Source organism: Campylobacter sp. VBCF_06 NA8 (assembly GCF_027737825.1).
GTDB lineage: Bacteria > Campylobacterota > Campylobacteria > Campylobacterales > Campylobacteraceae > Campylobacter_B.
Map to the genome: position 1 here is coordinate 170,285 of NZ_JAOVUB010000002.1, position 57,472 is coordinate 227,756.

Below are 57,472 nucleotides of genomic sequence, written 5' to 3' on the forward strand. Positions count from 1 at the left end.
CAACGCAGAACTTTTATCGATTATGAACGAGCAGTAGCTCGTTCATTAGTTATTAAATATATCGTATCCAATGCGTATAGTATCGATTTTGTTTCCTTTAAAACATTCGTATGCTATCTTGTCGTATTTTTTATCTTTACTAAATTCGTAATTTATTAAATAATCCACGCCTTCTCGTTCTTCCATATAATTTGCCCAGCAAGAACTGCCATCAAACTCACTATTTGTGCTAAACCGCGCTTCAATCCAATTATCGGCGTGAGGTCCTGTGTATTCTAAATAACTAAGTGGCACAGCAGCGTTGCCGCAGCCATATAAACAATCTGATGTAAATTTAACGCTATATTCGCCTAAAACATCATAAATTTTATCATATGTCAGTTGATGTGCATAATATTTGCTGTCAAAATATATCATTTTGGAAATATCAAAAGTGCATTCATCGCTAACTTCTAATTCTAATGAGCGTATATTATTTTGATCAGAATATACTGTAATGATACAATTTTCGATATGGTATTCTCTCCGGGATTTGTTATTGTAATCGCTAACTTGTTTTGGAATGCCTGTAAATTGTTCTAAATACGCAACTGTCGAGCCAATTATGTCTCGCGTAAAAATTTTTGCCAAAATTTCGTCTTTACTCATTTTGTTGTTTTGAGCTTGGGAATTCATTTGTTGTTTTGTTATTTCAAGTTCTTTTTTAGAAAGCTCAATTTGCATTTTAGCTTCTTCGATTTGTATTTTTGCTTCCTCAATTTTGGCTTTTGCTTTTTCTCCCTCTTCTTTCTGTTTTTTCAATTCTTCGCTCATACATTGTTTGCTTCCTATTAGAGCTTCAAATTTAACTTGGGCTTGTTTAAATTTTTTATTAGTAAATGTATCTTTGTAAATTTCACTTGCTTTGTCGCAGTTGCCTTCGCTCTCAAAAATTTCGCCTAAATTTACGCAACTTTCGTGGTGGTTTAAATCACAAGCTTTGGAGTAGAATTTCTTTGCATTTGCGATATCGTTTGCGGCGAGATTTTTCTCACCGATTTTACTACACGCAAGCGGATAATCCATAAAGCACGATATAGAGTAAAATTCTAGTGCTTTTTCGATATTGTTTTGATCGTCGTAGTTTTTCGCACTTGCAAAGCACGCCTTTGCGTCACCTTTTTTGCACTCATCATCTGCTGTGTTTGCAAACGAAGCCATAAGCGCAACGCTAAGTAAAATTTTGCTTAAATTTCTCATTTTTTATCCTTTATGTTAATTTTTTGTTTCTTTATATTTTTCGCAAGCTTGGTTTTTTCCATAATCACAAGCTAGCCCAAAATATTCATGCGCCTTAGGAATATCTTTATTTACGCCTAATTTCCCCGTTTCATACGCATATCCTAAATTTAGACAAGCCTGTCCGTGTCCTAATTCACAACTTTTTTTGTAAAATTTTACCGCTAAATCATCATCTTGTCTGATTGCTTCACCTTTGTCATAAATATAGCCAAGATAATTACATCCCCAAGGGTCATTTAATTCGCAACTTTTTTTGACAAGCTCGACGGCTTTTCTTTTATTACTTACAATTACATGATTGTATTGAATATTCTCTCCTAGTTGAAAGCCGTTATAATATATATCGCCTGCTTTCACACAATTAGTAGCATTATTTGTATCGCAACTTTTTAGTAAGTCTAATAACTCAACTCCTTTTGAGCCAAGTTTATCACATGCTCTACTATATCCGTTATCGCAGGCTTTTAGTAACAATTCAATTGCATCATTATAGTTGAAATTTTCTCTATTCATTGCTTTGTAATATTCTTCTACTAGCAAATTGTATCCATATAAATAACAACCTTGGTAGTCGTTTAAGTTGCAACCTTTTTTGTAAAATTCTTGTGCTTTATGCCTATTTGCTTTGATGATATAATATCGGTAATTTCGCAAATTTTGATTTTCGTAGCCGTCATCGTAAATTTTCCCTACTTCGACACAAGATTTTTCATTATTTTCATTCAAACATAAATTTTCATTTAGCCATAAAGTATAATGTATATCTAAACTTTTACAAGCTCTTTTGACATCATCTTTGCATGCTTTAAAAGCAAATTCTTTATATTTAGCAAAGTCAAATTTAATCGTATCCTCGGGGTTTGTCTTGCTATCGTGTCCTTCGGAATAAATTTCGGCAAGTTTCCAGCAACTATTGCTTACGCCTAAATCGCAAGCTCTTTTGTATAATCTTGCTGCTTCTGCTATTTCATGGTCTCGCTTAGTAGAGAAATAAAAATCAGCTACCCAATCGCAATGAAGCGCATTTTCTAGCTTGTCGTTTGCTTTGCAAAGCCTTTCATGTCTAGCGGCAAGACCAACCATTTTTTCTTTCAAATTATCCATTTTCTCTTGTCTATCGTCTGCTTGTAAATATCCTCTTTCATACGATAAATAGACTTTTTCGCAGCCTGTTACAATATCTCCCTCACAAGCTTTAATCATAGCTTCTTTGGTTTTGTCTTTACGTTTTTGTGGTAAGTCTTTGAAATTTTCCCAATAAACATTTGCCACTTCATCACAACCCTTTCCCTCGCCACAATCGCATGATTTTTGAAAAGTTTGAAGTATGACGGCATCATTTACGCTTTGGTTATTTTTGTATTTAACACCTTCTAAATAGTATTTCATACCGTCATTTGGCTGGCATTTAGAATCTGTCGCTTCCATAGTTTTTGAAATATCAAAATCTTCGGTTATACACTTTGTATTTCCGACAAGAGCTTCAAATCTATCTCCTGCTAGTTTGTATTTTTTATTTTTAAAGGTATCTTGATAAATCTCGCTTGCTTTGTCGCAGTTGCCCTCGTTTTCAAAAATTTCGCCCCAATTTACGCAGCTTTCGTGATGATTTAAATCACAAGCTTTGGAATAAAATTTCTTTGCATTTTCATGATTTTTCAAATTTTGGTATTTTTCACCTGTTTTAGCACAACCTAGGGCATAGTCTAGCTCACAGGCTTTTTTGTAAAATTCCAGCGCCTTTTCGCTTTCGTTTTTTTCATCGTAGCTTTTAGCACTTGCAAAGCAAGCTAACGCATTTTTGTTTTCGCATTCGCCGTCTGTTGCGTGCGCAAACGAAGCCATAAGCGCAATACTAAGTAAAAATTTAGTTGATTTTCTCATTCTATCTCCTTTGAAATTTTAAATTTGACTTTTTAAATTTTGGTGAGTTTAAGACCATAAAAAGCACATAAGCTAGTATCAAATACCCCGCGCACCAAAGCATTAATAAAAGCAAATCCACAACCCACATAGATAGATTTGCATGCCATTTGGCTGAGCGGAAAACGCCATTTTTGAGCGTTATATTATCGGCTTCTTTTGCGATTTCGCCACTGATATCATTATTTACATTTGAACTATTGCCAAACTCATCTACAAGCGTCGTATAATTTGCCACAACCAAAGCCTCAAACCCCACAGGCACTGGCATCAAAACGGCAGGTGGTGGCATTTTAGCATAATTGCTTTCCCATAAAAATACGGCTTTGTGTAGATTTTTATACGGCACTTGACCGCTTAGCATAATCTGAGGCACTAGTAAAAGGGCAATGCTAATCGAGGCGATCTTATCGCTTCCTACGACACACGAGACGATTAATGCCAAAGCATAAGAACAGATAAAAATTCCAAGGCAGATTACCCAGTTTGCGTAGATTATGACGCTTTGCGATTGTTGAATTTTGAGTATAAAAAGCGCAGGTAAGGTAAGCAAAAAGCATTGGATAATGCCGATTACAAACGCTATTATAAATTTTGCGATAAACAATTTGTGCAAAGCTAGACCACTTCTAGCAAATTTGTGCATTAACTCTCTATCAACATAAATATCGTAAATGCCCTTTAAAATCCCCAAAAACGCCGCAGACATAGCGATAAAAAGTAGATAACTCATATAGTGCTTATTTCCGATAAAAGTCCCGTCTTCGCTTTGTGAGAAAATCCACGCCACAAAGTATCCCAAAAATGCCGCCGTAACGCCAACGCCAAAGATTAGGTATTTTATGTTTTTAACCGTATTCCTAAGAAATTCTATATAGGTAAAGCTTAAAATATCTTTCATCATATACTCTTTAAAAATTCATTGTATTTTTTGTGAAGTTCGAGCGTATCAGCTCCCGCATAATCGCAACCTAAATGCTCGCTAAAAAACTCTGCTAAGCTCATAAATTTCGTTGTTGCTAGGCTAGTTGGTTTTTTGCCATTTTCCTTTTTGATTTCTTCAAAAAGCAAAATTTTATCAAACATCTTTATCATCTCTAAATTTGGCTGGTGAATTATCACCATGACGATTTTTGGGGCGTTCATGCTTTTGCCGTCGGCTATGTCGCGAAGGCTCTGCAAAACCTGAATACTGCCTGCGGTGCTAAGCCCGCTGGTTGGCTCATCGGCAAAGAAAATTTCATTACGCGATAAAAGCATTTCCATTGCGATATTTACTCTTTTACGCTGACCGCCACTAATCGCCCATTTACCGCCTTTATATACTGGGCTGTTTCGCACCTTGCCCAAATTTAGGCTACTAATCACTTCGTCAATGCGCGAAAATGCCACGCCGTGCAATCTGGCGTAGTGTTTGAGATTTTCATAAACGCTAAATTCTTTTATCAAAATATCATCTTGCGTAATCAGCGAGATTATATTTTGGTCCAAATTTGGCGCGCCGTTTATTCCAAACTCGCCATTTTCGCATTTTGCTTCGCCAAAAAACAGACCCAAAGTCGTGGATTTGCCCACGCCACTTGGCCCCATAACAGCTACCATTTCGCCACTATTAGCGCGGAAGCTTAGTTTTGATACAATAGGATTTTTCCCGTATGAGAGAGTGCAATTATCCGCATAAATTTGCATTTTTCTACCTAAATTTTGAAATTTTAAACAAAATTAAATTATATTCTTAACGCACTTATATTGGGGTTAAATTTGGCTAAATTTAAAAAGAATTTGCAAATTTAGTTTTTTATAAATTTGCAAATTTAAAGTGAAATTTCTTATTCAAAAAGTCCATCGACTAGGGTATCGACAAACTCATCTGGGTTAAATTTGATCAAATCGTCCATACTCTCGCCCACGCCTACATACAAAATCGGGATTTCTAGCTCACGCGCAATCCCAAAAAGCGCGCCACCTTTTGGCGTGCCGTCGAGTTTGGTGATGATAATGCCATCAAGTTTGGTGATTTCATTAAAAGCTTTGGCTTGGATTACGCTGTTGTTTCCCTGCGTCGCGTCAAGCACGATGATTTTGCGATGTGGCGCGCCCTCGCAGGCTCTGGCTGAGATACGAACGATTTTTTCTAGCTCGTTTGCTAGGTTTTTTTGGTTTTGAAGTCTGCCGGCTGTATCGATTAGCACGCGATCTAGCCTCTTAGCGACGGCTGAGCTAATGGTATCGTAAGCCACAGCCGCAGGGTCGTGGCCTTGCGCGGTAGCGATGATAGGGACATTTATGATTTGCGACCAGCGTTTTATCTGCTCGACTGCGCCCGCTCTAAATGTATCACACGCGCCCAAAATCACGCTATTTCCAGCTTTTTTGTATAAATTTGCCAGCTTTGCGACAGAGGTTGTCTTGCCTGCGCCATTTACGCCAAGGATTAGCTCGACATAAGGTTTAGCGGGGGTGAAATTTTCGTGTTCATACATAAAATATGTCTTCATTACACGCTTCAAATCGGCCTTTTCGACGAATTCGTTAGGCGGGAGATAAAATATAATTTCCTCGATGATTTCATAATCCACATCGGCTTCTAAAAGCATTTCTTCAAGCACTTCTTTTGAAATTTTGCTTTTGCCGCGAGCCTCCTTCATAGCCTCGATCGTCTTGCTAAGACCTTTTTTAAAAAAATTAAACATTATAAAATTTTCTCCATTTCGAGTGTTAAAATTTCTTCGGGGACTAAGCCGAAATATTGAGCGCTAAACTCGCCTTTTTTGTCATAAACCACCAAATACGGGATTTCTGAAATGCCTCCAAGCGTGCCTGTGAAAAAATCATTTGCCTCGCCATAGGCTATTTTAAATTTGGCTTTTACCTTTTTTTCATACTCTTTTAGCTCGTCTAATGAAATCTCATCAGCTATCAAAACAGCCACTACATCGAGCTTATCGCCGTATTTTTCCACGAGCGTATTAAGCGCGCTTGCTTGGATTGTGCAAGCATCACACCACGAAGCAAAAAAGGCAAAAAGCGTGGTTTTGCCGCCATTTTCTATGCTAAAACCATTTTTGTTTTTTTGCATATTTAAAATTTGATTATTTGTAAATGTGAGCGAAAACGGCGCAGTGTAATTGGTGCCAATACTGCTTTCTGTGGGGATATTTTCATTTTCGGCGCTTTGGGTTATCTCTGGCTCGCTATTTGCGCTTTGCTCGTCCTTTTTCTCGCACCCAGTAAGGACGAAAAAACCCATAAGCAGAGCTAGTAAAATTTTAAATTTCATTTGTTGCCTTGTTAATTTTGATGTGGAATTATACTTAAACTTGCTAAAATAGCCGTTAAAATTTAATACAAAGTTAAAATCGTGGAAAAAAATGAATTTAGGAAAATTTGCAAATCTAGGCTTAAATTTCGTGCCAAAATTTCAGCCAAATGCACTTCGTATATCATTTCTAGGCGGATTGCGAATTTAATTCGCGCTCTTGGTGCGCGCAAAATTTTGATTTTTTTGCCACTAAAATACGAGCCCGAAATTTTGTTTTTGAAAAATTTAATGGGTAAAAAATGCGAATTTTATCTTCCACTTATAACGGATATTAATTTAAAAATGGTAAAATTGCGACTTCCTTTTGTCAAATCGCATTTTGGGTTGCGTGAAACACTGCCTCAAAACGGCTATTTCGGCAAGGTGGATCTAGCGGTTATTCCAGTGGTTGGAGTAGATGGAAGGCTCGCTAGAATAGGACATGGTAAAGGATATTATGATATGTTTTTTTCAGGTCTAAAACACAAACCTACCGTGGTTTTTGTGAGCTTAGAGGATTGTTTCACAGATGAAATTTTATCTTTGAGCCATGATGTGGTAGGTGATTTTTACATTACTCCGAGCAAAAATTACTTTAAAAGAGGAAAATATGATAGAGATCTTAATCGCCTTGTGCGCTCTTGCGGTGGGCGCTGGCATAGGGTATGGGGTAGCTAGAAAAATCAATAACGCAAACTACGATGTATTGATTGAACAAGCAAAAGCAAAGGCAAAAGCCATAGAATTCGAAGCCGAGGGCGTGCTTAGGGATTCTAAAATTTCAGTCCAAGAGGCTGAATTAGAGGCTAAAAAGAAATACGAGGAAAAGTCAAATCATCTCCAAAAAGATTACAATCAAAAATTCAACGAACTGAACAAAAAAGAACAGGCTCTTTTAACCGAACAAGAGGTGCTTAAAAACAGCAAAGCAGATGTAGAAAATGCTAGAAATGAAGCTAAATTTCTCTACGATGAGGGCGTAAATTTAAAGAAAAATTACGAGGAAAAACTAGCCGAATCACTGAAAGTTTTAGAGCGCGTGGCTGGATTTACGCAAAGTGAGGCAAGAGATGAAATTTTGCGCAAGGTCGAGGAACAATCACGCATAGATATCGCTCATATCGTGCGCAAACACGAGGAAGAGGCGAAAAAAGAGGCTAGAAAAAAGGCAAATTATATCATCGCTCAGGCGACTTCGCGTTTTGCTGGCGAGTTTGCAGCTGAACGCCTAATAAATGTCGTAAATATCAAAAATGATGAGCTAAAAGGTCGAATTATTGGTAAAGAGGGTCGCAATATCAAAAGCTTAGAAATGACGCTGGGCGTAGATGTCATCATCGATGATACGCCAAATGCGATTATCGTTAGCTCGCACAATCTTTACCGCAGGGCTATCGCTGTGCGCGTAATCGAGCTTTTGATTGAAGATGGCAGAATTCAGCCAGCTAGAATCGAGGATATTTATAAAAGAGTTTGCGATGAGTTCGAATCAAGCATTTTAGAAGAGGGCGAAAATATCGTTATGGATCTAGGCATTGGCAAACTGCACCCAGAAATTTTAAAACTTATCGGAAAGTTAAAATTCCGTGCGAGCTATGGTCAAAACGCCCTTGCGCACTCTCTTGAAGTAGCGCATTTAGCAGGAATTATTGCAGCTGAGACAGGTGGCGATCCAAAACTAGCCAAAAGGGCCGGACTTTTGCACGATATCGGCAAGGCTCTTACACACGAATACGAGGGCTCGCATGTGGATTTGGGCGCAGAGGTTTGTCGCAGATACAAAGAGCACCCAGTCGTGATTAATGCGATTTTCGCTCACCACGGACACGAGGAAGCTACAAGCGTAGAAAGTGCCGCTGTGTGCGCAGCTGATGCGCTAAGTGCGGCTAGACCTGGGGCAAGGCGCGAAGTATTGGAGAGCTTCCTAAAAAGGGTTAATGATATAGAAACAATCGCACTTGGTAAAAACGGCGTAAAACAAGCTTATGCAATCAACGCTGGACGCGAAATTCGCGTCATTGCCAATGCAAAATTAATCAACGATGATGAGGCTGTGCTAATCGCAAAAGAGATCGCCGAGGAAATCCAAGACAAGGTGCAATTCCCGGGCGAAATCAAGGTCAATGTCATACGCGAGCTTCGCGCGGTTGAAATCGCTAAATAAATTTAACTAAGGATAAAAAATGAAAAAAATCATACTTTCACTTTTGCTTTTTGTGGGCGCACTTTTTGGAGAGGACGAGCTTTTGATAAATAGTGCGGGCGCGTATTCGTCTGTGATGAAAAGCAACTCTGCGTATAAATACCTAGCTAATGAGGCCGAGGCTGTGCTGATTTTCCCAAGTGTGAAAAAGCTAGGCTTTATCATAGGCGGAATGTATGGCGAGGGCGTCATTGTCTATAAGGGCGGTCAGGTAAGCGCTGTGGATATTTCAAACGCTAGTATCGGGCTACAAATAGGCTATGAGGATAATTATTTGGTAATTTTCGTGATGAGTGAGGCTATGATAAATAAAATGCGCAAATCCCAAATCACCCTCTCAGGCGACGCGACAGCCGTGGTTGGCAATTACAGCGCGGATTCAGGCAGACTTGATATGATAAATAAAGATATGTATGTTTTCACAAGCAAGGGTGGATTTTTCGCAGGTGTTAGCCTAGGTGGCTCTGTCATAGAGACCAAAAATAGCGTGGCTTTCGATACTTCCACACAAGAATACAGGCTTTTAATGCAGGTTTTAGGGCGAAATTTTTAGGCTAGATTAAGCGGGTAAATTTCATGGATTCTATGTTTGAAAACCTCCATACTTGGGGATATTTACTACTTTTTTTATACACTTTGGGCGGTGGATTTATCGCCTTGGTGGCTGCTGGAATTTTAAGCTTTACAGGCGAACTTAATATTTGGGTTTGTATAGCCGTAGCCTGCGTGTCAAATTTCTTGGGCGATACGGGGCTGTTTTGGGTCAGTCGCTACAACAAAAAAGATATCATGCCATACCTAAAAAAACAGCGCCGAAATTTGGCTTTGTCGCAAATTTTATTCAAACGATACGGCGATAGGATAATTTTAATCCAAAAATTCATCTATGGGCTAAAAACCTTGGTTCCAATCGCCATTGGTATCACAAAATACTCGTTTTTGAAATTTAGCATTTTAAACGCGGTTAGTTCGCTTGTATGGGCGCTTATCATCGGACTTTTGAGCTTTTATGCTGGGGATTTCGTCCAAGAAATTTACTCTCATATCAAAGAAAAACCTTATATCGCGCCACTAATCCTTGCTTTGGTTGTAGCAGCGATAATTTGCTATTTTAAATTTGCAACCAAAAAAAGAATCAAAAGTGAGTAAAAAATTTCTAAATTTTGCCCTGATTTTCGGGGTTTTAGCATTAGCTTTATTTTTATTTTATGGCAAAAATTCTATTTCGCAAAGCGCGCAAGATAATGGCGCACAAACGCCAGTAAGCGAGCTTTGCATTAGCAAAGAGTGCGTGAGCGAGCATATCAAAGCGCACGGAGAACTGCCTTCAAATTTCATCACCAAAAAGCAGGCAAACGCTCTTGGTTGGAGCGGTGGCGATCTGCACGCATACGCGAAGGATAAATCGATCGGTGGCGATAGATTTGGAAATTACGAGCGCGCGCTTCCTGCTAAAAAGGGCAGAATTTACACAGAGGCTGATATTGATTACAGGGGTGGTGCTAGGGGTAAAAAACGGCTAGTGTTTTCAAACGACGGCTTGATTTTTTACACAAAAGACCATTACAAGAGCTTTGAGAGGGTGCAATAATGAAGCAAATCACAATCGACGCAGCCAAAGTAAAAAGCAAAGCAGGGCTTTATAAATTCATCGCCAAACGCCTAAAATTCGAGCCTGATTATATTACAAATCTAGACGCACTTTATGACGCGCTAACCGAGAGAAACGACGCTGAATTTATCATAGAAAATGGCCAAATTTTAAAAGACAAATTTGGCGAATTTTATGAAATTTTGCTAAGCGTTTTTGCTGATAGTGGCGTGAAATTTAGCGTCAAAAACAGCTAAATTTTAATCCATTTTACCGTTAATTAACCCAAATTTTTGTAATATTATAAGATTTTTAAAATTTCATTTTAAGGAAAAATTATGGCAACAAAAATTGCAATTAACGGCTTTGGACGCATCGGCAGATGTGCAGCCAGAATCGCGCTAAATCGCGATGATGTGGAGCTAGTGGCTATCAACGATACCGCTAAACGCGACCTTACTAGATACTTGCTTCAATACGACACAGTTCATGGGGAATTTAATAAAAAAGTTGAAATCATAAACGACGATTACATCGCAGTAGATGGCAAAAAAATCAGAGTTTATAGCACCAGAGACGCTAGCGAGCTCGATTTCGCTGGGCTTGGCGCAGAAGTTGTGCTAGAATGCACGGGAGCATTTTTAACCACAGAAAAATGCAAACCATTTTTGGATAACGGCATTAAACTTGTCGTTATGAGCGCCCCTGCTAAGGACGATACTCCGACTTATGTAATCGGCGTAAATCACGAAAGCTACGCAGGCGAGAGCGTGATTTCAAACGCTAGCTGCACCACAAACGGACTTGGCCCTGTGGCTAAAATTTTAGATGATGAGCTAGGTATCGAAAAGGGCTTGATGACTACAATCCACGCTTATACAAATGGCCAAAGCCTAGTCGATGTCAAATCACGCGATTTCCGCAGAAGTCGTGCGGCAGCGTGCAATATCATACCGACTACGACAGGCGCAGCCAAGGCAATCAGCCTGATTTTGCCTCATCTTAAAGGCAAAATGCACGGACAAGCTGTGCGCGTGCCAGTAGCAAATGTTTCAATGGTAGATTTGACCGTATCGACCAAAAAAGAGACCACAGCTGACGAGCTAAATGAAATTTTTAGAAAATACGCTAATGGCGCAATGAAGGGAATTTTGGTCGTCGATGATGACAAACGCGTATCAAGCGATTTTTGCACTTCGACATTTTCGACAGCCGTGGCGAGCGATTGCACGCAGGTGATTGGCGGAAATTTAATCAAAGTGCTAAGCTGGTATGATAACGAGTGGGGTTATAGTAACAGATTGGTTGATTTAGCGGTTTTCGCAGCGTCAAAAAGGGGTTAAAATGAGCCAAATTTTAGATATTAAGGATTTAAATTTTACAGACGGCGCGAAAGTTTTTATCAGATGCGATTTTAATGTGCCTATGGACGAGTTTGGCAATATCACAGACGATCGCAGAATCCGCTCATCAATCCCTACGATTCGCTATTGTTTGGATAATGGTGGTTGCGTGATACTAGCTAGTCACCTTGGCCGCCCAAAAAACGGCTACGAGGAGAAATTTAGCCTTCGCCCTGTGGCAAAAAGACTTGGCAGATTGCTTGATCGCGAGGTCAAATTTGTCGATGATATCGTAGGCGAGCGTGCTAGCAAGGCAGTTAGCGAGCTAAAAAAGGGCGAGCTTTTATTATTAGATAATTTGCGTTTCGAAAAGGGCGAAACCAAAAACGATACTGAATTAGCCAAAAAATTAGCTAGCTTTGCCGAATTTTATGTCAATGACGCATTTGGCGTATGCCACAGAGCGCACGCAAGCGTCGAGGCTGTGACGAAGTTTTTCGACAACGAGCACAAAGCGGCTGGATTTTTGCTGCAAAAAGAGATTAAATTCGCCGCTGATTTGATCAAACGCCCAGCCCGTCCTTTCGTCGCTGTAACTGGCGGTAGCAAGGTCAGTGGTAAGCTCCAAGCCTTGCATAATCTACTCCCAAAAGTCGATAAACTCATTATCGGTGGCGGTATGGCTTTTACATTTTTAAAGGCCGTTGGATATGATATCGGAAATTCGCTTTTAGAAGAGGATTTGATTGAAGAGGCTAAAAATATCTTGCGCAAGGGCAAGGAATTAGGCGTTAAAATTTATATCCCAGTCGATACTATCGCGGCACCTGCTTGCTCGCAAGATTCTGTTATGAAGCGCGTAACGGTCCAAGAAATCCCAGCTGGCTGGATGGGGCTAGATATCGGACCTGCGACCGTGGCGCTTTTTAAAGAGGCACTTGATGATGCGCAAACTATCTGGTGGAACGGCCCTATGGGCGTGTTTGAGATCGATAAATTTGCGCGCGGAAGTATGCGTATATCGCACTTTATCGCCGATAGCGACGCTACGACCGTCGTGGGCGGTGGCGATACAGCCGATGTGGTCGAAAGAGCCGGAAACGCCGATGATATGACATTTATCTCCACGGGTGGTGGGGCTAGCTTGGAGCTAATCGAGGGTAAAGAGCTTCCTGGCGTAAAAGTCCTAACTATCGAGGATAGCGAGCAATGATACTAGCCGCGAATTTAAAATGCAATCACACTAGGGCTAGTTTCGAGCGTTATTGCGAAATTTTAAATGCAAATTTAGGCGATGAAATTTTATCAAAGCACGAAATTTTGGTATTTCCGCCAAGTGTGGCTCTGAATTTGGGAAATCACAAATTTATCCAAGGCGCACAAAATTTCTACCCATGCCAAAACGGCAGTTTCACAGGCGAAATCGGCAAAGAAATGCTGGGCGAGTTTGGCATTTCTTGCGTTTTAATCGGACATAGCGAAAGGCGCGAAATTTTGGGCGAAAGCGATGAGCTAATCGCAAAAAAATTCGAATTTGCAAAATCACAAGGCTGGAAAATCATCTTTTGTATCGGCGAAAACGAGGCTGTGTATAAAAACAGCAAAACAAAGGAATTTCTAAATTCGCAACTAGAAACAATCGATTTAGATTACCAAAATTTGGTTATCGCTTACGAGCCAATTTGGGCGATTGGCACTGGAAATACAGCCACGAGCGCGATAATTGATGAAATTTTAAGCTTTTTGCGCACCAAAACAAAGGCGCCTTTGCTTTATGGCGGAAGCGTAAATCTCAAAAATATCGCCGAAATTTCGCAAATTCCAAGTTGCAACGGCGTTTTAGTGGGAACGGCTAGCTGGGAAGCAGAAAATTTCATAAATCTAATCAAGGAAGCAAAATGATACTAAAAGGTAAAAAAGGGCTAATCGTCGGCGTTGCAAACAACAAATCTATCGCTTATGGCATTGCGAAAATTTGCCACGAGCAAGGGGCGGAGCTGGCTTTTACATTTTTAAATGACGCTTTGAAAAAGCGCGTCGAGCCGATTGCTGCGGAGCTTGGAAGCGATAAAATTTATGAGTTAGATATCAACAACGACGAGCATTTGGCGAATTTGCGCGCGAGTTTAGAAAAAGATTTTGGCAAATTTGACTTCGTGCTTCACGCTGTGGCGTTTGCCCCACGCGAGGCGCTTGATGGCAAATTTATTGACACTACAAAAGAAGCTTTTAATGTCGCTATGCAAACTTCTGTTTATTCGCTGATTGCGCTTACAAACGCAGTCGAACCGCTATTAAATGACGGCGGAGCGATTTTGACATTAAGCTATCTTGGTGGCGTGAAATTTGTGCCACATTACAATGTCATGGGCGTGGCAAAAGCAGCGTTAGAGAGCTCAGTGCGCTACCTAGCGCACGATTTGGGCGAGCGCGGAATTCGCGTAAATGCGATTTCAGCGGGTCCGATAAAAACTCTCGCAGCTAGTGGTATCGGCGATTTTCGCCTAATCCTAAAATACAACGAAAAAAATGCCCCACTTAAACGAAATGTGGATATTTTCGAAGTCGGCAAATCTGGCGCGTATTTGCTTAGCGACTTTGCCAGCGCAGTTACGGGAGAGATTCACTATGTCGATTGCGGTTATAACATAATGGGCATGGGTGATATCGCCACCGATGACGAGGGTAACACAATCCTAGCGATTGATAAAAACTAATCCTTTTATCCGCCGTTTTGGCGGATAAACTAGCTTGATTTTATGGAAAATTTATGAATAAAAAACAATCTTACATTTGCGTTTTTGACTGCGAAACTGTGCCTGATACTGCGGCTTTGCTTCGAATTTTAGACAAAGAAATCATTGATGAGTGCTATGATGAATTTGACAAAAAAAAATATGCCAAAATTTTGCTTGCTGGAATTGATGCGAAAATTCAGAGCAAAAATGATAGCGTCTCAAACACTCTGCCTAAAATTTACGGCGATGAGCCGATTTTTAATGATGATAAAAGCAAAATTTTAAACCACAAAAAGCTCTCAATTGCGGCAATGGCGCATTTCAAGGAAAAAACAGGAAGCGAGTTTTTGCCCATAAATTTCCACAAAGTCGTAAGTATCAGCGCGGTTTTGGCTGATGAATTTGGCAAATTTGTGCGCGTAAGCACCCTGCAAGCAGACGATGAAAAGGGCAAAATCAAAAAATTTATCGATTTTATCAACTCGCACAATCCGCGCCTTGTAAGCTTCAACGGGCGCGGCTTTGATTTGCCGATGATTATGGTGCGCGCAATGGTGCATAATATCAGTGCTAGCGAGTATTTTTGCACCGATGATAAGCTTGCGAACAAGGATAAATGGACGAATTATCGCTCGCGATATGACGGGGTTTTTCACCTTGATTTGCTCGATCATATTTGCGATTTTGGCTCTGTTAGGGGGCTCAAACTCGATTTTTTGTGCGCGTCTTTGGGACTGCCTGGCAAATACGATGTGCATGGCGATCAGGTTTTGGAGCTGTTTTATGACGAAAAGGGTGATAAAATCGACGAATACTGCCAGAGCGACACGCTAAATACATACTGGCTTTTCCTAAAATACGAGCTTTTGCGTGGCAAAATTTTACTAAATGATTATTTGGATAATCTAAATTTGATGAGCGAGTATCTGCAAAAACACTGCGCCGATATGGGATATAGCGAGATTTTTTGCGAATTTATCGCGCGCGAGATTGAGAAATTTAAAAATGAATAAATTTGCAAAAACGCTTTTTTGTATTTTTTTATTTTTCGCAAATTTGGCTTTTGGCGATGAATTTCGCCCAATGCTACTGAAAGAATACAAAAAAGGTATGGATATCTCAGGCTGGGTCGTAAGCGAAAAACTCGATGGAATCCGCGCCGTATGGGACGGCAAGACGCTTCGCTCACGCAAGGGCAAAATCATAAATGCGCCTGAATTTTGGACAAAAGGATTTCCAGATTTTATGATCGAAGGCGAGCTTTGGAGCAGGCGAGGCGAGTTTGAAAAAATCGCTTCGATTGTGAGCAAAGCCACGCCAGATGAGCGTTGGAGCGAGATTAAATTTTATATTTTTGATATGCCAAACGAGAGAAAAAATTTGTTTGAAAAGATGAAAATTTTATCAAATTTCATCGAAAAAAACGGCGTGCAAAATTTGGTCGTAATCCCGCAAACTCCGGTTAGTTCGCACGAACAAATCGAAGAAATGCTAAATTTGGTCGTTGATAGTGGCGGTGAGGGGCTGGTGATCCGAAATCCGTATGCTTTGTATGAAAGTGGGCGTAGCGCAAATATCCTAAAATACAAAAAAATGCGCGATAGCGAGTGCAAAATCACGCACATAAACCCGGGATATGGCAAAAACAAGGGCAAAATGGGCTCTGTAACTTGCGTGGATATAAAAAGTGGAGTGAAATTTAAAATAGGGTCTGGTTGGAGCGATGAGTGGCGCGCAAAACCGCCTAAAATCGGCACTATTATCACTTATCAATACCAAAATTTAACAAGTGAAAAAAAGCCTAGATTTCCTACATTTTTGCGCCTTAAACCCGCAATTTAACAAATTTGGGTATAATCAAAAAATTTTTTTAAAAGGAAAATGATATGAAAATTTTAGTTACAGGTGGCGCTGGATACATCGGCTCACATGTTTTAAAGCAACTTTTAGAATCAAATCGCCATGAAATCGTGGTTGTCGATAATCTTTGCAAAGGCTCAATGAAGGCAATCGACGCGCTTAAAAGCGTGGGCGAGTTTGAATTTATCAAAGAAAATTTGGAAAATTTGCCAGTAATCGAGGAAATTTTTAAAAAAGGAAAATTTGACGCGATTATCCATTTCGCGGCATTTATCGAGGTTGCCGAGAGTGTGAAGAACCCGATAAAATACTATCTAAACAACACCGCAAACGCGATAAATTTAATCGCGCTTTGCCAAAAATACGGCGTGAAAAACTTCATTTTCAGCTCCACAGCGGCGACTTATGGCGAGCCAGAAAACGGCAAAGTAACCGAGGAAAGCCCGCAAGCTCCGATAAATCCGTATGGCAAAAGCAAGCTTATGGTCGAGTGGATACTAAAAGATACAGCCGCTGCGAACAAGGATTTTAAATTTGGAATTTTGCGCTATTTCAATGTCGCGGGCGCGTCAAGCGACGGACTAATCGGTCAAAACTATCCAAACGCCACTCACCTAATCAAAATCGCAACCCAAACAATCACTGGCAAACGCGATAAAATGTATATTTTCGGCGATGATTACGATACCAAAGACGGCACTTGTATCAGGGATTATATCCATGTCGAGGATCTCGCGAGCGCGCATTTAGCGGTGCTAGAATACTTGCAAACCAACGACAGCAATGTCTTTAATGTGGGTTATGGCACTGGATTTAGCGTCAAAGAGGTCATCAGCGAGGCTAAAAAGGTAAGTGGAGTGGATTTTGCGGTCGAAATCGCGCCACGCCGCGAGGGCGATCCAGCTTGTCTAATCTCAAATGCTTCAAAAATTCGCTTCCAAACAACATGGGTTCCATGCCACGAGGATTTAGACGAGATAATCCAAAGTGCGCTAAATTGGGAAAGAAAGATTTAAGGGGAGTGTATGAAAGGTATAATTTTAGCCGGTGGTAGTGGAACAAGACTGTATCCGATAACTAGAAGCATTAGCAAACAGCTTTTGCCGATTTATGATAAACCGATGATTTATTATCCGCTTTCTGTTTTGATGCTTGCTCATATTCGCGATATTTTGGTGATTTCAACTCCACAAGACATAGGCAAATTTAAAGAACTTTTAGGTGACGGAAGCGATTGGGGGCTAAATTTGAGCTACGCAGTCCAGCCAAGCCCAGACGGTCTTGCACAAGCTTTTATAATCGGCGAAGAATTTATCGGCAAAGATAGAGTTTGCCTAGTTTTAGGCGATAATATTTTTTACGGGCAAGGTTTTAGCGATTTGCTAAAAAATGCCGTAAATAGAGAAGGTGCTACTATTTTTGGTTATCATGTAAAAGACCCAGAACGCTTTGGGGTGATTGAATTTGACAAAAATAAGCAAGTTTTAAGCGTAGAAGAAAAACCGCAAAATCCAAAGTCAAATTTCGCTGCAACCGGACTTTATTTTTATGATAATGATGTTGTTGAAATTGCTAAAAATGTCAAGCCTAGCGATCGTGGCGAGCTAGAAATCACTAGCATTAATCAAGAATATTTAAAACGCGGAAAACTCAGCGTCGAATTGCTCGGTCGTGGTTTTGCATGGCTAGATACAGGCACTCATGAGACACTTTTGCAAGCAAGTGCATTTGTGCAAACTATACAAAATAACCAAGCCACGCAAGTAGCTTGTCTCGAAGAAATCGCCTATGCAAACGGCTGGATAGATAAAGAAAAAATTTTAAATATCGCAAAATCGCTTTCTAAAAATGAGTATGGCAGGTATTTAAAAAATTTGGTGGGCGAAAAATGAAAAATATCTTAGTAACAGGCTGTGCCGGGTTTATCGGCTCAAATTTTGTGCCGTATTTTTTGGAAAAATATGAGAATTATAAAATTATAAATTTGGATTTACTTACTTATGCTGGAAATTTAGAAAATCTTCGTGAATGTGAAAACAATCCAAGATATAAATTTATAAAAGGCGATATTTGCGATAGAAATCTTATTGAAGAGCTTTTTAGCGAGTTTAAATTTGGTGGCGTTATTCACTTTGCGGCTGAAAGCCATGTGGATAATTCTATAAAAAATCCTAGCGTTTTTGTCAAAACAAATGTGCTTGGCACACATACGCTAATTGACGCGGCTAAAAAGTGTTGGCTAGATGAGCCGTTTAAGTATAAAGACGAATTTAGGGGTGCTAGATTTCACCATATTTCAACCGATGAAGTTTATGGAAGCTTGGGCGAGAGTGGGTATTTTAGCGAGACTACGCCATACGCTCCAAATTCGCCGTATTCTGCTTCAAAAGCGGGTTCTGATATGATAGTTAGAAGCTATCATCATACTTTTGGGCTCGATACGATTATTACAAATTGTTCGAATAATTATGGTTTTAAGCAACACGACGAAAAGCTAATCCCGACTATAATCCGCAATGCTCTTAGCGGTAATAAAATTCCGATTTATGGCGATGGCAAAAATATAAGAGATTGGCTTTTTGTGCTTGATCACTGCAAAGGAATTGATTTAGCTTTTCATAAAGGCAAAGGCGGAGAAACTTATAATATCGGTGGTAGAAACGAGCGAACAAATTTGCAAATCGCACATAAAATTTGCGAAATTTTAGATGAAATTTGCCCAAAAAACACGAGTTATAAAGAACAAATTTCATTTGTCAAAGACAGAGCAGGGCACGACAGACGCTATGCGATTGACGCCAGTAAGATCGAAGGAGAGCTTGGCTGGAAGGCTGATGAAACCTTTGATAGCGGTATAATCAAAACCGTAGAATGGTATGTAAAAAAATATGCTAAGTAGTTGTAAAATTTTAGAATTTAAAGAATTTGGCGATGAACGGGGCTTTTTGGTAGCACTTGAAGCAAATAAAAATGTGCCGTTTGATATAAAAAGAGTTTATTATATTTATGGTAATAAAAACGGCGTAGATCGCGGATTTCACGCTCATAAAAATTTAAAACAAATCGCCGTTTGTGTAAGTGGCGCTTGCACATTTATTTTAGATGATGGAACAGAAAAAAAAGAATTTAGGCTAGATAAGCCAAATTTAGGACTTTTTATTGATAATTTTATTTGGCGAGAGATGAAAGATTTTAGCGAAAATTGTGTGATTATGGTGCTAGCTAGCGAACACTATGATGAGAGCGATTATATTAGAGATTATGATGAGTTTTTAAAGGTCGTGCGATGATACACCAAAGTAGTGAAGTCCAAAGCGAAAATATCGGCGAAAATACAAATATTTGGCAATTTTGCGTAGTTTTAAAAGGCGCAAAAATCGGCAAAAATTGCAACATAAATTTCAATGTTTTTGTGGAAAACGATGTGCAAATCGGCGATAATGTGACGATTAAAAGCGGTGTTCAAATCTGGGACGGCGTGAGAATCGAAAATAACGCTTTTATAGGCCCAAATGTTACCTTCACAAACGATTTTTTGCCACGAAGCAAACAATATAAAGAATTTGCAAAAACAACCATACAAAAAGGCGCAAGTATCGGCGCAAATTCGACTATAATTTGTGGTGTAAATATCGGCGAATATGCTATGGTCGGGGCTGGAAGCGTGGTGACTAAAAATATCGGCAAACAAGAGCTTTGGTATGGAAATCCGGCTTGTTTTAAAGGATATGTCTGCAAATGTGGGCAAAAATGCGATGAAAGTTTAGTTTGTAAAGATTGTAAAAAGGAAGAAAAATGATACCATTTTTGGATTTAAAGGCGATAAATTCGCAGTATAAAAACGAGCTTTTAAAGGCTTGTGAGCGAGTTATCGATAGTGGCTGGTATATTCACGGAAGTGAGTGTGAAGCGTTTGAAGATGAATTTGCCAAATTTTGCGGAAGCAAATTTTGCATTGGCGTAGCAAACGGACTAGATGCGCTAAATTTGATTTTTAGAGCCTATAAAGAGCTGGGCGTTATGAGTGAAAATGATGAGGTCATAGTCCCTGCAAATACCTATATAGCGTCAATTTTAGCAATTTCTATGAATAATTTAAAACCGGTTTTAGTCGAGCCAAATTTAAACTCATATTTGCTCGACGCAGATAAAATCGAAGAAAAAATCACGCCAAAAACAAAGGCGATTTTGCCTGTGCATTTATATGGACAAACTTGCGAAATGGATAAAATTTTAGGCATTGCAAAAAAATATAATCTAAAAGTCGTCGAAGACTCAGCTCAGTCGCACGGAGCATATTTTGGTGAAAAACGAAGCGGAAATTTAGGCGATGCAAGTGGTTTTAGCTTTTATCCGGGTAAAAATTTAGGCGCACTTGGAGATGGTGGCGCAGTTACGACAAATGACGAAAGCCTAGCAAATACCATAAGGGCTCTTGCAAATTACGGAAGCCACAAAAAGTATGAAAATCTATATCAAGGCATAAATTCTCGCCTTGATGAAATCCAAGCTGCTATGCTTAGAGTGAAGCTTAGATATTTGGACGCTGAAATTTCGGCTCGTAGGGAAGTGGCGGATTTTTATTTAAACAATATAAAAAATGAAAATTTAATCTTGCCGTTTGAGTTTGGTACAAATGCAAAAGAGATAAAAAGCCATGTTTGGCATATTTTCGCCGTGCGAGCTAAAAATCGCGATGAGCTCCAAAAATATTTGGCAAAACATGAAATTCAGACTTTAATCCACTATCCAATCCCGCCACATAAGCAAATGGCTTACAAAGAGTGGAATAATCAGAGTTATCCGATAAGTGAGCAAATTCACGCTGAAATTTTAAGTTTGCCGATGAGCGGTGTGCTTGAAAAAGAGCAAATTCAAAAGGTCGTGGAAGTTTTGAATTCTTGGGGAAAATAGTGAATATAAAAGATCTTATAAAAAGAATTTTGCCAAATTTTAGCGTTGAATTCATAAGGGATTTAAACACTATAAAAATGATTAAATATGAAAATATTGTATTGAATTTACAAAATGAAATTAAAACAACTCTAAGTTTGGAATAAAATTTTGCAAGAAAACATAATTCAAAAAACCAAATTTGGCATTTTGTGGAATACTTTGGAAAAATTTGGCGTTCAGGCTATTGGATTTGTTTTAAATATTATTTTGGTGCGTTTGCTTTCACCAAATGATATTGGGACAATAGCACTTTTGGTTGCTTTTTTTAGTTTGGCAAATATTTTTATAGAAGGTGGTTTTGTCAGAGCACTTATACAAAAAAAAGATTGCACGGAGCAAGATTTTTCCACTACTTTTATATTTAATGTAGCTATTGGACTAGTTTTTTATATTGTGCTGTTTTTTGCTGCACCAGCTATAAGCGAATTTTATAAAGTCCCAGAGCTAACCGCGATACAACGAGTTTTATTTTTAAATATCATTTTAAATGCTTTTTGCGTGGTTCAAATAGCAAGATTTCAAATGGTTGTAAATTTCAAAGCATTGGCTTTGATAAATTTAGTAGCCGTGATAATATCCGGAATTTTAGGAATTATTTTAGCTTATAACGGCTTTGGCGTGTGGTCGCTTATTTGGCAAGAGCTAACTAAAAATTTTTTGATTTTTGTTTTGTATTGGTATTTTGGTGGTTGGATACCAAAAACATGGTTTAGTAAAAGTTCATTTAACAGACTATTCTCTTATGGCTCAAAACTAGTTGGCGTCGGTCTTATCGCTGTTGTCGTAAATGCTATATACAATACAGCTATTGGAAAAATTTACAACACAAAAGATTTAGGCTATTATTCGCAGGGCGAAGCCTTTCCTCGTTCGATTTTCGGTGCTCTTAGTAGTGTCGTTATAACGACTACTTTTCCTTTAATGTCATCTTTACAGGACAATAAAGAAGAATTGGTGAAAGTTTTTAAGCGTTTGGTAAAAATAATCTCACTGATGACATTTCCTGTCATGGTAGGTTTGGCTGTCATTTCAAAAGAATTTATTTTGATTTTACTAACGCAAAAGTGGCTAATGGCAGCAGAGTTATTGTTTTGGTTTTCTTTGTCATATATATTTACGCCGATTTCTGGTTTAAATTTAAATATTTTAACTGCCATTGGGCGAAGCGATCTTTTTTTAAAAATCGAATTTATCAAATTGCCTATTATATTTTTAACTATGGCTATTACATTTCCGATTGGTTTGAAAGCGATTGTAATTGGTAAATTTGCGGCTAGTTTTTTATGTTTTTTTATAAATTCATATATTTGTTCTAAAAATTATAAATTTGGCGGAGTAAAACAGCTTTGGCATATTCGCAAAATCATTATATCTACAATCATAATGGCTTGTTTTATGAGTGTTGTTAAAATTTGCGTAGATGACATTATGCTAAGGTTGATTTGCGCTGTTGTTGTCGGATTTTTTAGTTATATTTTGGTTCTTAAAATTTTAAACGAAGAAGAACTTGAATTTATTATGATAAAATTTAAAAATAAATTTCAAAGGAAATAAATGCAAAATATGCCACTTGTTAGTGTTGTAATCCCTAGCTATAATCACGAAAAATATGTTAGCGATAGCATAAAATCCGTGCTTAATCAAACATATAAAAATATAGAACTAATCGTAATCGATGATGGCTCGAAGGATAATTCTGTAAGTATTATTCAAAAACTTGCCGATGAGTATAAATTTAAATTTATTCATAGACCAAATAAAGGGCTTTGTGCCACCTTGAACGAAGGTTTAAATTTAGCAAATGGAAAGTATTTTTGTGTGGTCGCAAGTGATGATAAATTTATCCTAGACAAAATAGAAAAACAGGTTAAATTTATGGAAGAAAATCCAGATGTCGCCGTGTGCTGCGGAAATCATATAGAATTTAATGAAAATTATGAAAATAAAATATCATTAAAATTCGATAAAAAGTATGATTTTGAAACTTTGTTGGAATTTGATCTTATCTCAGCGCCGACTGCGATGATAAAAAGCGAAGTTTTAAAAAAACTTGGCGGATATGATGAAAATATGATTATAGAAGATTTAGATATGTGGCTTAGAATTACACACGCAGGATACAAAATCGCCCATATTGATGAATATTTATCGTATTATAGAAAGCACGGCACAAATATAACGGCTAATTATGCCAAGATGGTCGAAGGGGTAGAAAAGGTATTGCAAAAGTGGGATTATGATGAAAAATTTAAAAAAATAGCAGATAGACGAAGGTTATTGCTATTTGGAGCGTATGCTAGAAACGATAAAGCAATTGCAAAAAGATATTTAAATTTAGCGTTTTCAAATATTTATAAATGGCAAACTTTTAAAGGTATTGTAAAATACTATTTTTTCTAAATTTGGAGTTAAAATGAGTCAAAAACCGACATTGCTGATATTACCGCCTTGGTATCCAAGTAAAGAAAATAAAATAGCCGGTATATTTTTTAAAGAACAAGCAATGGCTTTAAAAAATAATTTTGAAATTATGATTGTGAATTGCAGAGAAAAAACCATCGGAATTTTGTTGTATTGCATAAAAAATATTTTTCATTTAAACGAAGTGAGCGTAAATTTTATAGAAAATGACAGCGGAATTAAAATTTATGATTTTGTCTATGAAATACCAAAATACAATCAAGCTTTGGCAAAAATTTGCAAAAATAGTAATTTTTTGAAATTTATTTTATCTCCGATATTAAATTGTAGGTTTGAAGCCGTAAAAACAGCATGCAATAAAAATTTATTTGAAAAATTTGACCTTATATATAGTCTTTCGGCGCAAAATCAATTATCTGTTATAGCTATGAATTTATCAAATTTATTTTCTAAGCCCTATGTCGTAGCAGAACACGCTCCGTTTCCAATTTTAGGGACAACTATAAGTGATAATGTGGCAAAAGCTATCGAAAATTCTGACGCATTTTTGGCTATAAGTAATGATAAAATTAGACAAGTAATGATGCAAAATATAAAAATAAATCCGTATTATATAGGCAATATGATAGATGAAACAAAATTTAAATTTGCGGAAAAAAAAGAAGATGATATAAAAACTTTTTTAATCGTTGCTGCAAATGTTTTTTACAAAAATTATGATTTATTTATAGCTTCTATGGAAGAATTGAAAAAAATTACGGATAAAGATTTTCATATCATTATAGCTGGCTATAAGGCAAATAAAGGTTATTCGCAAAATATAGGGATACTCGAAAATAAAATTGCAAATTCATCTATTGCCGAAAATATTGAATTAATCGGGGAAATAGAAAGAGAAAAAATGCAGGATTTATATCAAAGAGCAGATATTTTTGTTATGACAAGTATCCAAGAGGGTATGCCTGTATCTGCCCTAGAAGCGTCTGTGTGTGGTTTGCCGGTATTTAGCACTAGATGTGGTGGTGTGGAAGATTATATAGATGATGGTATGGGTAGAATTTTTGATATATTGGATTATAAGGGTATTGCCGCGACTTGCAGAGATTATTTAGATAGCAAGATAAAATTTGATAATAGATTAATCAGAGAAAAAACCATAAAAAAATTCGGTAAAGCGGCATTTGTGGAGAATTTATCAAAAATATTTTATAAATTAATTAATGGAGAAAGATAAATTTATGAAACCAAAAATTTCTGTGATTATTCCTTGCTATAATCTTGGAGAAAAAATAGAGCGATGTCTAAATAGCGTCATAAATCAATCGTTTAAAGATATAGAGATTATCGTTGTAAATGACGGTAGCACTGATAACTCGCTTCAATTGATTCAAAAATTTAAAGATGATAGAATTGTAATCGTAAATAAAGAAAACGGCGGTTTGCCAAGCGCTAGAAAGGCTGGCTACGAAGTAGCAAAAGGCGAATACATAAGCCATATCGACGGCGATGATGAGGTTTTGCCAAATTTTTTTGAAAGCCTATATAAAGGCGCTAGCGAAAATAATGCAGATTTGGTTTTAAGTGATGCTATTTTTATACGAGACGGCATAGAAAGTATCCACAAAGATAGCTTGCAAAGTGGCGTTGTAGATAAAAAAAAGTATTTAGATGATATATTAAACGCTAGATATGATAGAGTTTTAAATTCTGTTTGGAATAAATTATACAAAAAAACTTTGCATGATAAGGTCAAATTTCCTGTTGATATTAAATTTTACGCAGAAGATAGGTGCATAATCCCAAAAATAGCATTTTTTGCAGAAAAAATTTATAAAATAGACGGTGCATTTTATAAATATTATCTAGAACGAAAACAGATGACATTTTTAAAGCTCAAAGATAATTTTATCGTAAATGAAAGCTTGACGAATTTTTTCACTAAACAAGGCTTTAACGACGCAAAAACAATATTTTGCAAGGATAGTATGCGAGTTATGTTTCACTATTTTTTCATCTCTACCCCTTTTGATAAAAATGACATAAAACAAACTTTAAAAGAGTATAAAAGCAAAATTTGCGAAATAACAAAAAGTAGCGAATTTAAAGATTATAGTTTGGAAAAATATAAAAAATTTATGCTTTCTATTTTGATAAGATTACCAAATTCTGTTATTTTAAGTATTTGTGCCATGTCAAAAACTTTGGCGAAATTTGCTATTTTTGCTAGAAATTTATTATTAAGGACTAAAAAATCATGAACGCTTGTCTTGTAATAGCTACAAACTCTTATGGTGGTGCTGTTAGGGTTGCGAGATTTGTCTATGATATTTTGATCGATATGAAATTTAATGTCACTGTCATGAATGTATATAGCGAAGGCGATGGTTTTTTTAATGATATAGAGCATGAAAATTTAAATTTTGTCGCCGGTCAATTTGTAAAACCGTTGTTTAAGTTTAAAAAATATTTTTCTAAAAATAAATTTGATTTGATATTAGGCTTTGCCGGATATATGAATTTTATAATTGCCCTATTAAATCCAAAGGCAAAACTCATCATTTCAGAGCATACAAACCATACAGCTTATGTGCATTTTTTGTATAAACCACTAATTTTTTTAGCATACAAAAGGGCTGATTTTATCACATTTTTGAGCAAATTTGATTACGATTTTTACAAAATAAAAAAATCTCAAATCATGCCAAATCCTTTTTTTATGGATATTTCAGATGAAAAATTTGAAAAAGAAAATATTATTTTATTTCCGTCAAGAATCGATAAAAACAAACGGCTTGATTTTTTGATAAATGCTTTTTGTCTTGTTGATGAAAAAGTGCGAAATTCTTATAAAATCGTTGTTTGCGGAGACGGCAGCGAACGAGATAGGTGTATAAAACTAGCCAAAGAAAATGGCGTGAATTTGGAGATTATTAGATTTACAAAAGAGATAGATAAATTTTATAAAAGAGCAAAAATAGTAGCACTTACAAGTTTAAGCGAAGGTTTCCCTATGATACTTATAGAAGGAATTTATTTTGATTGTGCTAGGATTTCAACTGATTGTATTAGCGGTCCAAGAGAACTGATAGAAGATGGCATTGACGGGTTTTTATGCAATTTAAATGATGAAAGCGAATTTGCTAAAAAGCTTGAAATTTTAATGAGTGATGAAAAACTAAGACTAGAATTTTGCCAAAAAGCAAGAAAGCGTAAGAGCGAATTTGATCCTAAAACCGTATATGAAAAATGGGAAAATTTGATTCAAAAAGTGATTAAGCGATGAAAAAACTAAGTGTATTTATTTATTCTATGGCTGGTGGTGGGGCTGAGCGGGTTGTGAGCAACCTTTTACCCGAGCTTTGCAAGGCTTACGAAGTGCATTTGATTTTGATGAACGATAGGATTTTTTATGAAATTCCAAATTCGGTACAGGTGCATTTCATAGAAAAATCAGCCCCTTTTGAAAACGGCTTAAAAAAGCTAATCAAACTGCCATTTTTAGGGATAAAATATAAAAATTTATGCAAAAGATTAGGCATTGATATTCACTTTGTCTGGATGAATCGCCCTTGTTATGTGGCTGGTTTTGCGCGAATTTTTGGAGATAAAAAACCTTTGATAATCAACGAGTGTTCGACGCCAAGTGTGCTTTATAAGGAGCCGAATTTCAAATCAAAAATCAGCAAATTTTTGCTGAAACGGCTCTATCCGAAAGCCGATTTTATCTATCCAAATTCGCTTGGGAATTTGTGTGATTTGCGCGATAATTTTAGTATAAATCCCGCTAAAATGGGTGTTTTATACAATGCGCTAAATTTAGACGAAATCGCGCAAAAAGCTTGTGAGCAGATAGAACAAAAAAAACCGTTTTTCCTAAGCGTTGGCAGACTTGATGCCGGGAAAAATCACGAGCTTTTAATCAAAGCATACTCAAAACTTAAAAACTGCGATAAAGATTTGCTGATTTTAGGCGATGGTGTGTTGCGTGAGCATTTGCAAAATTTAATAAACGAGCTTGGATTGAAAAATAGAGTAAAACTGCTCGGTTTTGATAACAATCCTTATAAATATATGTCAAAATGCTATGCTTTCGTTTTCGTTAGCCTTTTTGAGGGCTTTTCAAACGCGCTAATCGAAGCTTTGGCGTGTGGAAAACTCGTCATTTCTAGCGATCATCAAAGTGGCGCAAGAGAGCTTTTGGGTGATGATGAATGGGGCGTTTTAGTTGGCGTAAATGACGAAGAGGGCACCATAAAAGCTATGCAAAAAGCGATCGATGAGCCTGAATTTGTAAAAATTTATGAAAAAAAGGCTAAAATAAGAGCCGCTTTTTTTGACAAAAAAAAGATAAGCAAAGATTTAATCTTAAAAATTGAAGAAATCGACAAAGGATATAGGGGTGAATAATAGCGCGCAAAACACGCAAAATGGGGCAAATTTGCCACAACAAAAAGGCGGCGTTTTTAAATTTATCAAAAATTTTGAACTCTCCAAACATTTGTTAATTTTGATTGTTTTAGCTTACGGCGTGAGTGTGATTTTTAGGCTGTATTGGGTGTATTGGGCGAGTGAATACTCTCACATACTTTCGTGGAATAATCAAATCATGATCAATACAAACGACGGCTATGCGTTTGCTGAGGGGACGAGGGATTATTTGGCTGGATTTCATCAGCAAAATGATTTAAGCTACATTGATTTTCCCCTAGCCAAGCTAACTGCGTTATTAGCGCAGATTACGCCATTTTCGCTAGAAACCCTATTTTTGTATATGCCGGTTGTTTTTTCATCGCTTATCGTCGTGCCGATTTTGCTTATTTCGGCTGAATTCCGCGCCCTTAGGGCTGGATTTATCGGCGCGCTAGTTGCTTGTGTGGCAAACAGCTACTACAACCGCACAATGGCTGGGTATTATGATACTGATATGCTAAATATCGTCTTGCCGATGTTTATCTTGTGGGCGTTTATTAGGGTCTGCACCAAGGGCGATGCTAGGGCATTATTTTTTACAGGCGCATTTGGGATTTTTTATCTGTGGTGGTATCCATCTAGCTTTTCGCTAAATGCGATGATGTTAGGCGCGCTAGTGCTTTATACGCTGATTTTTGCGCGCAAAAATTTGGTGAATTATGAAGCGATAATTATATTTTTGTTAGCGATTTGTTTTTATTATTTATATATCAAAATTTTGCTTTTTTTGGCGATTTTTTATCTTTTTGCATACAAAAAAGAGCTTGTAAATTTTAGAATTTTGCTTGGTGTGGGAATTTTAGTTTTTGCGATTTTTGTTTATTGCGGTGGATTAAATCCGATTATTTTCCAGGCTAAATTTTACATTTTCCGCTCACTCGCGGACAATCCTGACACGGTTTTTCACTTTTTTAATGTCAATCAAACTATCCAAGAAAGCGGTCTGGTGCCAAAAGAGGTCTTCATGCGCCGAATCAGTTCGAGCGTGATTGTCTTCGTGGTGGCGTGCGTGGGATACGCGGTGCTGTGTTTTAGGCACAAAGAGTTTTTGCTCTCACTGCCACTTTTGCTTTTGGGCTTTGCAGCAAACAAAGCTGGGCTTAGATTTACCATTTATGCTGTGGGCGTAATGGGGCTAAGCTTTGGGTATATTTTGTATTTTTCGGTAAAACGGCTAAATTTGCCAAAATTTGCCGGTCGCATTATCTTGCTAGCCTTAACTATTTTGGCACTTTATCCAGCGTGGCAACACATCAAAGCATACACCGTTGAGACTGTGTTTTTCAAAAGCGAGGTTGAGGTTTTAGACAAGCTCAAAACTATCGCCGATCGCGAGGATTACGCGCTTGCGTGGTGGGATTATGGATATGTCATAAGGTATTATTCCGATGTCAAAACCCTAATTGACGGCGGCAAGCACCTAGGCAACGACAACTACCCGGTAAGTTTCGCGCTTTTGGCCGATCAATACAGCTCAGCACACATGGCGCGCGTAGATGTCGAATACACAGAGCGAAATTTCACCGAGAAATTTCCAAATAAAATAAAGCAAATTTTAGCCGATTACAAACTCGATGATTTCAATGCGTTTTTGCTAAATTTAAGCTTGCCAGATTTCAAAACACCAGCCAAAACTCGCGATATTTATTATGTCTTGCCAGATCGCATGATGAGCATACTTTCGACCGTATCGCAGTTTTCGAACATCGACATAACCACAGGCAAAATGAAAAAAGATAAAATTTTCATTGCTAGCGAAAGGTTTTGGCAAGATGAGAGCGGTATAACTATGGATAATGGTATCAAAATCGCAAATAATTTGCTTAGCATAGAGGCTGAGGGCAATAAATTTCCGATAAATACATTTTTTGAAACCAGCCGTAGCGCTAGTGGCAAACTCGAAGTCAAAGAGATCAAAGTCGATAGTTCGGCGCAATTTTCGATAATTTATATGAAGGATTATGGCAGATTTTTGCTGCTTGATAGAGAAATGCTAAATTCGACCTATATTCAGCTTTTTGTGCTTGAACGCTACAAAAGCGATCTTTTTGAGCCTGTGGTCATAAGCCCTGCTGTGAAAGTTTATAGATTAAAGAAATAAAATGGCGAAATTCGGGTTTTTATCACACTCTGATATGAGCAAGGCGAAAAGTCGCAAACTGCTTTGCGACGAGCCGCAGCGAACGCCGCAGTCGCGTTGTGGTGTAGCCACAGCGACAAGGCGGGGGTTGGCGAAGTTTTTGGTAACCAAATTTTACGCTATTGCAAAATTCTTTAAAAATTATGAAATTGCAAACTTCGCCAACGGCTCATATCGTTTTGCAAATTTATCTTTAAATTTAAAGGCGTATTAAATGGCGAAATTCGGTTTCCTTTCACACTCTGATATGAGCATTTATTTTTTCAGAGCGCCCATTATGCGGGAGTTACAGCGTCTTGGTCACGAGGTTTTTGCGATAGCGCCATGCGGAAATTATACGGCGGATTTGGAAAAAGAATTTATTAGCGTAACTTACGATTTAGACAAAGCAAGTCTAAATCCACTCAAAGTATCGCAAAATACGGCAAATTTAGCCAGAATTTTAAAAGAGCTAAATTTGGATTTTTTGCAAACTTCGGCGCACAAATCAAATGTTTTTGGCACATTTGCGGCCAAAAAGGCTGGAATTTCGCGTGTGTTAAATTTAGTCGAGGGTCTGGGAAGCTTTTATGTCGACACTGACCTTAAATCTCGCATGGTAAAATTTAGCATTGAAATGCTCTATAAAAGGGCGTTTGCGCAAAGTCAGGGTTGTATTTTTGTCAATGATAGCGACCCTGATTATATGCTCTCTCGCGGACTTATTAGCGAGAATAAAATTTTTCGCATTAAAAGTGTCGGCGTAAATAGCGAAATTTTCGACGAAAACGCTCACGAGCGCGCGAGCCTGCCTGAGATTACAAAGGGTAAAAAAATCGTGCTAATGAGCGGTCGTGCGTTGTGGCATAAAGGAATTGCCGAATTTTACAAAGCCGCTGAAATTTTAAAAGAGCGCAAAGACGCTTGTTTTGTCTTCGTAGGCGATGTTTTTGCAGGGAATAAAAGCTCGGCTGATGAGGCGTTTTTGCGCTCGGGAAATGTCGTTTGGCTAGGGTGGAGAGACGATGTAGCGGCGCTTTATAAGGCGTGCGATATTTTCGTGCTTCCAAGCTACAAAGAGGGCTTTCCGCGCACCGTTTTGGAGGCTATGAGTATGAGTAGGCCTTGCGTGGTAAGCGATGTGAGTGGCTGTATCGAGGCTGTGCAGGATGGCGTAAATGGGCTAATCTGCAAGGTTAGAAACGCAGGCGATTTGGCTAGAAAGATTGAAACGCTACTTGATGATGAGAGTTTGGCGCGCAAAATGGGGCAAGCTGGGCGTAAAATGGTGGTCGAAAACTACGATGAGAAAATCATAGCGAAAAAATATATTGAAATTTACAGGAAATTTATCGATGTATAGGGCATTTTTCAAACGATTTTTGGATTTTTTTGGCGCACTTTTTTTGATAATTTTGACTTCGCCACTTATGATTGTAACATATTGTCTAATTCGCAAAAACATAAGCAAAAGCGCGATTTTCACGCAATCCAGGCCAGGGCTTGACGAAAAAATTTTTAAAATTTACAAATTTAAAACCATGAGCGACGAGCGGGACGAGGGCGGCGAACTTTTAAGCGACGAACTGCGCCTGAACGAATACGGCAAAAAAATCCGCGCCCTAAGCCTTGATGAGCTTCCGCAACTTTTCAATGTCCTAAAAGGCGATATGAGCTTCATCGGACCTAGACCTTTGCTCGTAGAATACCTGCCACTTTACAACGAAGAGCAAAAACTTCGCCACAGCGTGCGACCGGGCATAACGGGTTTAGCGCAAGTAAATGGGCGAAATGCCATTAGCTGGGCGAAAAAGTTTGAATTCGACAGCTTTTACGCTAAAAATTTAAGTTTCGCGCTAGATTTAAAGATCGCACTTTTAACCATAAAAAAAGTTATCAAAAAAGACGGCGTTAATAAAGACGGCATGGCGACAACGGAGAAATTCAATGGAAAAAACTAAAATTTATATTTACGGCGCAAGCGGTCATGGCAAGGTCGTAGCAGATGTCGCAAAAAGCGCAGGTTATAAAGAAATCGTTTTTTTAGACGACAACGGCGAGTTGAAATTTAGCCCTGATTTACCGAAATTTCCCGTTATAATCGCAATCGGCGATTGCAAAATCAGAGCAAATTTGCAAAAAAAAGTCAGCGAAGCAGGATTTGAAATAGCCACACTTATCCATGAAACTGCCGTGATTTCAAGCTCGGCTAAAATCGGGCGTGGCGTGGTTATCATGCCAAATGTCGTGGTAAATGCAGATGCGATTATCGGCGACGGGGTAATTTTAAATTCAGCTTGTATAATCGAGCATGATTGCGTAGTGGGCGAGTTTAGCCACATTTGTCCGCGCGTGGGCGTGGCTGGAAATACCAAAATCGGGCGTGGCGTGTGGCTCGGGATTGGCTCGTGCGCAATCCAGGGCATAAATATCGGCGAGGGCTCATATATAGGGGCTGGAAGCGTTATCATCTCAGATATCGCCCCATTTAGCCTAGCTTACGGCAGCCCAGCGAGAGTGATAAAAAACTTGTCAAATTCTAGGTAAAATTTTAAAAAATTTAACTTTATGATAGTAAAATACAGGCTTTTATTTATAGGAGATTATAAATGGCAAGAATATTTTTAAGCCCCCCAAATATGGGCGGAAACGAATTAGAATATATCAAAAAAGTTTTTGAAAGCAACTACATTGCGCCACTTGGCGAGTATGTTAATAGATTTGAAAAATCAGTTTGCGATTACACTGGCGCGAAATCAGCCCTTGCGCTAAATGCCGGTTCAGCTGCACTTCATCTAGCATTGCGAACGCTAGGCATAAAAGACGGCGATGTGGTGCTGGGATCGACTTTTACCTTTATGGCAAGCCTTAATCCGATCTTTTATGAGCGTTGTGTCCCTGTGCTAATCGATAGCGACGAAAGCTGGAATCTAAGCCCCGAGCTTCTAAAAAAGGCAATCAAACTAGCGCCCAAAAAACCAAAAGCGCTAATCCCAACCCACCTTTACGGACAGGCAGCGAAAATGGACGAGATAATGGAGATTTGCGAAAATGAAAATATCGCCGTTATCGAGGACGCAGCCGAGGCACTTGGCGGATTTTACAAAGGCAAAGCCCTTGGCACGATTGGCGCGTGTGGTGCGCTAAGCTTTAACGGCAACAAAATCATCACCACAAGTGGCGGCGGAATGCTAATTTCGGACGACGAAGCCTTAATTGCCAAAGCAAGGTATTACAGCACGCAAGCCAGAGAGCCACTTTTGCATTATGAGCATTTGGATTATGGCTATAACTACCGATTAAGCAATGTTTTAGGCGCGATTGGCGTGGGACAAATGGAAGTTTTGGAAAAACGCGTCGAGCGAAAAAGAGAAATTTTCGCACTTTATAGTGAGCTTTTAAAAGACTGCGCCGAGTTTATGCCAGAAATCGAAAATTCACGCGGAAACAGGTGGCTTACAACCTTGGTTTTCAAAGAAAAAAATGCTCACTTACGCGTAATCGACGCACTCAATAAAGCCGATATCGAAAGTAGGCCGCTGTGGAAGCCAATGCACATGCAACCAGTTTTCAAAGGCGCATTAAGCGTGGTCGATGGCACGAGCGAGGATCTATTTAGTCGCGGAATTTGTCTGCCAAGTGGAAGCGATATGAGCGACGGGCAGGTCGCAAAAGTCGCCGAAATTGTAAAGAAAAGCTTATGATTTTTAGACCGACCAAGCTCAAACGCTTCGCATTTTTTCTGATTTTAGATATTTTAATCTCGATTTTTAGCGTCGCAATCGCCTTTGTTTTGCGTTTTAGTGGCGATATTCCAAACGAATTTTACAAAGGCTTGCTACTAAGCGCGACCCTAATTACCGCTATTCGCATTGCGTATTTGTGGTTTATGAAAATTTACCTTGTGCCGTGGCGATTTTTCGGACTTTACGAAGCGCGCAAAATTTTCTACACGCACATTTTCACGGCTTTGACATTTTTGGCGATTTTCTTTTTAATGGAGAATATTTTCAACCCCTTCCCGCGCTCTGTGATTGCCATAGATGCGGCGATTTGCTTTATTTTAATCAGTGGCGTGAGAATTTCAAAACGCATGTTTTTATTGCACGAAAAGTCAAATTCTAGCGCCAACGAACCCTGCGTCGTCGTGGGGGCAACTAGCAAAACCGTGCATGTGCTAAAAGGTATGCGCCAACACCACATAAACTACTATCCTGTGGGCGTCGTCGATGGCAGAAAAGAGCTAGTTGGCACATACTGCGAAAATTTCGTCGTGCGCGCAAAAAGCACAATCCCAGAAATGATAAAAGAAAGTGGTGCCAAAACCGCTATCGTGGCACTTTCGCTGCACCCAGAAGATCTCAAAGAGCTCTACGACGAGCTAATCGCGTATGGGCTAAAAGATATCAAGCTATTTTCGCTACTAGAAAACGAGCAGAAAAAAATCCGCGACATTTCGATCGAAGACCTGCTCGCGCGCAAACCAAAGGATTTAGACAAAGAGGCGATTAAAAATTTCATCGACGGCAAGGTCGTTTTGGTTACTGGCGCAGGTGGCACGATAGGAAGCGAGATTTGCAAACAATGCTTGAATTTCGGTGCAAAACGGCTGATTATGGTCGAGCATAGCGAATTTAACCTTTATCAAATCAACGAAGCCACGAACGCAGATTCTCGCAACGAATTAAAAATGATAAATATCGTTTATCGCGATGAATTCGATGAAATTTTTGCCGAATTTAAGCCTGATGTCGTGGTGCATGCAGCAGCGTATAAACATGTGCCGCTTTGCGAATTTAATCCGCATTTAGCGGTGAAAAACAATGTCCTTGGCACGAAAAATGTCGTGGATTTATCCAAAAAACATGGCGTTAAAAAGGTCGTTTTAATCTCCACCGACAAGGCTGTGCGCCCTACGAATATCATGGGCACGACAAAGCGAATTTGCGAGCTTTATAGCCTAAATTCGAGCGATGAAGCCACTCAAATCGTGGCTGTGAGATTTGGAAATGTGCTAGGAAGTAGCGGAAGCGTAATCCCGAAATTTAAACGCCAAATCGAAGCAAACGAGCCACTCACCGTTACACACCCTGATATCGTGCGGTATTTTATGTTAGTGAGCGAAGCTTGCCAACTCGTGCTTCAAGCAGCCTCAATCGCCAAAGGCGGGGAGCTTTTCGTGCTTGATATGGGCGAACCTGTCAAAATCGCAGACCTTGCCAAACGCATGTTGCAGTTAGCCGGAAAAGAGGAGCTTGGGATTAAATTTGTAGGACTTCGTCCCGGCGAGAAGCTTTACGAAGAGCTTTTGATCAACGAAAACGACAAAAGCACGAAGTATCAATCGATCTTTGTTTCAAGCTTTACAAAATACGATTTAGAAAAGCTAAATTTGCAAATTTCAGAGCTTGTAAATGCGCAAAACTGCGAAGTTGCCGCAAAACTCAAAGAGATTGTGCCAGAATTTGACCATAAATTAAATAAGGATTGATTTTGATAGGGATTGTTGATTATGGTGCTGGAAATATACGAAGCGTGAAAAACGCCCTTAGCTTTTGTGGGGCGAAATTTGAGCTAGTGAGCGAGCCTGAAAAACTGCTAAAATGCGACAAAATTTTACTTCCCGGAGTGGGAGCCTTTGGCGAAGCAATGGCTAAACTAAAAAGCGCGAATTTAGATGAAGCGATAAGAGAATTTGTCGCAAGTGGGCGATATTTTTTGGGAATTTGCCTTGGTATGCAACTTCTCTTTGACAAAAGCGCAGAATTTGGTTCAAGCGAGGGGCTTGGGATAATTAGTGGTGAAGTGGTGAAATTTGATGAGAGCAAATTTAGCGAGAGTTTAAAAATCCCGCACATGGGCTGGAATACACTAAAATTCACGCGCGAGGCGCCCATAAATTCGGGGCTTGAAAGTTCGGTTTATGCGTATTTCGTGCATTCTTATCACGCGCTTTGCAACGAAGAGTTTATCCTAGCAAAGACGGCGTATGGGTATGAATTTCCTAGCGCAGTTTGCAAGGAAAATGTCTTTGGCTTTCAGCCGCACCCAGAAAAAAGCCACGAAAATGGCATAAAAATAATTAAAAATTTCACGGAGTTATAATGGAAATTTTACCTGCGATTGATTTAAAAGAGGGCCTTGCTGTGCGCCTTAGCAAGGGCGAAATGGGAAGTGCGAAAATTTATTCAAAGACCCCTTGGGAATTAGCTAAAAAATTCGAAGACATGGGGGCGAAATACCTGCATTTGGTAGATTTAGACGGAGCGTTTGCGGGAGAGCCGATAAATTTCAAAACGATTGAGAAAATCGTAAATTCGACAAATTTAAAGGTCGAAGTGGGCGGTGGAATCCGCGATGAAAAACGCATAAAAGACTACCAAAATTTGGGCGTTTATAGATTTATTTTAGGCTCAGTTGCGCTAAAAAATCCAAATTTTGTTAAAGAAATGTCGCCAAAATACAATATCGTCGTAGGAATCGACGCGCTTGGTGGCATGGTCGCAACCGAGGGCTGGGCAGATGTGAGTAGCATTAAAGCGACTGATTTGGCTAAGCTTTACGCAGGAGCAGGAGTTGGCGCGATAATCTGCACTGATATCGGCAAGGACGGCATGCTATGTGGCGTAAATGTCGGATTTAGCGAAGCAATCGCCGAAGCTAGCGGGATTGATACAATCGCAAGTGGCGGCGTGAAGGACATTAGCGATATTTTGGCGTGCAAAAACAGCGGCAAAATCGCGGGCGTGATTGTCGGCAAGGCATATTACGAGGGCAGTATAGATTTAGAAAAAGCGTTTAAAATTTTGTGATATCGTAATGGCTTTTAAGGTTTTGAGATGAAAGAATTTTATAATGAAATGAGTGTAAAGAGCCAAAACGGCTTGGAATTTTTTAAAGATTTTGTCTTTGAGCTTGGGATTTCGTGCATTGAAGAGCGCGAGGGCGAGTTTATCGTGCGCGATGAGGATAGCTTAGAAATGGTGAAATTCGCGCTAATCGAATTTAAAGAAGCCTTGCAAAAATCCACAGGGGCGCAAATTTCGCTAGAAATCGAAATTTCGCAAAAGAAAAATCAAGATTGGATAAACGAGTATAAAAAGGGCGTCGAGCCGATTGAGGTGGGTAAATTTTATGTCCGCCCTAGCTGGTGTGAGAGCAGGGCGGGGCTAATCGATATTTTAATCGATCCAGCGCTTGCCTTTGGCTCAGGGCACCACGAGAGCACAAATATGTGTTTGCAAATTTTAAGTGAGATTACCAAAGAGGGCGCAAAAGCCCTTGATGTGGGCTGTGGAAGCGGAATTTTAAGTATCGCAATGAAAAAGCTTGGCGCAAATGTCAGCGCGTGCGATACTGACGAGCAAGCCACTGATGCTAGCGTGCAAAATGCGCAAAAAAACGGCGTGAGCTTGGATAAAATTTGGACAGGAAGTATCGCAGGAGTGGGCGAAAAATATGATTTAGTCGTAGCAAACATAATCGCTGATGTGATTTTGATACTAGCCAGCGATCTAAAAAACGCGCTAAATCCTGGCGCGCACCTCGTGCTTTCTGGAATTTTAGAAAATTACAAAGATAGAATAAAATCTGCATTTTCGGATTTGCGCTTCGTGAAAATGGAGCAAAAAAACGAGTGGTGTAGCTTTGTTTATGAGAAAGGTGAAAATGAATAATCAAAATAACAAAAATCAACAAAACGGCGGAGGAAATTTTTTCAACAAAAATCCTATTGGTATGTTTGTGGTTTTTGCGCTGATTTTAATTGTAATTTTTAGGGCAATTAGCCCAAATGGTGGCGGTTTTGGCGAGGGTGCGACCCTTGGAAATTTAGGCGTAGGACAGACTAGAAATGTCAGCTACTCAGAGCTAAAATCACAGCTTAAAACAGCTCAAATTTCAATGGTTTCTATCGGCAAAACCACGATAAAAGCCCAAAGTGGCGATACAATGTATGTGGCTCAAAGGGTCGATGATAATGAGCTTGTGAGTATTTTAGAGAGCAGAAATATCCCTTATGGCGCATATAACGAAACAAATTTACTCACAGATTTGCTTTTTAGCTGGGTTTTACCGCTTGTGATTTTCTTTGGAATTTGGATGTTTTTGGCCAATCGCATGCAAAAAAATATGGGTAGCGGTATGCTAGGAATCGGCAGTTCGAAAAATTTAATGAGCGCAGAGAAGCCAAATGTCAAATTTAGCGATGTCGCTGGTGTCGAAGAGGCCAAAGAAGAGGTCAAAGAGATAGTCGATTTCCTCAAAAACCCTGAGCGATACATAAGCTTGGGAGCGAAAATCCCAAAAGGCGTCTTGCTTGTAGGTCCTCCTGGCACGGGTAAGACACTGCTTGCAAAGGCTGTCGCAGGAGAAGCAGATGTGCCGTTTTTTTCGATTTCGGCTTCTAGCTTTATAGAGATGTTTGTAGGCGTGGGCGCAAGTAGGGTTAGAGATTTGTTTGAAACAGCCAAAAAACAAGCACCCGCAATTGTTTTTATCGATGAGATTGACGCGATTGGAAAAAGTAGAAATTCAGGTGGAATCGGCGGCGGAAACGACGAGAGAGAGCAGACACTAAATCAACTTTTGGCAGAAATGGACGGCTTTGGCACAGAGTCTAGCCCAGTCATCGTCCTAGCAGCGACAAACCGCCCAGAGACGCTTGATGCTGCGCTTTTGCGCCCGGGTAGATTTGATAGGCAGGTTTTGGTCGATAGACCTGATTATGACGGCAGAATCGCGATTTTAAAGGTGCATATGAGAGATGTCAAATTTGCCCGTGATATCGATATCGAAGATATTGCGCGCCTTACCGTGGGCTTTGCGGGAGCGGATTTGGCAAATATCATAAACGAAGCCGCGCTTTTGGCAGGTCGAGAGGCGAAAAAAGAGGTTGAGCAAAAAGACCTGCTCGAAGCAATCGAGCGCGTGGCGATAGGATTAGAAAAAAAATCGCGCCGCGTAAATCCTGTGGAGAAAAAAATCGTCGCCTACCACGAGAGCGGTCATGCACTCATCGCCGAGCTTACCAAAGGCGCAATGCCAGTTAGCAAGGTTACGATTGTTCCGCGTGGGCTTGGCGCAGCTGGATATACGCTAAATTCGCCGTTTGAAAATAGATTTTTGCACCAAAGATATGAAATTTTCGCTGAAATTGATGTTTTACTCTCTGGGCGAGCTGCTGAGGAGGTCTTTTTAGGCGAGATTACAGACGGGGCTAGCAACGATTTACAGCGCGCGACTGATTGGCTAAAATTTATGGCGGCCAAGGTCGGTATGACAGACGAGCTAGGCTTAATCGTGCTTGAAAAACAGCAATATTCGTTTTTAAACGGCGGTCAGAGCATTAAGGATTACAGCGAGGAAACAGCGGTAAAAATCGACAACTATGTCCGCACGAAGCTCGATGAGCGCTACAAAGCTGTGAAAGAGACCTTGCGAGTTTATGCGCCTGCAATCGAGGAAATGGTAAAAACTCTGTATGAAAAAGAGACCGTCGCTGGCGAGGTTATCGTGGATATTATCGATAAATTTGAAAAAGAAAACAACTTGCCGACGCGTTTGGTGCGAAATTTAGCCAAAGAAAATTCAGAAGAAGAGGCGTAAAATGGAAGAAGAAAGAGGAAAATTAGTATATATTTTGCCAAATCTTTTCACCGCGGCTAGTATATTTTTGGCAATGCTAAGCATTTTTGCCTCGATAAACGGCCATTATGCTAGCGCGATAGCATATATTATTCTTTCTTTGATTTTTGACGGACTTGACGGGCGCGTGGCAAGGCTCACACACACGACAAGCAAATTTGGCGTAGAATTCGACAGCCTAGCCGATATAGTGGCGTTTGGCGTGGCGCCAGCGGTGCTGTTTTATTTCGTAATCGGCAAGGATTATGGGCAGGTTGGTACGCTAATTAGCGCGCTGTATGTGATTTTCGGCGCTGTGAGGCTAGCGAGATTTAATGTCACTGTGGGCACCTACGAGCCAAATGTTTTCATCGGTCTGCCGATCCCAACTGCGGCTATTACGATTGCTGTGTGGATTGGGATTTATCTTAAATACGAGGTTTCATCTGTGTGGGGTGGCGTATTTATCATCGGCATGGCGCTTTTATCGTTTTTAATGGTTAGTAATATCCGCTTCCCAAGCTTTAAAAAGATAAATTTAAAACGGCCAAATGCGATTAAAATTTTGGTTTTACTCATTGTGGTGTTTTTTTCGTGTCTGTATCTTTTCAAGCTTGAATTCCCTGCTTTTATCATTTTGCTATACATAGGATATGGGCTCGTGCGCGCGGGGCTAACGCTTATCGAGGTTAAATTTAACAAACAAAACAAAGAGAACTAAATAATAAAATTTATCAATTCCAACTAAATTTAAGCCTAAAATTGCTATAATCGCCAAATTTTATCAAATGAAAGGGTAGGTTATGGATAAAAATAAAATTATTATTTTTGATACGACATTGCGCGACGGCGAGCAAAGCCCGGGCGCTTCGATGAATACAGAAGAAAAAATCCGCCTTGCACTCCAATTAGAAAAACTCGGCGTCGATGTTATCGAGGCTGGGTTTGCGGCGGCTAGTCCTGGGGATTTCGACGCGATTAATCAAATCGCAAAGGCTACTAGCAAGATTAGGGTTTGTTCGCTATCTCGCGCGCTCGAAAACGATATCAAGGCCGCAGCGCAGGCTATCGCGCCAGCGAAATTTCAGCGCATACACACCTTCATCGCCACTAGCCCGATTCACATGGAATTTAAGCTAAAAATGAAGCCTGATGAGGTCATCAAACGCGCAGTTGCAGCTGTGCAATACGCGAAGACTTTCACAGATGATGTGGAGTTTAGCTGTGAGGATGCGTGCAGAAGCGATGTGGGCTTTATGAAGGAAATTTGTGAGGCGGTTATTGGCGTGGGCGCAACTACGATAAATTTACCAGACACCGTGGGATATCGCCTGCCAAATGAAATTTACGCTATTTTTAAACAAATGGTCGAATTTATAGATGGTAGAGCGATAGTATCGGCTCACAATCACAACGATTTAGGACTTGCCACAGCAAACACACTAGCGTGCATTGAAGCTGGCGCGCGCCAAGTCGAATGCACTATAAATGGCCTTGGCGAGAGAGCTGGAAATACTGCGCTCGAAGAGATTGCAATGGTCGTAAAAACCAGAAATGACCATTTCTCGCCACTTTATACAGATATAAATTTCAAAGAAATTTATCCATCAAGTCGTTTGGTCGCAAGTATCACAGGTATCGAACCGCAGCCAAATAAGGCAATCGTGGGCAAAAACGCCTTCGCACACGAAAGTGGAATCCATCAAGACGGCGTTTTAAAACACCGCGAAACTTACGAGATTATGAAGGCTGATGATATCGGGCTGGATAAAAACTCTCTCGTGCTTGGCAAACACAGCGGACGCCACGCTTTCAAGGACAAATTAATCTCCCTTGGCTACGAGTTAGATGACGAGCAATTGCAAGTAGCATTTGAGAAATTTAAAATTTTAGCCGATAGCAAAAAAGATGTCTATGACGAGGATTTAAGAGAGCTTGTAAATGACGAATTTATGGGTGCGAAAACCAAAGCTTACGAGATCGCGCTTCTTAGCTCAAATGGTTGCAACAAAGGCCATGCAAGCGCGGCTGTCACGCTAAATCACGATGAAATTTTGCTAAGCGATAGCGCGCTTGGAAATGGTGGGGTCGATGCGATTTTTAAAGCGATTGATCGCATAAGCAAGGTTAGTGGCGAGCTTAAAGATTATCAAGTCAAGGCCGTATCCAAAGGCAAAGATGCGCTAGCCAAAGTAACCGTTAAGGTCGAATTTGAGGGCACTGGCGCGATTATGGGGCATGGGCTCGATGTCGATACAATGCTAGCCTCAGCCAAGGCTTATGTCGGCGCACTAAATACATATTTAGCTTCGAAAAAATAAAATTCATAAAGTGGCGAAATTTGGGCGAATTTTGCCACTTTTTTAAACTAATTAAAAGCAAAATTTCACTAGAATACCGCACTCAAAATGTTCTTAGTAGGGGACAGATCCGAAAGGCGTTTTGAAATTTTATTTTGGAGACTTTTATGAAAAAAGTTTTGGTTTTACTTTTCGCGCTTTGTGGCGCAGCATTCGCAGGTGAGGAGCTTAGCGCTTATACTCAAATCGTATCATACTCAGCAATCGCTGTTGGTATCGTTCTTGGTTTTGCCGCTCTTGGTGGCGCTGTTGGTATGGGTAATGCAGCTAATGCAACAATCCTTGGTATCGCTCGCAACCCAAGCGTAGCTAGCAAACTATCAACTACAATGTATATTTCGCTAGCGATGATCGAAGCACAAGTTATCTATGCGCTTGTTATCGCATTTATCTTGCTTTTCGCTAATCCTTTTGTTACAGACGCTCTTACAAAAGCAGCTGCGTAATCACTCGCCCGCACCTTCGCGGGCTTTTTCATGCGACCATGGTGGAATTGGTAGACACGCTATCTTGAGGGGGTAGTGCGCTTCGCGTGTGCGAGTTCAAATCTCGCTGGTCGCACCATAAGTTTTATCCAAATTTACTATTTCAAATTCACCCATTAACGAAATTAAACAAAAATCACGCAAAAATAACATTTTTTCCAAATTTTAAGCAATATTATTTGTAAATGCTAGATAAATTCAAATTAAATTTATGTAACATTATATACAATTTTACAAACAATTTTTTTTGTTTTGAATTCTTTTTCGAGGAGGCAAAATGCTTTGGTTTTTCTTTTGTGTAGCGCTTCTGATTGGAGCGTTTTTTACATACGGAAAATTCGTAGAAAGTGTTTTTGGTGCCAGTGCTGAGCGCAAAACTCCTGTGCATGACATGGCCGATGGCGTGGATTATGTTAAAATGTCAGATTGGAAAATCTATCTGATCCAAATCCTAAACATCGCCGGTCTTGGACCTGTATTTGGTCCGATTATGGGTGCGCTTTATGGTCCTGTGGCTATGCTATGGATCGTCATCGGAACGATTGTAGCAGGTGCTGTGCATGACTACTTTTCTGGTATGTTAAGCGTGCGCGCAAACGGTGCTTCTATCCCTACTGTCGTAGGTGTGCAGTTAGGAAACTGGGCGAAACACTTCATGAACATTTTCGCTCTTGTATTGCTCGTGCTCGTTGGTGTTGTTTTTACAACTGGTCCTGCTGGCCTTCTTAAAGGCATTACAGGTATGGAAGCTGGTATTTGGGTAATCATCATTTTTGCTTACTACTTTATCGCGACACTATTTTCAATCGATAAAATTATCGGTAGATTTTATCCGATATTCGGTGCTTTGCTGATTTTCATGTCAGTTGGTCTTACTGTCGGATTTATCGTTAGTGGCAGAAGCTTCTATCCAGAGGGTCTAAATTTCTTCGTAAATATGGATCCAAAAGACCTTCCACTATGGCCATTGCTTTTCGTTACTATTAGTTGTGGTGCGCTTTCAGGCTTCCACGCTACACAATCACCGCTTATGGCTAGATGTATCCAAAACGAAAAATCAGGTAGAATGGTTTTCTACGGCGCAATGATTGGCGAGGGTATTATTGGTCTTATTTGGTGCACACTTGGTCTAAGCTTCTATGAGACCAGAGAGGCTCTTGCAGCAGCTGGTAACCCAGCACAAGTAGTCCATGAGATCTCAAAAACACTTCTTGGACCTGTTGGTGGTATCATTGCGGTTCTTGGTGTCGTGATTTTGCCTATCACATCTGGTGATACTGCGTTCCGTGCGGCTCGTTTGATTATCGCTGATTTTTTCAAAATGCCACAAAGAGATATCGTAAAACGACTTTTCATTGCCGTTCCGCTATTTGCTATCGGTATCGGTCTATCTCAAATCGACTTTGGTATCATTTGGAGATATTTTGGTTGGGCGAACCAAACAACTGCGACTATCATGCTATGGGCAGCGTCAGCCTACCTATACCGCAGAGGTAAATTCTTCTGGGTTACTTTGATCCCAGCAATCTTTATGTCAAATGTCGTAATCGCTTACCTTGTAAATGCGAAAATCGGCTTTAACATGCCTATGACTATCGCGACAGCGGCTGGTATCATCGGCACTATCGTTATCTTGCTACTATTTTTCAAACTCAAAAAAGTTAGCGAAGAATAATCCATAAGGGGCAAATTTTGCCCCTTTTTTAAATTTTAAAATTTTAAATTCTATCCATTTTTTAAATTTGTTCCACTGCGCGAGTGAAATCTGCCAAATCGAAGCTTTGTATTAAAATTTGAGCGTTTTTGTAGCTAAATAGTATCCTACCATACCTCTACGGTCGAATACACTCTCGCAAGTCGCGGTAAAATGCTAATCCCAGCACTTGAATCGCTCTATCTCTGGGCGCAAACGCAAATGAAGAGCGAGTGAAATTTAGGCTAAATTTGCAAATTTAGCCTATCTAAATTTTTCCCAAATTTTAGATAATCCATAATTAATTTATCAAATTTATCCCTTGTTGATTTCGGCGAAAGTATTACAAAATCAGGAAACCAACGCCTTGCTAGTGGCATTAGCATATCATCGCTACTTATGGTAAATTCGACCACTCGCCATGAATTTTCTAAAATTTCATCGGTGATTTTTTGTGAAGCAAAAAATGTCTTTTTCTCGAAAAATTTAACCACTTTTGGCGAGATAGCCACTCGCACCACAAAGGGCTCGGCTCTGTATCCGTCAAAAAATGTTTCTAAATTTTGTATAAAATTTTCTGTGTATTTGTCGGTATAAAAAGTGTTTTTAAGCAACCTAATCTCATCTATAAAATTTACTCTTAAAACCTCGAAACCGCTGTTTTTATCGCACTCTCTAAGCGTTGCGACAGACCAATTTCCCTTTGAATAAATAAGCTTTAAAATTTTTACATTTTTTAAATTTTCATTGTCATATTTTAAATTTGTATATTTTTTAAATTTAATCGCTTGTTGAAGTTTGGCAAAAATATCTAAATTCGGAGTTTTTTCGTGTGGTGAGCCTTTTATTAAAAAAATTTCGCTTAGCTCTTTTTCGAGTTTTTCATCGACTTTTTTGTGCGCAGAAGGCAAAAATTTACTAAATCCGGGATTTATGATATGGAGCAAATCGATGAGTTTTTCGCTTTCGTTTTGGTATTTGTTGGGGCTGATAAAGGTTTTGAAAAATTCTGTATTTTTGCAGATATAGCTTCCTTTGGCGAGTTTTGCGATAAATTCTTCGCCAAAAATCTCTCGCAGATCTTTTACATATCTTCTGGCTGTGCGGGTTGAAATGCCTGTTTGTATGGCATAATCCTCGATGATTATCTCTTTTCCGCTAACGAAATCTTTAAGCAATTCCAAAATTTCAAAAACTTTTTTATTTGCCATGAAAATCCAAATTTAAAAATTAAAAAGAGCGGAAAAATCCGCTCTTTTATTTTACCATAAACCTAGAACTTTCCACCAAATTCCGCCTATTACCGTCCAAATAAACAGATTTATCAGCGTTGTGATAAAGCCTAGCCTCCACCACTCGTTTTGGGTGTTGTAACCTGCACCAAAGATTATCGGTCCAGGAGCACCGCCGTAGTGGGTGATTGGCATCATGAGATTGCTTGCATAAGCAAACACAAGCGCTACGAAAACAGCAGGAGCTCCCGCTGCGATAGCAACTGCACCAAAAGCCGCATACATCGCAGTAATGTGAGCAGTTAAACTAGCAAATAAATAGTGCGAATAAACATAGATTAAAAGCAAAATTCCCATTATCAAAATCCAGTTTATATCGCCCATACCGCCTGCGACGGTATCCGAAAACCACTTGATAAAGCCAAGTTTATTTAAACCGCCTGCAAGTGCGATTAGCGCACCCATCCACATTAGCGTATCCCATGCGCCTTTTTCGCCGATGACATCGTTCCACTCTAAAATTTTTAGAGCAACCATAACACAAACCGCTATCATACCGACATTGGTCGCATTTATGCCTGTTAAGCTTCCGGTTGCCCATAAAAGCAATGAGCCGATAAAAACGCCTAGCATACATTTTTCACTTTTTTGCATAGGTCCGATTTTTGCAAGTTCAGCTTTTGCGATTTCTTTGCCTTGTGGAAACGCCTTTATCTCAGGCGGATAAATTTTATAAAGCACAAAGGGGATTATTATAAGCGAACAAATCGCAGGAACAATCGCACCAAGCGCCCACAATGTCCAGCTAATTTCCACACCAAATGAGCTTAACGCTAAGCTTGCAATCAGCGGGTTTCCTGCCATAGAGGTTAGAAACATACCATTTGTAATGGTGTTTCCTTGCCAAAGCGTTTGCATAAAATATGCTCCTGCCTTTTTTCTGCTTCCCTCATCAGGCTCAGAACCTAACGCCTTAGCTAACGAATTTACGATAGGAAATAAAATTCCACCAGCCCTAGCACCGCTACTTGGCATAGCAGGGCTGATAACCGCATCACTTATGACGATGGAGTAACCTAGCTTTAAGGTGCTATCTCCCAAAAGCGAGATGATTTTATAAGCAATGCGCCTACCAAGCCCTGTTTTAATAAATCCGCGCGCTATCATATACGCGCTTACGATTAACCAAATAGTCGAATTCCCAAAACCAGCTAATGCTTCTGCTGGTTTCATTGTTTTGGTTAAAATCGTAATCGTAACACCGATAAAGGCAACCGCTCCGATTGGAAGTGGTTGCAAGATAAGACCTAAAATCGTCGCAAAAACTATGGCAAAAAGATGCCATGCTTGATCACTCACAGCCTCAGGGTGCGGACAAAACCATATAAGTACCCCGATAACAATGACTAGAATTCCTTTTGTAAGCTTATTCATAGCTTATCCTTTTTAAATTTATCCGAAGTATTTTTTACTATCTTCGATAACTCTATCTACAAAAGTAGCACTCAATCCGACATATTTTTCAGGTTGCATGATTTCTTCTAAATCTGCTCTTGTGAAATATTTACTAACCTCTTCGCGCTCTAAAAGATCGTCGATTACTGGTTTGCCGTCTGTGAAGGCTTTCATACAAACTTCATAAACGATTTCGTGCGCGCTTAGGCGACCAAGCTTTTCGCCTAGGTGTAGCATTACGGCTTCGCTTAGCATTGCGCCTTTTAGTGCATTAAGATTTCTTTTCATATTTTGTGGATAAACAAGTAAATTTTCTAAAATATCGTTGATTTTTTCAAGCGCACCTGCGATTAAAATAGAGCTTTTTGGAATTGCGTCCCACTCGACCGCCTCGCAACCCCAGTCGCGCTCGTTTTCGCACTCCATAGCCTCTACCATTAAAGGTGCTTGTGCGCGGACAATTTTAGTTAGAGCGATTACGCCTTCGCAAACTTGCGGATTTCGTTTATGTGGCATAGTAGAGCTTCCTACTTTTCCCATGAAAAACGGCTCTTCAACCTCGCAAATTTCAGTTCTTTGAAGACTTAAAATTTCTCTTGCGATGCGTCCGATTGTCCCTGCGATTATCGCTAGCGTAGATACATACTCAGCCATGTGATCTCTGCTTGGGTGCCATGAAATCACAGGGATATTTAAGCCCAAATCCTCCATCATAAGTTTTTGCATTTCTAAGCCTTTGCCCTCTTGGCTCGCCATAGTGCCAACCGCTCCGCTTAATTGACCAACTAAAACTCTTGGAGTAATTTCTTTTAATCTATCAAGGCTTCTGCGAATCTCTTGTGCCCACATTGCAGTTTTAAAACCAAATGTAATAGGCAAAGCGTGTATTACATGCGTTCTACCAGCCATAACTGTGTTTTTGTGCTCGGCTGAAATTCTCAATGCCTCTTTGTAGGTTTTTTCTAAAAGTTTTTTGATAAGCGGTAAGGCTTCTTTGATTTGCAAAACCATACCATTATCCATAATATCTTGGCTTGTTGCACCCCAATGCACAAATTCGCCACTATCGTCGTCGAAGACCTTTTTAAATTCTTTTAGCAAAGGAACGATTGTGATAGAGCTTTTGTAGTTTTCACCTATCGCGTCTAAATCCAAAAGCTCGGCTTTGGCAAATTTTGTGATTTGCTCGGCGCGTCTTGGCTCGATAATGCCTAGTTTTGCTTGCGCTCTTGCAAGAGCAGCTTCGGTATCTAGCCATTTTTGCGCTTTGTTTTCGTCGCTGAAAATCTTTCTCATCTCTTCGCTGACGAACATAACTCTAAAAACTCTACTATCTACTACACCTGATGCCATTTTGCACTCCTTAAAAAGAAATTTATTTTTCTAATTTTCTTGGCAAAATTTTACTGAATAAAAATGTCAGAAATTGTCCGTTTGGATTTTAAAAAATTTGGATTGTCGAAATTTTAATTAAAAAAAGTGCGCTGTTTTGGGAATTTTCTGAAATTTGGCTAAATTTGATTTATTTAAATTTAAGCCCAAATTTAGGGAATAATTTTAAAAATAGTGTCAAAATTTGTCCGTTTAAATTTAAAAAAGGCAAATTTTTATTTGGCTAAATTTTAGCGAATTTTACCAGCTTTGGATTTGCGATTTTTTGGTAATCTTTCGCGTCTAAAATCACCGAGTGATCGAGCAAGCCTGCGTTAAATGCGATTTCGTCATATCGCTCAAAAAGCGCAGGGTCGCAGACCAAAACTAGCTTTTCATGGAAGCTAAACGGCGGCACAGAGCCAAAAACGCAATCACTTAGCTCCAAGCCCTCTGCTGGCGATACTAGCGAAGCGCGGTTTCGCTCAAACACCCTTGCTAGCGCGCTAAGGTCTGCTTGCATATCGGCTGGAAGCACGGCTAGGGCATAGATTTTTTCTCCGCCACCTTTTAAGGTGCAAATTAGCGCCTTTGCGCCCTGTCCAAGCTCAGTGCCTCTTGCTTTGGCAACCTCTGCGCTAGTGCCTACGCTATCGTGAGTTACGACGCGAAATTTTGCTCCGTTAGCCTCTAAAATTTCAACGATTTTATTAAAAATTTTCTCGCTCATTTTCAATCCTTTTTAAATTTTAAAAGCTCAATTTTACCAAAATTTCATAGAGTTTTTGATACTATCGCACGCAAAATTTTAAAGGAAAAATATGAATTATGATGTGATAGTTATAGGCGGAGGACACGCTGGAATCGAGGCTGCGCTAGCAAGCGCGAAAATGGGCGTGCGCACACTTTTGATTACGATTTTGGTTGAGCAATTAGGCGCCGCAAGCTGTAATCCTGCAATCGGAGGCCTAGCTAAGGGGCATTTGGTCAAAGAACTCGACGCTCTTGGGGGTCAAATGGGGCGCACCACCGATGAGTGCGGGATCCAATTTCGCATACTAAACGAGAGCAAAGGCCCGGCTGTGCGTGGTTCGCGCGCGCAAATCGATATGGATAAATACCGCATTTATATGCGAAATTTGCTTTTAAACACGCCAAATTTGGAGCTCACGCAAGAGATCGCAACCGAAATTTTAAGCGAAAATCGTGGTGATGAAATCATCGTGCGAGGCGTGAAAACCCACCTTGGCAACGAATACACCGCCAAAAAGGTCGTCATCACCACAGGCACATTTTTAAACGGCCTTGTGCATGTGGGCGAAAGCACCATAGAAGCGGGGCGCGTGGGCGAATTACCATCGAAAAATCTCTCAAATTCGCTCAAATCTTTCGGGCTAAAAATGGGCAGGCTCAAAACCGGCACCTGCCCTAGAATTGACGCAAAAACAATCGATTTTAGCGTCTTAGAGCGTCAAGACGGCGACGAAAATCCAAAGCCATTTAGCTTCCGCACCGAAAATTTCGCGCCAAATCAGCTTCCATGCTACATTGCCTACACAAACGAAAAAACTCACGAGATAATCAGCTCAAATTTCGCCCGCGCGCCGATGTTTACTGGGCAAATTTCAAGCACGGGACCAAGGTATTGCCCTAGCATAGAAACCAAAATTTACGAATTCCCAGATCGCGAACGCCACCATGTCTTCGTCGAGCCCCAGACTGCGCAGGCTAGCGAGTATTATGTCAATGGACTTTCGACTTCGCTGCCTTACGATGTGCAAGTGGGCTTTATCCGCTCGATTAAGGGCTTTGAAAACGCCAAAATCGTGCGCCCAGGATACGCTATCGAATACGACTATGTCGATCCAACTGAGCTCAAACACTCTTTGGAGTGCAAAAAGGTCTCGGGGCTGTATCTTGGCGGGCAGATTAATGGCACCACAGGCTACGAGGAGGCTGGGGCGCAGGGGCTTATGGCAGGCATTAACGCAGGCCTTGCCGTACGCGCCAAAGAGCCGCTAATCTTGCGCCGTGATGAGGCCTACATCGGCGTGCTAATTGATGACTTGGTCACCAAAGGCACGAAAGAGCCATATAGAATGTTCACTTCGCGCGCCGAGTTTAGGCTACTTTTGCGCGAGGATAACGCGATTTTGCGCCTTGGCAAATATGGCCACGAAATAGGGCTGATTGATGATGAAATTTATAGCAAAATTTGCAAGATTGAGGGCGAAACGAGGGCTGGCGTGGAGTTTTTAGAGGCCAAAGAACTCACGCCAAACAAGGCAAATTTGGCGTTTTTAGCAGAACTTGGCGAAGAGGCGATAAGCCAAAATGTAAGCTTGCAAAAAATCGTAGCCAGAAAGAGCTTTACAAAAGAGAAATTAAAGTCGCTTGATTCGATTTTTGCGGGATTTTGCGATGAGAGTTTGGAGCAAATTTTAGTCGAGTGCAAATACAAACACTACATCGCCGAACAGCGCGCCAGTATCGATAAAATGAAGGATATGCTAAGTGTGAAAATCCCTGAGGACTTCGATTTTCGCGCGGTTAGCGGGCTTAGCAATGAAGTGGTCGAAAAGCTAGAAAAATTCGCCCCGCCGACGCTGTTTGCTGCAAGCGAGATTTCAGGTGTAACACCTGCCGCGATTGATATTTTGCACATTTATATCAAAATGCGCGGGAAAAAATAAAGGAAATGCGAAGCATTTCCGAAAAATTAAATCAGCTAAATTTAAAGCGAAGCTTTAAATTTAGCCACTTCTAAGGTTTTACAGGGGTGGGGGTTGGTAAGGGGGAGGGTAGCGTCTCCTAAAAAGCGCGCCCTCCCCCTTACAAGAAAAGCAAAATTTCGCCTAAAATTTAAAAAAATCGTTCAATGCTAAATTTTAGATTGAATTTTGAATTTAAATTTTTCTGGATTGCTTCGAAAACTTCGTTTTCTCGCAATGACAGCAAATTTAGCGTAAGGAATTTTAAAGTCGTAGATTGCTTCACTTTCTGCGAAAGCTCGCAATGACAGATTTAACAAATTTGCCTGTCATTGTCATTGCGAGTAAATTTCGGGGCAGTGTTTGGGGGTTGCGCTAGCGAAATGCGAAATTTTAAAATTTCAAATTTACCAAATTTAAAATTTATAAAATTTTTTGTGCTTAAATTCCGCGATTAAACAAATTTAAGGACAAAATTTTGAAACACTACAAAGGTTTTGGCAAGCAAATTTTGCTAATGATTATCTTTAATGCCGTTTATAGTGGCGCTGGAATCGCGATTTTGGCGTTTATCAACAAATATTTGCTAGGCGAGGGCGAGAAAACGACCTCGCTGATTTTTATGTTTTTTGGGCTTTTGGTGCTGTTTTTGGCTCTATCAGTCGCTTCACGCGCCGTGCTTTGCGTGATTGAGAATAACTTCGTCTTCAACCTGCGCTCAAAGGTCATCAAACAGATAATCGATACGAAATTTGAGCGCATTGAGGCCGCGTCAAAGGCGAATTTGCTGGCGTCGCTAAGCTCTGATATTTCGCGCCTGACTGACGGATTTATGCGCATTAGCGAGCTAATCCAGGGCGGTATGACGGTCGTGTTCGCTGGAATTTACACGATTTACATTTCGCCGAAAATGTTTTTGTTTTTGTTCGTCTGGATCGGCGCGCTGATGATTTTAAACCAGTTAATCATGCGCAAAGTAATGCAAAATTTCGACGCTTACCGCAAAAACGAGGACGAGCTTTACAAGAACTATTCTAAGGCGATTGAGGGGCACAAGGAGCTTTCGCTAAACATAAAAAAAGCGCGCTATCTTTACGAAAACGAGTTTATCCCAAACGCAAACAATCTGCGCCAAACCTCGCTAAAAGCGCAGGTTTATCAGGCATTTGCGGGGAATTTTATGAGCGTGATGATGCTAGGCGCTGTGGGTGTGGTGCTGTTTTGGGGGCTAAATGGTGGCGCGCAGGCCCTCGCAAACGCCGTAACAATCGCGCTTACGATACTATTTTTGCGCGCGCCACTAATGATGCTCGTTTTCTCTTTCCCAAGCATTTTGCGCGCCAAAATCGCTTACCAAAAAATCGAGGAATTAGGGCTAGATCCGCATGTGGCGGGATTTGAAATCCAAAATTTGCCTGCGTGGGAAAAACTCGAATTAAAAAATGTAAGCTTTACCTATAAAAACGGCAAATTTGGCGTGAAAAACCTAAATTTAGCCATAAATTCGGGCGAGGTCGTGTTTTTAGTCGGCGAAAACGGCAGCGGCAAATCGACGCTTTTTATGATTTTATCAGGACTTTACGGCGCGCAAGCTGGCGAAATACGCGCCGATGAGCGCGCTATTAGTGCAGATGAGCTTCGCGCGTATAGCAACAACATAAGTGCGGTTTTTAGCGATTTTTATCTGTTTGATTATATCGTGGGCGATGAAAATACTGCGCGCGAGTGGCTCGAAATCATGGAAATTTCGCAAAAGGTCAGTATCGAAGGGGGCAAATTTAGCACCACAAATCTCTCCGCAGGTCAGCGCAAACGCCTAGCACTCGCGGCTGCGCTAAGCGAGGGGCGCAAATTTATCATGCTTGATGAGTGGGCAGCAGATCAAGACCCGCACTTTCGCGCGCACTTTTACGAGTGCATAATCCCAAGGCTCAAAGAGCGCGGATACACGATATTTGCGATAAGCCACGATGATAAATATTTCGGTGTGGCGGATAAAATTTATAAAATGAGCGGGGGCGAAATTTCGCAAATTCGCTGAAATTTCGCTATAAATTTTGTCGGATTAATTTTTCTTTGATAAAAATTTAATTTTAATTTACAAAATTTAGATTATACTTCACACGCAATTTAACTGAAAGGATCGAAAATGAAAAAAGTTTTCATCGCATGTGCTGCATTGGCGGCAATTAGTTCAAGTGCTTTTGCTGCTGACGGAGAGGCGCTATTCAAAAAATGCGCAGCATGCCACGGCGCAAACGCTGACAAACCTTACCTAGGCGGTAAAGTTCCAGCGCTAAACACACTTGCAAAGGACGATATTATCGCTAGTGTCAAAGGCTACAAAGAAGGCACTGTCGGTGACGGCGGTAAGGGCAAATACGGCATGGCTGGCGTAATGAAAGGCCAAGTCGCAACACTAGATGACGAGTCAATCGCAGCATTGGCTGATTTCATCGAAAGCAAAAAATAATCCCCCTTTTTAATCAATTCTAGCCTGGCGCGTCCCCCTTGCGTCAGGCTTTTTTAATTTAATCAAATTTATAATCCTTGAAATTTCGAAATTTGGAGCTTTTATGAGCGATTTAAATTTTATAAACGAGATGAAAAACAAGGCTATCGCTGGTGAGTGTTTAAACAAAAATGAAGCGTTAAATTTAGCCAAAACTAGCGATTTGGACGCACTTTTGAGTGCAGCAAATGAGATTAGGCAAATTTGCTGTGGCGATGAGTTTAATTTTTGCTCGATTATAAATGCGCGTTCTGGCAAATGCTCGGAAGATTGCAAATATTGCGCTCAGTCTGCGCATTTTAAAACAGGTTGCGAAACCTACTCGCTTTTGAACCCTGTGCCCGTTTTGCAAATGGCACAGCAAAACGAAAAGGCAAAAGTTCATCGCTTTTCGCTCGTTGCCAGTGGTCGTGGGATAAGCGAAAACGACAAAGATATGCCAAAAATCGAGCAAATTTATCGTGCGCTAAGAGAGCAGACGAATTTACACCTTTGCGCTTCGTTTGGAATCGCTTCAAAAGAAGCCTTGCAAAAGCTTAAAGATAGTGGCGTGAAAACCTATCATCATAATTTAGAGACTTCACGCAGGTTTTATCCGCGAATTTGCACCACGCATAGCTATGATGATAGAGTGCAAACTATCAAAAACTGCCACGCTGTCGGGCTTGATGTGTGTAGCGGCGGGATTTTTGGGCTTGGCGAGAGCGTGGAAGATCGCATAGATATGGCGTTTGAGTTGCGAGAACTTGGCGTAAGCTCCGTGCCGATAAACATTTTAATGCCGATTTCAGGCACTCCGCTTCAAAACAGTGCGCCGCTTAGCGAAGAAGAAATTTTACGCTCAATCGCCGTGTATCGATTTATTTTACCACGCGTTTATCTGCGTTTTGCAGGTGGGCGCGTAAAGCTTGGTAAGAGTATCGAAAAAGCGCTAAATTCCGGCGTAAATTCGGCGATTACGGGAGATTTTCTTACCACCACCGGAGATAGCATAAGTGGCGATATGGCGCTTGTTTCTGCGCTTGGGTTTAGGATATAAATTTGCGAATTTAAGCTGTTTTTTGTAAAATTTCGCAAAAATTTTGGAGAAAAAATGTTTAACGGACTAATCAGAGAAATCGCCGAAGTCGTTAGTTTTAGCGGAAATTCGCTTCGAATTCGCGCTAAATTTCGCCCTGAGCATATCGGCGATAGTATCGCTATAAACGGCGCGTGTTTGAGCGTAACGCAAATTTTAGCTGACGGCTTTGTCGTGGAGATTTCGAGCGAAACGGCTAGTTTAATCGCAACGCAAAATTTTAAGGGCAGAGTGCATATTGAACCTGCTATGCGACTTGGGGATCGCATTGACGGGCATTTGGTTCAGGGTCATATCGACGGCGTGGGCGAAATCACAAAAATCACAAAGCTAAAAAGCGGATATGATTTTTTTATAAATTTGCCAAAAAATTTAATGCCATTTGTCGCAAACAAAGGCTCGGTCGCAATCGACGGCGTTAGCCTTACCATAAACGAAGTCTTGCCTAACGCAATTCGCCTAACCATAATCCCGCAAACTATGAAAGATACGCTATTTGGCGAGTTTAAAACGGGGCGAAAGGTAAATGTCGAAACCGATCTGCTCGCAAGATACGCAGCGCGAATTTTGGGCTTTGTGGGTGAGAAAAAAGAGAGTTTGTCGTGGGATCAGGTGAATTTGATTTCAAGCCTTTACTAAATGCCTTTAAATTCGGCTTTACCGATAAATTTGGTTTAGCTAACGCAATTTTTAAGGATACTGCGCCGAAAAATTTGAACGGCGAAAATTTGGGTAAATTTGGTGAATTTAACCTTGCTTTTCATGTTGGCGATGAATTTGAAAATGTGCTAAAAAATCGTTTTAAACTGGCAAATTTGCTGGGTTTGCCTTTGCGAAATTTAATCTTTATGAACCAAATCCATAGCGATAAAATTTGCGTTGTAGATGAAAAATTTATGGCTGAATTTGGGGCGAAATTTGATAAATTCTTTGAATTTGGCAAATTTAAAAGTGAAAATTTGCAAAGCGAATTTGTGAAAATTTTCCCTGAGTGCGATGCAATGATTACGAATTTGCGTGGCGTGGGACTTTGCGTAATGGTGGCGGATTGTTCGCCGGTGCTACTTTTTGATGAAAAATGCGGTGCTGTGGGCGTGGCTCATGCTGGGCGAAATGGAGTAATGCAAAAAATCGTAACCAAAACAGCGCATAAAATGAGTGAAATTTACGACACGAAAATTTGCGATTTAAGTGTGATTGTGGGAGCAAATATAAGGGGCGAGTGCTACGAAGTAAGCGATTTGGACCTTGGCGAATTTAATGCCTTTAAGCGTGGAAATAAATTTGATATGAATTTGGCGTTAAAAGCTGAATTTACTGAGCTTGGCATAAAGAAATTCAAATTTAGCAAATTTTGCACTCACTGCGAAAATCATCTTTACTCATATCGCCGAGACGGCGTAACAGGGCGTTTTTGTGGGTTTGTGATGGTTAAATAAAATTTTCTAATCAATGTCTTTTAAAATATCGCTCATTTTTACATTTAAAGCTTTTGAAATTTTATAAATATGTTCTAAATTAAAGTGTTTGCCGTAGCGATTGTTTTCGCAATTTGAATAAAATGCAACCGATTTTATGCCGATTTCAAGTGCCAAATCAAGCTGTGAAATCCCATTTTGTTCTCGCAAATTTCGCACATTTTGTGATACTTTTTTATAAAATTCTAAAATTTCTTCATCGTTAGCATTGCTAAATTCTTTTTCCATTTTTATCCCATAGGTTAATTTGGGTTTAAATTTAGCAATGCTATAATTCTTATTCTATATCCTATGGGATAAAAATAAAAAGGTGTATTTATGAAAAAGATATTTTTTTTAATAAGTTCTTGTATTGTTTTAGTTATAAATAGTTGGTCGTATGAAATAAATGGTATGTATGCAGAGCTTGTCGATTGTAGATATGAAACTAATGGAAATACCACTGGCTATTTTGGGTATTATCGTGGCAGTGATAACAGAATTTATGTTATGTTTTTTGCTAACAATTATTGTGAATATTGAGATAAGGAATAGCTATGATAGTGCTTTGGATTATAGCTTTGCTATTGGCGATACCAACATACGGAATTTCAATTATAGTAGCTCTTGTGATTACTTTTTTTATTTCTACAAATGATGATATTTCGGCACAAAGCCAAAGAGATAATTATTATGTTGATAAAGAAATAGATTATATGTCTAGGCAAATAGCACAAGCATATAGGGGGTTTTTGAAAAAACCTTCTAGGTTTAGCGATATGGAGATAGCGGATTTAATATTAGAATATCAAGCTAAAATGATACAAAAAATTCATAATATCGGATTACCGCAGAAAGAAATTGAGCTTTTGTTATCAGTTCAATCAACTTATATTGTGTCAAATTTTTACGAAAATTATGATTATTTTAAAGCACAACAATTAGCAGAAAAATATTTGCGGGATTGGTATATAGATTTAAGAAATAAAGGTTATCAAATATCTTAATAAGGAAATATTGTGAAAACTTTTTTTATGATAGTTGGCGGAATAGTTTTAGTAATTGGAATAATTATAGCAATAATGGCATTACGAAGCACAGACCATATGGGGCGTAATTTGGCAGAAAATGAAATAGCTTGTGGGAGTAATCCTATAACAGAAAAGGGGTGGGTTGTTATAGGTTTTATAAGGCTTATTGCTTTTGCTATTATTATAATATTTACAATAATTTTAGGAATAATGATTTTTTAGTGTAATGTAGTATCGTATGGTAGGTATCCTTGCTC

61 protein-coding genes and 1 tRNA gene (1 of these 62 only partly in view) are annotated in these 57,472 nt (G+C 39.7%); 51 read left to right on the top strand and 11 right to left on the bottom strand.

Translation table 11 applies throughout. From position 1 onward, the window contains the following. Positions 1-37, top strand: partial view of a transcription termination factor Rho gene (rho, locus tag OFO10_RS03390; protein WP_270859359.1) — the 3' end only. Its footprint begins 1,319 nt before the window's first position; only the last 37 of its 1,356 coding nucleotides appear in the window; the start codon falls outside the window, past its left edge; it ends in the stop codon at positions 35-37. A gap of 8 nt (positions 38-45) precedes the next feature. Here the strand turns inward: rho and OFO10_RS03395 are convergent, their stop codons facing one another. The 6 genes from OFO10_RS03395 to OFO10_RS03420 all read right to left on the bottom strand — a co-directional run bounded on the left by OFO10_RS03395 (position 46) and on the right by OFO10_RS03420 (position 6,484). Further along, positions 46-1,239 carry a hypothetical protein gene (locus OFO10_RS03395; RefSeq protein ID WP_270866083.1) on the bottom strand — a complete coding sequence of 398 codons (1,194 nt, stop codon included), beginning with the start codon at positions 1,237-1,239 and terminating at the stop codon, positions 46-48. Positions 1,240-1,254: 15 nt separating this feature from the next. Next, the gene (locus OFO10_RS03400; protein ID WP_270866084.1) at positions 1,255-3,165 is read right to left on the bottom strand and encodes a tetratricopeptide repeat protein; all 1,911 of its coding nucleotides are present in this window, start codon (positions 3,163-3,165) and stop codon (positions 1,255-1,257) included. Position 3,166: 1 nt separating this feature from the next. Beyond that, on the bottom strand, positions 3,167-4,105 hold the full coding sequence (locus OFO10_RS03405; RefSeq protein WP_270866085.1) for an ABC transporter permease: 939 nt from the start codon (positions 4,103-4,105) through the stop codon (positions 3,167-3,169). Further along, the gene (locus OFO10_RS03410) at positions 4,105-4,893 is read right to left on the bottom strand and encodes an ATP-binding cassette domain-containing protein (RefSeq protein WP_270866086.1); all 789 of its coding nucleotides are present in this window, start codon (positions 4,891-4,893) and stop codon (positions 4,105-4,107) included. Before OFO10_RS03410 ends, OFO10_RS03405 begins: the two co-directional genes overlap by 1 nt. Before the next feature lie 140 nt (positions 4,894-5,033). After that, positions 5,034-5,897 carry a signal recognition particle-docking protein FtsY gene (ftsY, locus tag OFO10_RS03415; protein ID WP_270866087.1) on the bottom strand — a complete coding sequence of 288 codons (864 nt, stop codon included), beginning with the start codon at positions 5,895-5,897 and terminating at the stop codon, positions 5,034-5,036. Then, positions 5,897-6,484, bottom strand: a complete 588-nt coding sequence (locus OFO10_RS03420; protein ID WP_270866088.1) for a TlpA family protein disulfide reductase — start codon at positions 6,482-6,484, stop codon at positions 5,897-5,899. The genes ftsY and OFO10_RS03420 overlap by 1 nt, the downstream gene beginning before the upstream one ends. Positions 6,485-6,565: 81 nt before the next feature. Here OFO10_RS03420 and OFO10_RS03425 point away from each other — a divergent pair, with 81 nt between their 5' ends. The 41 genes from OFO10_RS03425 (at position 6,566) to OFO10_RS08280 (ending at position 44,605) form a co-directional block, all read left to right on the top strand. Further along, entirely contained in the window at positions 6,566-7,183 is a 618-nt protein-coding gene (locus tag OFO10_RS03425; RefSeq protein ID WP_270866089.1) for a 5-formyltetrahydrofolate cyclo-ligase, read from the top strand. Then, positions 7,116-8,669 carry a ribonuclease Y gene (gene rny / locus OFO10_RS03430; RefSeq protein WP_270859364.1) on the top strand — a complete coding sequence of 518 codons (1,554 nt, stop codon included), beginning with the start codon at positions 7,116-7,118 and terminating at the stop codon, positions 8,667-8,669. Before OFO10_RS03425 ends, rny begins: the two co-directional genes overlap by 68 nt. A gap of 19 nt (positions 8,670-8,688) precedes the next feature. Next, entirely contained in the window at positions 8,689-9,261 is a 573-nt protein-coding gene (locus OFO10_RS03435; protein WP_270861941.1) for a lipid-binding SYLF domain-containing protein, read from the top strand. A 32-nt stretch (positions 9,262-9,293) separates the two neighbouring features. Further along, on the top strand, positions 9,294-9,857 hold the full coding sequence (locus OFO10_RS03440; RefSeq protein ID WP_333720325.1) for a DedA family protein: 564 nt from the start codon (positions 9,294-9,296) through the stop codon (positions 9,855-9,857). Then, on the top strand, positions 9,850-10,299 hold the full coding sequence (locus tag OFO10_RS03445; RefSeq protein ID WP_270864604.1) for a ribonuclease domain-containing protein: 450 nt from the start codon (positions 9,850-9,852) through the stop codon (positions 10,297-10,299). Before OFO10_RS03440 ends, OFO10_RS03445 begins: the two co-directional genes overlap by 8 nt. Further along, positions 10,299-10,556 (top strand): barstar family protein, encoded by a 258-nt coding sequence (locus tag OFO10_RS03450; protein WP_270864603.1) that lies wholly within the window; start codon positions 10,299-10,301, stop codon positions 10,554-10,556. Before OFO10_RS03445 ends, OFO10_RS03450 begins: the two co-directional genes overlap by 1 nt. A gap of 81 nt (positions 10,557-10,637) precedes the next feature. Then, a complete protein-coding gene (gene gap / locus OFO10_RS03455; RefSeq protein ID WP_270859369.1) occupies positions 10,638-11,642 on the top strand; it encodes a type I glyceraldehyde-3-phosphate dehydrogenase in 1,005 nt (334 codons plus the stop codon). A gap of 1 nt (position 11,643) precedes the next feature. Beyond that, positions 11,644-12,855, top strand: a complete 1,212-nt coding sequence (locus tag OFO10_RS03460) for a phosphoglycerate kinase (protein WP_270859370.1) — start codon at positions 11,644-11,646, stop codon at positions 12,853-12,855. Continuing rightward, positions 12,852-13,544, top strand: coding sequence for a triose-phosphate isomerase (locus OFO10_RS03465; protein ID WP_270866090.1), 693 nt, complete (start codon positions 12,852-12,854; stop codon positions 13,542-13,544). The genes OFO10_RS03460 and OFO10_RS03465 overlap by 4 nt, the downstream gene beginning before the upstream one ends. Further along, positions 13,541-14,359: an enoyl-ACP reductase FabI gene (gene fabI, locus OFO10_RS03470; protein WP_270866091.1), complete on the top strand. Its 819-nt coding sequence runs from the start codon at positions 13,541-13,543 to the stop codon at positions 14,357-14,359. Before OFO10_RS03465 ends, fabI begins: the two co-directional genes overlap by 4 nt. Before the next feature lie 53 nt (positions 14,360-14,412). Next, positions 14,413-15,393, top strand: coding sequence for a 3'-5' exonuclease (locus OFO10_RS03475; protein WP_270866092.1), 981 nt, complete (start codon positions 14,413-14,415; stop codon positions 15,391-15,393). Next, a complete protein-coding gene (locus tag OFO10_RS03480; RefSeq protein ID WP_270866093.1) occupies positions 15,386-16,222 on the top strand; it encodes a DNA ligase in 837 nt (278 codons plus the stop codon). Before OFO10_RS03475 ends, OFO10_RS03480 begins: the two co-directional genes overlap by 8 nt. Before the next feature lie 44 nt (positions 16,223-16,266). Beyond that, the gene (gene galE, locus OFO10_RS03485; protein ID WP_270859375.1) at positions 16,267-17,256 is read left to right on the top strand and encodes a UDP-glucose 4-epimerase GalE; all 990 of its coding nucleotides are present in this window, start codon (positions 16,267-16,269) and stop codon (positions 17,254-17,256) included. Positions 17,257-17,265: 9 nt separating this feature from the next. Then, positions 17,266-18,132, top strand: a complete 867-nt coding sequence (gene rfbA, locus OFO10_RS03490) for a glucose-1-phosphate thymidylyltransferase RfbA (protein WP_270866094.1) — start codon at positions 17,266-17,268, stop codon at positions 18,130-18,132. Continuing rightward, complete coding sequence (rfbB, locus tag OFO10_RS03495; protein WP_270866095.1) at positions 18,129-19,139, top strand: dTDP-glucose 4,6-dehydratase; 1,011 nt, start codon at positions 18,129-18,131, stop codon at positions 19,137-19,139. The genes rfbA and rfbB overlap by 4 nt, the downstream gene beginning before the upstream one ends. After that, entirely contained in the window at positions 19,129-19,530 is a 402-nt protein-coding gene (locus tag OFO10_RS03500; RefSeq protein WP_270866096.1) for a sugar 3,4-ketoisomerase, read from the top strand. Before rfbB ends, OFO10_RS03500 begins: the two co-directional genes overlap by 11 nt. Further along, the gene (locus OFO10_RS03505; RefSeq protein WP_270866097.1) at positions 19,527-20,039 is read left to right on the top strand and encodes an acyltransferase; all 513 of its coding nucleotides are present in this window, start codon (positions 19,527-19,529) and stop codon (positions 20,037-20,039) included. Before OFO10_RS03500 ends, OFO10_RS03505 begins: the two co-directional genes overlap by 4 nt. After that, on the top strand, positions 20,036-21,154 hold the full coding sequence (locus tag OFO10_RS03510; protein WP_270866098.1) for a DegT/DnrJ/EryC1/StrS family aminotransferase: 1,119 nt from the start codon (positions 20,036-20,038) through the stop codon (positions 21,152-21,154). Before OFO10_RS03505 ends, OFO10_RS03510 begins: the two co-directional genes overlap by 4 nt. Positions 21,155-21,304: 150 nt before the next feature. Further along, a complete protein-coding gene (locus OFO10_RS03515; RefSeq protein WP_270866099.1) occupies positions 21,305-22,750 on the top strand; it encodes a lipopolysaccharide biosynthesis protein in 1,446 nt (481 codons plus the stop codon). Continuing rightward, complete coding sequence (locus tag OFO10_RS03520; protein WP_270866100.1) at positions 22,751-23,596, top strand: glycosyltransferase; 846 nt, start codon at positions 22,751-22,753, stop codon at positions 23,594-23,596. A gap of 13 nt (positions 23,597-23,609) precedes the next feature. Next, positions 23,610-24,851, top strand: a complete 1,242-nt coding sequence (locus tag OFO10_RS03525; protein WP_270866101.1) for a glycosyltransferase family 4 protein — start codon at positions 23,610-23,612, stop codon at positions 24,849-24,851. Positions 24,852-24,855: 4 nt separating this feature from the next. Further along, positions 24,856-25,875, top strand: coding sequence for a glycosyltransferase family 2 protein (locus OFO10_RS03530; RefSeq protein WP_270866102.1), 1,020 nt, complete (start codon positions 24,856-24,858; stop codon positions 25,873-25,875). Then, on the top strand, positions 25,872-26,900 hold the full coding sequence (locus OFO10_RS03535; protein ID WP_270866103.1) for a glycosyltransferase: 1,029 nt from the start codon (positions 25,872-25,874) through the stop codon (positions 26,898-26,900). Before OFO10_RS03530 ends, OFO10_RS03535 begins: the two co-directional genes overlap by 4 nt. Next, positions 26,897-28,024 carry an N-acetylgalactosamine-N,N'-diacetylbacillosaminyl-diphospho-undecaprenol 4-alpha-N-acetylgalactosaminyltransferase gene (gene pglJ / locus OFO10_RS03540; RefSeq protein ID WP_270866104.1) on the top strand — a complete coding sequence of 376 codons (1,128 nt, stop codon included), beginning with the start codon at positions 26,897-26,899 and terminating at the stop codon, positions 28,022-28,024. The genes OFO10_RS03535 and pglJ overlap by 4 nt, the downstream gene beginning before the upstream one ends. Next, positions 28,017-30,188 (top strand): STT3 domain-containing protein, encoded by a 2,172-nt coding sequence (locus OFO10_RS03545; protein WP_270866105.1) that lies wholly within the window; start codon positions 28,017-28,019, stop codon positions 30,186-30,188. Before pglJ ends, OFO10_RS03545 begins: the two co-directional genes overlap by 8 nt. Position 30,189: 1 nt before the next feature. Then, the gene (locus OFO10_RS03550; protein WP_270866106.1) at positions 30,190-30,441 is read left to right on the top strand and encodes a hypothetical protein; all 252 of its coding nucleotides are present in this window, start codon (positions 30,190-30,192) and stop codon (positions 30,439-30,441) included. Further along, on the top strand, positions 30,442-31,569 hold the full coding sequence (locus OFO10_RS03555; RefSeq protein ID WP_270866107.1) for a glycosyltransferase family 4 protein: 1,128 nt from the start codon (positions 30,442-30,444) through the stop codon (positions 31,567-31,569). It abuts the gene before it with no gap. Next, positions 31,562-32,167 carry an undecaprenyl phosphate N,N'-diacetylbacillosamine 1-phosphate transferase gene (pglC, locus tag OFO10_RS03560; protein WP_270866108.1) on the top strand — a complete coding sequence of 202 codons (606 nt, stop codon included), beginning with the start codon at positions 31,562-31,564 and terminating at the stop codon, positions 32,165-32,167. Before OFO10_RS03555 ends, pglC begins: the two co-directional genes overlap by 8 nt. After that, the gene (locus tag OFO10_RS03565) at positions 32,154-32,753 is read left to right on the top strand and encodes an acetyltransferase (RefSeq protein ID WP_270866109.1); all 600 of its coding nucleotides are present in this window, start codon (positions 32,154-32,156) and stop codon (positions 32,751-32,753) included. Before pglC ends, OFO10_RS03565 begins: the two co-directional genes overlap by 14 nt. 62 nt (positions 32,754-32,815) lie before the next feature. Further along, complete coding sequence (pglE, locus tag OFO10_RS03570) at positions 32,816-33,910, top strand: UDP-N-acetylbacillosamine transaminase (protein ID WP_270866110.1); 1,095 nt, start codon at positions 32,816-32,818, stop codon at positions 33,908-33,910. Continuing rightward, positions 33,907-35,697, top strand: a complete 1,791-nt coding sequence (locus OFO10_RS03575) for a polysaccharide biosynthesis protein (protein ID WP_270866111.1) — start codon at positions 33,907-33,909, stop codon at positions 35,695-35,697. Before pglE ends, OFO10_RS03575 begins: the two co-directional genes overlap by 4 nt. Before the next feature lie 2 nt (positions 35,698-35,699). Continuing rightward, positions 35,700-36,311, top strand: a complete 612-nt coding sequence (hisH, locus tag OFO10_RS03580) for an imidazole glycerol phosphate synthase subunit HisH (protein ID WP_270866112.1) — start codon at positions 35,700-35,702, stop codon at positions 36,309-36,311. Beyond that, entirely contained in the window at positions 36,311-37,018 is a 708-nt protein-coding gene (gene hisA / locus OFO10_RS03585) for a 1-(5-phosphoribosyl)-5-[(5-phosphoribosylamino)methylideneamino]imidazole-4-carboxamide isomerase (protein ID WP_270866113.1), read from the top strand. The genes hisH and hisA overlap by 1 nt, the downstream gene beginning before the upstream one ends. A 27-nt stretch (positions 37,019-37,045) precedes the next feature. After that, positions 37,046-37,882 (top strand): 50S ribosomal protein L11 methyltransferase, encoded by an 837-nt coding sequence (locus tag OFO10_RS03590; RefSeq protein ID WP_270866114.1) that lies wholly within the window; start codon positions 37,046-37,048, stop codon positions 37,880-37,882. Next, complete coding sequence (gene ftsH / locus OFO10_RS03595) at positions 37,875-39,812, top strand: ATP-dependent zinc metalloprotease FtsH (protein WP_270866115.1); 1,938 nt, start codon at positions 37,875-37,877, stop codon at positions 39,810-39,812. The genes OFO10_RS03590 and ftsH overlap by 8 nt, the downstream gene beginning before the upstream one ends. Position 39,813: 1 nt before the next feature. Next, complete coding sequence (gene pssA / locus OFO10_RS03600; RefSeq protein ID WP_270866116.1) at positions 39,814-40,551, top strand: CDP-diacylglycerol--serine O-phosphatidyltransferase; 738 nt, start codon at positions 39,814-39,816, stop codon at positions 40,549-40,551. Between the two features lie 82 nt (positions 40,552-40,633). Further along, complete coding sequence (locus OFO10_RS03605; RefSeq protein WP_270866117.1) at positions 40,634-42,151, top strand: 2-isopropylmalate synthase; 1,518 nt, start codon at positions 40,634-40,636, stop codon at positions 42,149-42,151. A 146-nt stretch (positions 42,152-42,297) separates the two neighbouring features. Next, a complete protein-coding gene (gene atpE, locus OFO10_RS03610; protein WP_270859398.1) occupies positions 42,298-42,636 on the top strand; it encodes an ATP synthase F0 subunit C in 339 nt (112 codons plus the stop codon). A gap of 32 nt (positions 42,637-42,668) precedes the next feature. Further along, positions 42,669-42,754: transfer RNA gene (locus OFO10_RS03615), tRNA-Leu, on the top strand. Between the two features lie 198 nt (positions 42,755-42,952). After that, the gene (locus tag OFO10_RS03620) at positions 42,953-44,350 is read left to right on the top strand and encodes a carbon starvation CstA family protein (RefSeq protein WP_270861920.1); all 1,398 of its coding nucleotides are present in this window, start codon (positions 42,953-42,955) and stop codon (positions 44,348-44,350) included. Positions 44,351-44,488: 138 nt separating this feature from the next. Then, the gene (locus OFO10_RS08280) at positions 44,489-44,605 is read left to right on the top strand and encodes a winged helix-turn-helix transcriptional regulator (protein WP_442867984.1); all 117 of its coding nucleotides are present in this window, start codon (positions 44,489-44,491) and stop codon (positions 44,603-44,605) included. A gap of 8 nt (positions 44,606-44,613) precedes the next feature. On the opposite strand, the gene OFO10_RS03625 is transcribed toward OFO10_RS08280, so the two are convergent. From OFO10_RS03625 to OFO10_RS03640, 4 genes are all read right to left on the bottom strand, one after another. Next, entirely contained in the window at positions 44,614-45,579 is a 966-nt protein-coding gene (locus tag OFO10_RS03625; protein WP_270866118.1) for a helix-turn-helix transcriptional regulator, read from the bottom strand. A 51-nt stretch (positions 45,580-45,630) separates the two neighbouring features. Next, positions 45,631-47,034, bottom strand: a complete 1,404-nt coding sequence (locus OFO10_RS03630) for an anion permease (protein WP_270866119.1) — start codon at positions 47,032-47,034, stop codon at positions 45,631-45,633. Positions 47,035-47,052: 18 nt separating this feature from the next. Next, positions 47,053-48,408, bottom strand: coding sequence for an adenylosuccinate lyase (purB, locus tag OFO10_RS03635; RefSeq protein ID WP_270866120.1), 1,356 nt, complete (start codon positions 48,406-48,408; stop codon positions 47,053-47,055). 262 nt (positions 48,409-48,670) lie between these two features. Then, positions 48,671-49,156 (bottom strand): YbaK/EbsC family protein, encoded by a 486-nt coding sequence (locus OFO10_RS03640; protein ID WP_270866121.1) that lies wholly within the window; start codon positions 49,154-49,156, stop codon positions 48,671-48,673. A gap of 91 nt (positions 49,157-49,247) precedes the next feature. Here OFO10_RS03640 and mnmG point away from each other — a divergent pair, with 91 nt between their 5' ends. The 6 genes from mnmG to OFO10_RS03670 all read left to right on the top strand — a co-directional run bounded on the left by mnmG (position 49,248) and on the right by OFO10_RS03670 (position 56,166). Then, positions 49,248-51,119, top strand: a complete 1,872-nt coding sequence (mnmG, locus tag OFO10_RS03645; protein WP_270866122.1) for a tRNA uridine-5-carboxymethylaminomethyl(34) synthesis enzyme MnmG — start codon at positions 49,248-49,250, stop codon at positions 51,117-51,119. A gap of 496 nt (positions 51,120-51,615) precedes the next feature. Beyond that, the gene (locus OFO10_RS03650; protein WP_270866123.1) at positions 51,616-53,178 is read left to right on the top strand and encodes a cyclic peptide export ABC transporter; all 1,563 of its coding nucleotides are present in this window, start codon (positions 51,616-51,618) and stop codon (positions 53,176-53,178) included. 108 nt (positions 53,179-53,286) lie between these two features. Beyond that, a complete protein-coding gene (locus OFO10_RS03655) occupies positions 53,287-53,610 on the top strand; it encodes a c-type cytochrome (RefSeq protein WP_270859129.1) in 324 nt (107 codons plus the stop codon). 103 nt (positions 53,611-53,713) lie between these two features. Next, entirely contained in the window at positions 53,714-54,688 is a 975-nt protein-coding gene (gene bioB / locus OFO10_RS03660; RefSeq protein ID WP_270866124.1) for a biotin synthase BioB, read from the top strand. A gap of 54 nt (positions 54,689-54,742) precedes the next feature. Continuing rightward, positions 54,743-55,366 carry a riboflavin synthase gene (locus tag OFO10_RS03665; protein WP_270866125.1) on the top strand — a complete coding sequence of 208 codons (624 nt, stop codon included), beginning with the start codon at positions 54,743-54,745 and terminating at the stop codon, positions 55,364-55,366. Next, positions 55,330-56,166: a polyphenol oxidase family protein gene (locus OFO10_RS03670; protein WP_270866126.1), complete on the top strand. Its 837-nt coding sequence runs from the start codon at positions 55,330-55,332 to the stop codon at positions 56,164-56,166. Before OFO10_RS03665 ends, OFO10_RS03670 begins: the two co-directional genes overlap by 37 nt. A 6-nt stretch (positions 56,167-56,172) precedes the next feature. Here OFO10_RS03670 and OFO10_RS03675 read toward each other — a convergent pair whose 3' ends face one another. Next, complete coding sequence (locus OFO10_RS03675) at positions 56,173-56,433, bottom strand: helix-turn-helix domain-containing protein (protein WP_270866127.1); 261 nt, start codon at positions 56,431-56,433, stop codon at positions 56,173-56,175. A gap of 90 nt (positions 56,434-56,523) precedes the next feature. On the opposite strand from OFO10_RS03675, the gene OFO10_RS03680 reads away from it, so the two are divergent. The 3 genes from OFO10_RS03680 to OFO10_RS03690 are packed head-to-tail and all read left to right on the top strand — an operon-like array spanning position 56,524 to position 57,437. Continuing rightward, the gene (locus tag OFO10_RS03680) at positions 56,524-56,727 is read left to right on the top strand and encodes a hypothetical protein (protein ID WP_270866128.1); all 204 of its coding nucleotides are present in this window, start codon (positions 56,524-56,526) and stop codon (positions 56,725-56,727) included. Positions 56,728-56,741: 14 nt separating this feature from the next. After that, positions 56,742-57,191 (top strand): hypothetical protein, encoded by a 450-nt coding sequence (locus OFO10_RS03685; protein WP_270866129.1) that lies wholly within the window; start codon positions 56,742-56,744, stop codon positions 57,189-57,191. A gap of 12 nt (positions 57,192-57,203) precedes the next feature. Continuing rightward, a complete protein-coding gene (locus OFO10_RS03690) occupies positions 57,204-57,437 on the top strand; it encodes a hypothetical protein (protein ID WP_270866130.1) in 234 nt (77 codons plus the stop codon). Positions 57,438-57,472: the final 35 nt, after the last annotated feature.

Excerpts from the sequence above, each read along its gene's own strand:
- OFO10_RS03530 (WP_270866102.1), top strand. The coding sequence starts at position 24,856 with ATGAAACCAAAAATTTCTGTGATTATTCCTTGCTATAATCTTGGAGAA.
- OFO10_RS03675 (WP_270866127.1), bottom strand. The coding sequence starts at position 56,433 with ATGGAAAAAGAATTTAGCAATGCTAACGATGAAGAAATTTTAGAATTT.
- bioB (WP_270866124.1), top strand. The coding sequence starts at position 53,714 with ATGAGCGATTTAAATTTTATAAACGAGATGAAAAACAAGGCTATCGCT.
- purB (WP_270866120.1), bottom strand. The coding sequence starts at position 48,408 with ATGGCATCAGGTGTAGTAGATAGTAGAGTTTTTAGAGTTATGTTCGTC.
- OFO10_RS03575 (WP_270866111.1), top strand. The coding sequence starts at position 33,907 with ATGATTTTTAGACCGACCAAGCTCAAACGCTTCGCATTTTTTCTGATT.
- OFO10_RS03440 (WP_333720325.1), top strand. The coding sequence starts at position 9,294 with ATGTTTGAAAACCTCCATACTTGGGGATATTTACTACTTTTTTTATAC.
- OFO10_RS03565 (WP_270866109.1), top strand. The coding sequence starts at position 32,154 with ATGGAAAAAACTAAAATTTATATTTACGGCGCAAGCGGTCATGGCAAG.
- OFO10_RS03410 (WP_270866086.1), bottom strand. The coding sequence starts at position 4,893 with ATGCAAATTTATGCGGATAATTGCACTCTCTCATACGGGAAAAATCCT.
- rfbA (WP_270866094.1), top strand. The coding sequence starts at position 17,266 with ATGAAAGGTATAATTTTAGCCGGTGGTAGTGGAACAAGACTGTATCCG.
- pssA (WP_270866116.1), top strand. The coding sequence starts at position 39,814 with ATGGAAGAAGAAAGAGGAAAATTAGTATATATTTTGCCAAATCTTTTC.
- OFO10_RS03500 (WP_270866096.1), top strand. The coding sequence starts at position 19,129 with ATGCTAAGTAGTTGTAAAATTTTAGAATTTAAAGAATTTGGCGATGAA.
- OFO10_RS03590 (WP_270866114.1), top strand. The coding sequence starts at position 37,046 with ATGAAAGAATTTTATAATGAAATGAGTGTAAAGAGCCAAAACGGCTTG.
- OFO10_RS03510 (WP_270866098.1), top strand. The coding sequence starts at position 20,036 with ATGATACCATTTTTGGATTTAAAGGCGATAAATTCGCAGTATAAAAAC.
- OFO10_RS03475 (WP_270866092.1), top strand. The coding sequence starts at position 14,413 with ATGAATAAAAAACAATCTTACATTTGCGTTTTTGACTGCGAAACTGTG.
- OFO10_RS03685 (WP_270866129.1), top strand. The coding sequence starts at position 56,742 with ATGATAGTGCTTTGGATTATAGCTTTGCTATTGGCGATACCAACATAC.
- rny (WP_270859364.1), top strand. The coding sequence starts at position 7,116 with ATGATAGAGATCTTAATCGCCTTGTGCGCTCTTGCGGTGGGCGCTGGC.
- pglE (WP_270866110.1), top strand. The coding sequence starts at position 32,816 with ATGGCAAGAATATTTTTAAGCCCCCCAAATATGGGCGGAAACGAATTA.
- OFO10_RS03520 (WP_270866100.1), top strand. The coding sequence starts at position 22,751 with ATGCAAAATATGCCACTTGTTAGTGTTGTAATCCCTAGCTATAATCAC.
- OFO10_RS03460 (WP_270859370.1), top strand. The coding sequence starts at position 11,644 with ATGAGCCAAATTTTAGATATTAAGGATTTAAATTTTACAGACGGCGCG.
- OFO10_RS03395 (WP_270866083.1), bottom strand. The coding sequence starts at position 1,239 with ATGAGAAATTTAAGCAAAATTTTACTTAGCGTTGCGCTTATGGCTTCG.
- OFO10_RS03420 (WP_270866088.1), bottom strand. The coding sequence starts at position 6,484 with ATGAAATTTAAAATTTTACTAGCTCTGCTTATGGGTTTTTTCGTCCTT.
- OFO10_RS03665 (WP_270866125.1), top strand. The coding sequence starts at position 54,743 with ATGTTTAACGGACTAATCAGAGAAATCGCCGAAGTCGTTAGTTTTAGC.
- OFO10_RS03405 (WP_270866085.1), bottom strand. The coding sequence starts at position 4,105 with ATGAAAGATATTTTAAGCTTTACCTATATAGAATTTCTTAGGAATACG.
- OFO10_RS03465 (WP_270866090.1), top strand. The coding sequence starts at position 12,852 with ATGATACTAGCCGCGAATTTAAAATGCAATCACACTAGGGCTAGTTTC.
- OFO10_RS03655 (WP_270859129.1), top strand. The coding sequence starts at position 53,287 with ATGAAAAAAGTTTTCATCGCATGTGCTGCATTGGCGGCAATTAGTTCA.
- OFO10_RS03525 (WP_270866101.1), top strand. The coding sequence starts at position 23,610 with ATGAGTCAAAAACCGACATTGCTGATATTACCGCCTTGGTATCCAAGT.
- OFO10_RS03555 (WP_270866107.1), top strand. The coding sequence starts at position 30,442 with ATGGCGAAATTCGGTTTCCTTTCACACTCTGATATGAGCATTTATTTT.
- OFO10_RS03550 (WP_270866106.1), top strand. The coding sequence starts at position 30,190 with ATGGCGAAATTCGGGTTTTTATCACACTCTGATATGAGCAAGGCGAAA.
- OFO10_RS03480 (WP_270866093.1), top strand. The coding sequence starts at position 15,386 with ATGAATAAATTTGCAAAAACGCTTTTTTGTATTTTTTTATTTTTCGCA.
- OFO10_RS03400 (WP_270866084.1), bottom strand. The coding sequence starts at position 3,165 with ATGAGAAAATCAACTAAATTTTTACTTAGTATTGCGCTTATGGCTTCG.
- OFO10_RS03605 (WP_270866117.1), top strand. The coding sequence starts at position 40,634 with ATGGATAAAAATAAAATTATTATTTTTGATACGACATTGCGCGACGGC.
- OFO10_RS03640 (WP_270866121.1), bottom strand. The coding sequence starts at position 49,156 with ATGAGCGAGAAAATTTTTAATAAAATCGTTGAAATTTTAGAGGCTAAC.
- OFO10_RS03625 (WP_270866118.1), bottom strand. The coding sequence starts at position 45,579 with ATGGCAAATAAAAAAGTTTTTGAAATTTTGGAATTGCTTAAAGATTTC.
- gap (WP_270859369.1), top strand. The coding sequence starts at position 10,638 with ATGGCAACAAAAATTGCAATTAACGGCTTTGGACGCATCGGCAGATGT.
- OFO10_RS03535 (WP_270866103.1), top strand. The coding sequence starts at position 25,872 with ATGAACGCTTGTCTTGTAATAGCTACAAACTCTTATGGTGGTGCTGTT.
- OFO10_RS03620 (WP_270861920.1), top strand. The coding sequence starts at position 42,953 with ATGCTTTGGTTTTTCTTTTGTGTAGCGCTTCTGATTGGAGCGTTTTTT.
- OFO10_RS03505 (WP_270866097.1), top strand. The coding sequence starts at position 19,527 with ATGATACACCAAAGTAGTGAAGTCCAAAGCGAAAATATCGGCGAAAAT.
- fabI (WP_270866091.1), top strand. The coding sequence starts at position 13,541 with ATGATACTAAAAGGTAAAAAAGGGCTAATCGTCGGCGTTGCAAACAAC.
- OFO10_RS03630 (WP_270866119.1), bottom strand. The coding sequence starts at position 47,034 with ATGAATAAGCTTACAAAAGGAATTCTAGTCATTGTTATCGGGGTACTT.
- galE (WP_270859375.1), top strand. The coding sequence starts at position 16,267 with ATGAAAATTTTAGTTACAGGTGGCGCTGGATACATCGGCTCACATGTT.
- rfbB (WP_270866095.1), top strand. The coding sequence starts at position 18,129 with ATGAAAAATATCTTAGTAACAGGCTGTGCCGGGTTTATCGGCTCAAAT.
- pglC (WP_270866108.1), top strand. The coding sequence starts at position 31,562 with ATGTATAGGGCATTTTTCAAACGATTTTTGGATTTTTTTGGCGCACTT.
- ftsY (WP_270866087.1), bottom strand. The coding sequence starts at position 5,897 with ATGTTTAATTTTTTTAAAAAAGGTCTTAGCAAGACGATCGAGGCTATG.
- OFO10_RS03680 (WP_270866128.1), top strand. The coding sequence starts at position 56,524 with ATGAAAAAGATATTTTTTTTAATAAGTTCTTGTATTGTTTTAGTTATA.
- ftsH (WP_270866115.1), top strand. The coding sequence starts at position 37,875 with ATGAATAATCAAAATAACAAAAATCAACAAAACGGCGGAGGAAATTTT.
- hisA (WP_270866113.1), top strand. The coding sequence starts at position 36,311 with ATGGAAATTTTACCTGCGATTGATTTAAAAGAGGGCCTTGCTGTGCGC.
- OFO10_RS03450 (WP_270864603.1), top strand. The coding sequence starts at position 10,299 with ATGAAGCAAATCACAATCGACGCAGCCAAAGTAAAAAGCAAAGCAGGG.
- atpE (WP_270859398.1), top strand. The coding sequence starts at position 42,298 with ATGAAAAAAGTTTTGGTTTTACTTTTCGCGCTTTGTGGCGCAGCATTC.
- pglJ (WP_270866104.1), top strand. The coding sequence starts at position 26,897 with ATGAAAAAACTAAGTGTATTTATTTATTCTATGGCTGGTGGTGGGGCT.
- OFO10_RS03435 (WP_270861941.1), top strand. The coding sequence starts at position 8,689 with ATGAAAAAAATCATACTTTCACTTTTGCTTTTTGTGGGCGCACTTTTT.
- mnmG (WP_270866122.1), top strand. The coding sequence starts at position 49,248 with ATGAATTATGATGTGATAGTTATAGGCGGAGGACACGCTGGAATCGAG.